Origin of the sequence: Bradyrhizobium huanghuaihaiense (assembly GCF_025200885.1) — a bacterium.
GTDB lineage: Bacteria > Pseudomonadota > Alphaproteobacteria > Rhizobiales > Xanthobacteraceae > Bradyrhizobium > Bradyrhizobium huanghuaihaiense.
The window spans coordinates 3685875-3740705 of sequence record NZ_CP104172.1 but is presented as its reverse complement, the minus strand read 5'-3'; the positions used below and the strand labels follow the sequence as shown (position 1 = coordinate 3740705).

Below are 54831 nucleotides of genomic sequence, written 5' to 3'. Positions count from 1 at the left end.
GGATGAGCTCCATCCGCCGGAGCACCCGCCTGTTGCATTCGCGGTCACCACGGAGATCGTGACCGTGCAGGCTGCTGCGATCGAAACCGACCTGCCACCGGCCGTAGCTCCGCCCGTCCCCCAACCTCAGCCCGTCCAGATCCCGCCGCCCCGCCCCGGTGGCGATTTCCGCACCGAGATGCAGGCCAGGATCGCGAATTTCCGCAAGCATCAGGAGCGGTTCGAGCGCGAACGCGAGGAATATTGCGCAGCGACCCTGACAAAGCTTCGCGCCGCCCTCCGTGACGTCGGCCCTCCTCCGCCGGCCAAAAAGTAGGGCAAGCGGGCGTCCTTCAAGGACTTACAGCCAGGACCACACCAGCCAGAGATTGGCTGCGCAGGCGCCGAACAACGCCAGCGTCAACGGCAGGAGCATGTGCCCGCAGGAGGTTTTGAGGTCGCTCGTCATGGCCGAAACATCCGCTGATTCCGGCCGGAGAGTCCCAGGGATTCTTTTTTTGGGGATTCAGGACTCGTTTACGACTCAAGGCCTGACCGCCCCGATCACGGCCCCGTGATCGCGTTGCCGGCCGGAACCCCTCGCCGGGGAATTCGTTAATGCGCTTTCCGGGAGCGGAAAGAGAAATGCCCTACGCCCTGTTCTGCAACGACGCTCAAATCAGCAAGGCCTACCCCGACGAGTCCGACGTCTGGGGGTTGGCGCAGCGGAGTGGTCTGGTCGTGGATGTCAGCGCAGATGACGAGCGCGCCGGACCGCGCCGGGTGCTCGACAACGACTACGAGATCAAGCCCTGCCGCGCCGCCCAAGGTGAGGACCCCGTCAGGAACAAGGCCGAGGCCGAGCGCGAGTCCAGGATGGAGCTCGAGCTGAATTCCTGAGGTCGGGCGGAAGGCGGGATCAGGGCGTCGCGGTCGCGAGGGAGGCCTGCTCGCCAGCCAGCACCACGCAGGCCTTGCGCCGATGCAGCCCGCGGATGGCGCCGGTCACTTTCAGCACCTTGCCGGATGGACAGGAGGCGTCCTTGACGAAGGCCACCTCATAGGGTGCCAACATCAGAGGCTCGGATTTGAGGATTGTTTGAGCAGAGCACGGCAAGGCGACGAAGCACGCGAGCCCTACTACCGACATCAAGATACGCATGACCGTCGTCCCACCAGCCCGGGAAGTCCCATAATAACGCGTTCCGGAGCGCGAGTTCCGTAAGCGGCAAAAATTATTTTTGCTTTACGCCAGCCCCATGACACGCATGAGAAAGCGCGAGCCGGAATGTTTGCTTGCAAATGACGCGCCAGATGGTTCACGCAAGGCAAACAGCGGACCGGCAAGCCGGAGCCGGCAAACGAAAGGCCGGCGGGAAGCCGGCCTTTGTCAGATCTGGGGATCGCCTTTGGCGGGTCAGTAGCGCGTGGCTGCCGGTCCGCCCCAGCCGAAGCGGTAGTTCACACCGACCTTGACGGTATGCTCGTCTTCCCGACCGCGGACGCCGACGATGTCGGCCGGCCCGGAGGTGAAGGTCGTGCTGCCAAAGTTGTAGTACTGGTACTCGGCCTTGGCCGACCAGCTCGGCGCGAACATGTATTCGAGGCCGGCGCCGACGGTGTAGCCGTCCTTGTTGTTGCCGGTCGCGGTGAAGGTCTGCGGGACACCGGCGACGTTGACGCCAAGTCCGCCGTTGCGCCAGGCGTAACCGCCCTTGGCGTAGAGCAGCGTCGGGCCCCAGGTGTAGCCGATCCGGCCGGTCACCGACCCGAGCTGGTCGGTGTTGGATGTCACCTGCGTGCCCAGCGGGAACGTGACACCGTTGTTGTTGGTCGGCAGCCAGGAGTACTGGGCCTCGACACCCACGACCCAGTTGGGCGCGAACTGGTAGTCGAAGCCGCCCTGCACGCCGCCCAGGAAGCGGGCGTCGCTCGACTGGAAGCTGCTGTCGCCGGCAAACGCACCGCCGACGTGGCCGCCAATGTAGAAACCGGTCCAGTTGTAAATCACCTGCGGCGGCGTGGGGGCCGGAGCCTTGGTATAGGGGCGCGGCTGCATGTCGGCCGCTGCGGCCGGCGCTGCCAGCGCAAGCAAGGCGACTGCGCCCAGCAAAATCGTCTTCATGTCCATCCCCGTTCTTTCAAAATCGACCCTCAGCAAACAACGTGGCGTGAATTTGGTTGCTTCGCGGCGATGCCGGAACGTTGATCGTTCGCACCTGTGACGGGGTGGCAACATCGCGATTTTGTTCCGCCACGCCGCCTTGCACCGACCGATTTTGTCGTTTGCGCGAGGCCTGCCGTTACAATTAGTCGCAAGGCAAATCCGCCCCGTTCAAAGCTCGCCGAAATGTGATCCAGCGGCTCCGGCGGTCCTCGTTCTAGCACCCGGCGATGAAGGCGAGCTTTGCGCTAACGCGCCATCTTTTCCAGTTCCGGAAAGGGTGCGTAAACCGCACCGGCGCAGAGCTCGCCGGCTTTGTCGACGACGCGATCAGCTCGTCCATTGACAAAAATCACCGCGCGCTCGCGTACACCCTTGTAGCTGCCGTCGGTCTCACGCGGGTTGAAGCGCAGGCAACTGACATAGAACTGCCGGCCGCCGACCGGCCGCTGCACCGGCTCGGCCATACTGGCCTCGCGCACGCCGACCGGATTGTTGAGATAGGTGCGCATCAAGGCGAGCGTGTCGCTGCGGAAATTGTCGGGAAAGGGCTGCGGTCCTCCGGCCTGGGTCCCATCCATCAGGCTTGGACGGTCCCCGTCGCGGCCAAAACACGCCGCGAGCACCAGCGGCAATGCCAGAACCAATGTCGCGCTCACTGCACGCCTCGCCAACCGCCCCACAGGTCACGTTCTCCGCTCGCCCAGACTCGGAAGACGTTCTAGCCCCAAGGTCGCGCGAAGGGAATTCGCCTGCAGGCGCACCGGCCCGCTGCCGGTGCCTTGCGCTATCACGCAAGACGCCGAACGGCGGGCCGGGCCTGAATTCCGCACGCGGCAGCAGGGCAATGCCAGGGATGCCGCCGCGCGGGATCAGTCGTTAGCTGCGCTTCTCGGTCGTCACCGGCTTGGTGACGTCCGGCTGCGTCTTCAGCGACTTCTTCGCCGACAGATGCTTGTGGTGATGACGATGCTTCCGCACGGTCTTGTGCTCGTCGGGCGTGACCGCCGCGTTCGCATTCATCGCCTTCGACTTGGTGTCGACCTTGGCATCCGCCTTGACGTCGGCCTTCGCATCGGGAGCCTTCGCGTCGGAAGCCTTCGCGTCGGAAGCCTTGGCACCCGAAGTCTTGCCATCGGAAGTCTTGGCATCGGCCTTGACGCCGGCATCCGGCTTCGCGGCGGTGGTCGACGCCTTGGTCTGGGTCTGATCCGCCTTGATCACCGGCGCGGTCGTGGTGGTCTTGCCGGCTTCAGCGGCGAAGGCCGGGGCTGCGATCACGGAGGCGGCAAGCAAGGCTGCAGAAATGGTCTTCAACATGGTGGTCTCCTCTTGGAAGGATCTTGAGGCGGCGCCCTCTCGCCGACCCTTCGATCGTAGGTGGGAGCCTAGGCCCCGCGCACTGAACCCATTCTGAAGCCGATTGCAGGCTTCCGTTCATCTGGATGACAACTTTGTCATCTGCCCCAAGGCGAATAGATCGTGCGAAGCGGGAATGTTTCCTGCTCCTGGGTGTTCCGGTCTTCGGGCAATCGTGTAGGATCGCCACGTTCCATACGGGAGAACTTAGATGCGCAAACTCTCAATGCTTCTGCTGCCGGGCCTCGTTGCCATGTCGCTCGCAGCCGGGCCGGTGCTGACCAGCGCCTTTGCCGCGGGCAGCGACGAGCCGTCCTCGCCGCCGAAGTCGGACTCCTCGAGCAAGAAGGGCAAGAAGAAGAGCTCCTCCGTCAGCGATCCCAAATTCCTCGCGGCCTATCGCACCGCCTACACGGCGATCTACGACAATCACGACTACACGGGCGCGATCGACCAGCTGAAGTCGCTCAAGCGCGACGATGTTGCCGACGTCGCGAACCTGATCGGCTATTCCTATCGCAAGCTCGGCGACTACCAGTCGTCCAAGGTCTATTACGAGCTGGCGCTGAAGGACGACCCGAACCACGTCCGCACCTGGCAGTATTACGGCCTCTGGCAGCTCGAGCAGGGCAACCGCGAGCAGGCGCAGTATCACCTCAACAAGATCGCATCGCTCGCCGGCACCGACAGCTCCGAGTATCGCTCGCTGGCCTCAGCGCTCGACAAGCCGACCGGCGCGACGCTCGTCTACTGAAGACTGCGCATCTTCGATCGATGCGAACGGGCACAACCCAGGGGTTGTGCCCGTTCTGCTTTCTCGGCTAGCCTTCGCGCACGAATCCTCCCCTCATAATCGGTGCGCAATGGATACGTGGCTGCGATCCGCGATCGACTACATCGGCTCCTGGATCGAATTCCAGCAGACGACAATCCAGCAGCCCGGCGTCATCGTCGCCTTCGCCCATCGCGGCGAAATCGTCGCCGAGCACGCATTCGGCCTCGCCAACCTCGACACCGGCGAGAGGCTCACCCCGCGCCACCGCTTCCGCATCGCCTCGCACTCGAAAAGCTTCACCTCAGCCGGCATCATGAAGCTGCGCGAGCAGCGCAAGATCCGGCTCGATGACGCGGTCGGCCAATATGTCGGCGGTCTCAACCCGCGCATTGCCGAGACGACGATCGCACAGGTGCTCTCGCACAGCGCCGGGCTGACGCGCGACGGCGCCGATTCCGGCCAGTTCATCGATAGCCGCTCCTATCTCAACGCCAAAGAGCTGCTCGCGGAGCTGAAGCTGCCGACCGCGATCGAGGCCGGCACGCGCTTCAAATATTCCAATCACGGGTTTGCCCTGATCGGCCTCGTGATCGAAGCCGTGACGAAGGAGCCCTACTCCGTCTGGATCAAGCGCGAGATCATCGAGCCCGCGGGGCTGCGCGAGACCGAGCCGAATGCACCGCTCCCGAAGGGTGCGCTATTCGCGCGCGGCCATACGCGAAAACTGCCGTTCGGCGAGCGCTGCGTGATCCCCGGCGACAATCCCGCATACGCCATGGCCTCGGCCGCAGGCTTCGTCGCGACCGCCGCCGACACCGCCCGCTTCTTCGCGCAGCTTGCACCCAACGCAAAAAAGAGCGTGCTGTCAGTCGCAAGCCGCCGCGAGATGACGCGGCATCATTGGCGCATCCCGCAAAGCCTCGAGGCCTATTACGGTCTCGGCGTCAATGCCGGCAAGACCGACGGCTGGGACTGGTTCGGCCATAGCGGCGGCTTCCAGGGCTACATCTCGCGGACCTGCGCGATTCCGGCCTGCGAGCTCGCGATCAGCATCCTCAGCAACTCCCTCGATGGCGCCGCGCCGTTCTGGATGGACGGAGCGATGCAGATCCTGCGCAGCTTCAACACCCGCGGTGCGCCCAACCGCCGCGTGCGCGGCTGGACCGGCCGATGGTGGACGATGTGGGGCGCAACCGATCTCGTACCGATGGGCAACCGCGTGCTCGTCGCCAACCCGCAGTTCAACAATCCGTTCATGGACGCCGGCGAGATCGAGGTGACCGGCCGCGACACCGGCAAGCTCGCCTGGGCCGCCGGCTACTCCGGCCACGGCGAGCCGGTGCGCCGCGTGCGCGACAAGCGCGGCAAGGTCAGCGACATCTGGATCGCCGGCGCCAATGTGAAGCCGGAAAAGGTCGTCGCACGCGAGATCGCGCGCCGCTATCCGCCGCGCAAGCGGCGGCCTATTCCCGAATGAGCGCCTCGACCTCACCGCGCAAGGCCTGCCGCGAGCCGTCGCGCGAATAGAACATGTGACCCCCGGGATAGACGGCGAATTTCACGCGCCGGGTCGCGAATCCAGGCAATTGGTCGAGCACCCGCTTCGTTCCGAAATAGGGCGTGGCGAGATCGAACAGGCCGTGTGCGACCAGCACGTTCAGCTTGGCGTCGGTGGCGAGGATTTGCTGGAGCTCAGACACCGATTGCGGCGGGTTGATGCCACGGCCGAAATCCCAGTTGCCCTCGACGCTGCCGTTCAGGACCTCGTAGGAGCCGTCGGGCCGCCAGTTGAGTTTGCGCGTGAGGACATCGACCGCGGCGCTCGTCAGCGGCGCCTGGAGCGCATCGCCGGAAGGGTCGCCGAAGCGGGAATTGCCCGAATCCGGATAGGGATCGTAGCCGCGCACCGAGCCGTCGTAACGTCCCGTCACCTTGCCGTTCTTGCGGTCGAACTCGCGGCGGAACTCGCCGACATCGAAGCGGCCGGCGAGCCTGCGGCTCACTGCCTGGTCGATGCCGGTGAGCTCGGCGACCTTGTCGGCCAAGCGCGTGGTTGCCTCCTTGTCGGCCTCGCCCTTGACGAGATCGGCCAGGAATTCGCCGCGCGCGTAAGCCTCGACGTCGGCGAGGTCGGCGCGCTTGACCGGACCTTTGGCTTCGCGCGCCACCGCCACATAGCTCGGCAGCGTCGCGACATATTGCAGGAGGCTCGTGCCGGTGAACTCGCGGAAGTCGAGCAGCGGCGACACCAGGATCAATCCCCTGACGCCGACGCCGTGCTGGAGCTGCAGCTGGCGCACGACCTTCGGGCCGCGAATGCCGCCATAGCTTTCGCCCGCGACGTATTTCGGCGAGGTCAGCCGGTCGTGCTTCTCGAGCCAGCGGCGGATCACGAGCGCGATCGAATTGACGTCGCCGTCGACGGAGTAGAAAGATTTTCGCGCGTCCTCGCCGCTCGCAACGAACCGGCTGTAGCCCGTGCTGACGGGGTCGATGAAGACGAGATCGGTGAAGTCGAGCCAGGTCTCCGCGTTCGGCTTCACCTCGGGTGAAGCCGATGGCGACAGCGCTTCGCCGTCGAGCGGCAGCCGCCACGGACCCGCGGCGCCGAACTGGAGCCAGGCCGAGGACGCGCCGGGTCCGCCGTTGAACAGGAACGTCACCGGGCGCGTCGCGCGGTCGGCCCCGTCGAGCTCGTAGGAGGTGTAGGCGATGTCGGCCAGCGGCTCGCCCTTGCCGTCGAACACGCGGATCGAGCCCGCCGTCGCGGCGAAGTTGAGGGCACGGCCGGGCAGATCGAGCGTTTGCTTCGTGATCGAATCCGGCGGCAGACGGTGCGGCTCGGCGGACGGCGAATTCTGCGATGCGCCTGGCGCGCCACCACCGCGCCCACCCTTCTGGCCGGCTGGCGCCGTCGTCTCGGAGCGCGGCTGCGGCGGATCATCCGCGCGCGCAAATCCTGCGAGTGCGAAAGCCGACACCGCCAGCACCAAGGCCGTGCAACGCAGCGCCGACAAGCCCGTGACCATGATCGTTCTCCCTGCCCGGCTGTGAGAGCCGGTGAGGCCGAAAGCTTAGCGCGGAATTGAGACGGTTTGGGGGATCATTGACGTGGCGCCCCCTGAGAGGCCGATTGGGCTCGAAACGACCCGGTTTGCCCCGAATCCGGCAGTGCCGTTTGCCTTGGAGGGTGGTCATCCTCGACAATGGAGCCCCACCTCGTATAGACGAGCCCGGCGGAACTTTCTCGAGCCAGCGAGCCTGCCCGAAAAGCCATGACCAAGCCATCGCGATACGACCGGATCGCCTTCGTCGCCAGCCCGAGCAGCGAGGCCCGGGCCGCTTTCGGCCAGCTCACTGCGCAATATGGCAATTGCGATCCTGACGAGGCTGACGTCGTGGTCGCGCTCGGCGGCGACGGGCTGATGCTCCAGACGCTGCACCACCACATGCGCACGGGAAAGCCGATCTACGGCATGCACCGCGGCACGGTCGGCTTCCTGATGAACGAGTACTCGACGCATGATCTGCGCCAACGGCTCGAGACGGCGCATGAATCCGAGATCAATCCGCTCTTGATGCGCGCGACCGACGTCAACGACCGCGTCCACCTGCACCATGCCATCAACGAGGTCTATCTGTTCCGCCAGACCTCCCAGGCGGCGCGCTTGCGGATCCTGATCGACGAGCGCGAGCGCATGCCGGAGCTGATCGCCGACGGCATCATCGTGGCGACGCCGGCCGGCTCGACCGCCTACAACCTCTCCGCCCAGGGCCCGATTCTGCCAATCAACGCCGCCCTGCTGGCATTGACACCGATCAGCGCCTTCCGGCCGCGGCGCTGGCGCGGCGCCCTGCTGCCCAACACGGCCTATGTCGTGATCGAGGTGCTGGAAGACGACAAGCGCCCCGTTGCCGCGGTCGCCGACCACGAGGAGGTGCGCAGGGTCCGGCGCGTCGAGGTGCTCTCGGACAAGAGCATCTCGATGCGGATGCTGTTCGACCCCGGCCACAGCCTGGAAGAGCGCATCTTGCGCGAGCAGTTCGGCTACTGAGCCCCTGCCCGGGACTGCCGCCGGGCGCCCGCCGGCAACCCTTCGTTAACCCCCGCCACGATATGGTTAACGAAGATTGACCGCTTCAGCCCGGGCGCCATGTTCCGCATCGACTTCAACAAGCTGCGCTTCCTCGTCTGCGACGACAATCCGCACATGCGCCGCATCCTGCGGACGCTGCTGCACTCGTTCGGCGCGCGCGAAGTCTATGAAGCCGAGGACGGCGCCACCGCGCTGGAAATGTACAGCCATTACGTGCCCGACATCGTCATCACCGACTGGGCGATGCCGATCTTCGACGGGCTCGAGCTCGCGCAGATGATCCGGCAGCCGGAATCCAAGGGCAACCCCTACGCGCCGATCATCATGCTGACCGGCCATTCCGAGAAGCGCCGCGTCACGGTGGCACGCGATGCCGGCGTCACCGAATTTTTGGCCAAGCCGATCTCGGCCAAGGGGCTCTACCAGCGCATCCTCAACGTCGTCGCCAATCCCCGCCCCTTCATCAAGACCAAGACCTATTTCGGGCCGGACCGGCGCCGCAACACCAACTCCGCCTATATGGGTCCCGAGCGCCGCGTCGGCGAAAAGCACGAGGTGCTGCAGCAGCCCTCGCTGCTCGACAAGGCCCGCTCCTCCATCTAGCGCAACGTCTTCAGACGAGGCAGGCATCATGGCGAAGAACAGCGCAAAGGACATCGAGGTCAAAGCCTTCGCCACGCATCAATTGATCACGCAGCCCAATCCGCTGCGCAAGGTTCTGCGCCGCGTCGAAGAGAAGGACATGGACGATCCGGTCAGCCGCGCCGAGCAGGCGCTCGCAGGCCTCTCCGGCGAGTTCAAGGACTGGATGGCAACTGAGGTCAACCGTCTGTCGGCCGCCTACGTCGCCATCCGCAATGACGGCTTCACCAAGGAGCGGCGCGACGAGCTGTTCCGCGCGGCGCACGACATCAAGGGCGATGCCGCGACGTTCGGCTTCCCGGCGGCAGCGGGAATCGCCGAGAGCCTGTGCCGCGTCATCGAGCACGCGCCGGATCTGGAGAAGGTGCCGGCCGAGCTGTTCACGCACCACATCAATGCCATCCTGGCCATCGTGCACGAGAACACCAGGCTCGACAGCATCAGCGTCTCCGCCGAGCTCAGCCGTCGCCTGCGCAAGGTCGCCGACGACTATCTCACCCAGGTCAACCGCGACCGTCCCGAGCATCTCGAAGCGATCCTGGCACCGAGCATCGTGCCGGCGGAGTAAAGGCCGAGCTCTCTCCTCTCGTCATTGCGAGCGCAGCGAAGCAATCCGGACTGTTCCCGCGGCGGGATTCTGGAATGCTTCGCTGCGCTCGCAATGACGAAGTGCTCTAGCCGTACGATAAGTATCGCAGGGTGGGCAAAGCGGAGCGTGCCCACCATCTGATCGCTGATGGATGGTGGGCATGGCGCTGCGCGTCTTTGCCCACCCTACGGCATCTTGCTAGGCCGCGATCAGATCGTCGTAAACCGGATCGATCGCATCATCCGCAACGATCTCGTCGCAGAACAACCTTGCCTCTTCGCGCGCGGACTCCGTGGCAAAGCGGCGGAGCAGGACCATCAGCGGCTCGGTGGCGCCGCGGTCGGTCTCGCAATGGGTGAGCACGCGCTCGACCATGCGACGGCGCAGCCGGGCCGCGCCGTCGTCGCTGTCGACAAAACCCTGCTCGTGGCAGGCATCGAGCGCGACCTGGAACGCCGCGAACGTCGCTTCGGGAAGGCCGGCGCGGCGCAGCAGTGCGTGCAGGCTGTTGCCGCCGCGGTCGTGCAGCAGCGCGGTGACGCGCGCCAGCGGCATGTCGGCGAGCTCGGCCAGCGCCGCGTCGAACAGGTCGAGATTGCTCGACAGCAGCGCGCGCAGGATGAGACCGGCGGTCAGCTGGCCGGTGACGCGCAGATGATGCACCAGGCCCTGCATGTCGTCGCCGCGCGAGCGTGCCGCGATGTTGATGGTGGAGCGGTCGCGCGCCTCGATCGTCACGCGCTCGGCGCGGTCGGCGCTCAGCCAGTTCCGCGCCACGACGAATTGCGCCAGCGTCTCCGAGAGCTTTGCCACCAGCGCGGCGCGCGTTGCGGCAGGCAGATCGTCCAGCACCAGCATCGCCTCGCGGATCGCGGCGAGATGGCCGTGGCGTTCGACGATGCGATTCCACGAGAACGGCGCGAGCTCGGCATGCGGATTTTCGATCAGCTCGAGCGCCGACGCCGCGCAGCCGACCTCGGCGATGGCGGCGCAAACCGACACCGGCAGCGCGATGCGGCGGGCGACCGCGCACTGCACCTCGTCATTGCCGGTCGCAACGATGTCGACGAGATCGGCATCGATCAGCAACGGAGAATGTTCGAGCACGGGCAGCGCGACGGTCGGCTGGTCCGCTGACAGCGCCCGCACGATCGACGCCGGCGCATCAGGGCTGCGCGCAAACGCCTCGGCCATCGCCTGCCGCACCAGCGGCGAGGGATCGTCGAGCAGCATCAGAAGCGCGCCTTCGGCGGCGATGCGGTCGTCATGGGAGAGATCCGAGATCAGCCAGGCCCGGGCCAACGCCCGTGTCGCCTCGGCCCGCTCGCCGGCGGGGGCCGTCCTGATCCAATTGATAAACTGCCGAACAATCATGCTGCTTCCGGCTTACACAACAAACGAAAATGGTGACGGCTCGTCACCTGCAACACAAAATAAACCACGACGCTTAACAAAGCGTTCACCATAACTGGCTGGTTTTATTGACGTTTTGTTAAGGGAACCGAGACGCCCAGGATGGGTGCCCCGGACGCGGCGCAGCACGCAAGTGATGCGCTGCTGAGCCGGGGCCTGGATGGTTCGAGAACAGTTCTTGTTGCGTGGGTCCCGGCTCTGCGCAGCAGCGCTTGCGCGCCGCAGCGCGTCCGGGACACGCGGCGGTTTTTCGCTCGACGATTTTAGCTGCTGAACGTGCCGCTGCGATCGCTGAAGAGATCGAGCGGCTGCGGCGGACGCACGTCCGGCGTCGCTGAGGCGACTGACGTAAGCGAGGCGTTGTTGCCCCACAATTTCTGCACCGTCGCCGAGACCGGCTGCGTGACATCGCCAGGCTGATAGATCGAGCGAAACACCGGCGTCGACGGCGCATTGTCGGCGACCGTCGTTGACGACGTCGCGCTGACAGGCGTCACGGCGCGCGTATTCGGGAAGGTCTGGAGATAGGCCGCGTTGTCGACCACAGGCATTGTGGGCTGCACGCCATTGGCGCTGGCAACCTCAGTGGTCGACGGCGCGCCGCCATACATCGCCATCGCGCTGCGCGTGACCTTCGAATTCGCCGCGCTGGCATAGCGCGCATCGAGCACCGAATAGACCTCGGAGACACTGCGGGCGCGGCCGTCCTTGGCATAGAAGATCGAGCGATTGGCGGATGCCGCGTTGGGAAACAGCCGCGCGCCGACGGCTTGCGGATTGTCCTCGGCATTGGCGATCAGCTTTGCCGCCCCGCCGACGCCCATGAAGTGCGCCATGTAGAGCTCGCTGTCGCTCGGCCTGCGTCCGAGCAGGCCAGTGAGCTTGAAGCTGTTCGACTGCGTCAGCGCCGCGGCCATGCTGGATGCGGCCTCCGGATCGTCGCGCAGCTTCATGATCGACCGCTTCATGAAGGGATCGTCAACGGTGTAGGTGCCGGACGACGTCCTGACGATGGCGTCGGCATAGTTGCCGTAGCCGAGCTGGCTCCCCGCCTCTTTCACGGTGCCGAGCCAGGTCTGGTCGATGAACTGGTAGAGCCCGTGCGCGGACGAGGTGGTGGCGCCCGCCGTGGGATCGAAATCCGATTCCATCTTGGCGGTGGTCAGCATGTACTGGAAGCTGACGCCGGAGACGTTCGAGGCCTGCTTGATCGCGCCGGCGACACGCGCCCGCGTCGGATCGAGAACCGCCGTCTGCGAGGCACTGGAATTGTCGACCGACATGATGGAGTGCCCGCCCCGCGCGGCGTTGAGCGACGCCGGCAATTCGGCGCCCTGTCGTCTCACCGTGGGACAGGTATGGTTAATGCGGGGTTAATTTCAGCTCTCCCCGCCCATCCCCGAGTCATTCCGGCGCGCGAAGCGCGAACCCGGAATCTCGAGATTCCGGGTTCGGCTCTTCGAGCCGCCCCGGAATGACAGGTTGCTACTTCTTATAGACGTCATCCGGATCGAACAGCCTGTCCGCGTTGGTGAACACCAGCCTGGCTCCCCCGCCCTCGGCCTCGACCTTGCGGTAGAAGCACGACCGGCGGCCGGTGTGGCAGGCTGCGCCGATCTGCTCGACACGGATCCAGACCGCGTCCTGATCGCAATCGGTGCGCATCTCGACCACGCGCTGGGTCTGACCTGAGGTCTCACCTTTTCGCCACAAGGCATTGCGCGAGCGGCTGAAGTACCAGGCTTCGCCGGTCGCGATGGTCTTGCGCAGCGCCTCGTCGTTCATGTGCGCGACCATGAGCACGTCACCCGTAGCGACGTCAGTCGCGACGCAGGTCACGAGGCCCGCGGCGTCGAACTTGGGGAGGAAGGCAAGGCCTTCCTCGATCTCATGGGAGTGAGCGGACACAACAAACCTCGCTGGTCATTCGCGAGGTCAGCGCTGCAGGCCTCGCACCATGGACAGGAAACGGGCCTGCTCCGCCGGATTGTCGCGGAACATGCCGGTGTAGCGGCTGGTGAAGGTGGAGGCGCCATGCTTGGCAACGCCGCGCACCGACATGCAGGTATGCTCGGCCTCGATCAGCACCGCAACGCCGCGGGGTTTCAGGATCTCGTCGATGGCCGCTGCGATCTGCGCCGTCAGATGCTCCTGGGTCTGGAGCCTCCGGGCGAAAATGTCGGTCAGGCGGGCAAGCTTGGACAGGCCGACGACGCGCTCCACCGGGGTGTAGGCGATATGCGCCTTGCCGTAGAACGGCATCATGTGATGCTCGCACTGCGAGGTGAACTCGATGTCGCGCACCAGCACGAAATCGTCATAGCCGGCGGTCTCGCCGAAGGTGCGGTCGAGCACCTCGGCCGGGCACTGGTGGTAGCCCTGATAGAGCTCGTCGAAGGCCTCGACCACGCGGCGCGGCGTGTCGAGCAAGCCCTCGCGATGGGGGTTCTCGCCGATATAGGCGAGCAGCGTCTTCACGGCCTGTTCAGCCTCGGCGCGCGCGGGGCGCGGCTGATCGGCGCGGACGGCGGCCGCGAGGAATTCGGCAGGATCGAGCTCGGCCGGGCGGCTCTCGAGCTGCTTATTGGGGCGGATCGGCTTGATTGTAGCGTCCATGTCTACTCCGTTCGACGGCCTTGTGGCCGGAGTGTCACCGGCAGACGGGGCGGCAAGCCGCCGGACGCCTGAAGAGAACAGTTTTGGCGAAAAGGCCCTTCGGTCACAACGTCGATAGCGCAGATCGGGATCACCGCCGCCGCACCGCTGGACTTTTTTCCACCAGTTCCGACCCTATATAGGACCGTGGACGGCGCCCGCCAAGGCCGATCCGGCCCGGAAGTGGGTGTGGACGTGTTGGACTCCATCACATGCTGAACGACATTTATAACAAGCGAATCATCGAGCTGGCCGGGAATATTCCGCGCCTCGGGCGCCTGTCGGCCCCCGATGCCAGCGCGACCGCCCACTCCAAGCTGTGCGGCTCGACCGTGAAGATCGACCTCAAGATGGATGGCGACACCGTCACCGACTTCGCCCATGACGTGAAGGCCTGTGCGCTGGGACAGGCCTCTTCATCCATCATGGCAAGTCACGTGGTCGGCTCGACTGCGAGCGAACTCCGTGAGTTACGCGAAACCGTTCGCAAGATGCTCAAGGAGAACGGCACGCCTCCTCAAGGCAAATGGGAGGAGATCAAGTTCCTCGAGCCGGTCCGTGACTACAAGGCACGGCACGCCTCGACGCTGCTGACCTTCGATGCGGTGGTCGATGCGATCGGTCAGATCGAAGCCAAGGCCAAGCAGCCCGCCGCGGCACAGGGCTGAGCCCAAACGACGTCATTCCGGCGCGCGCGCCAGCGCGGACTATGGTGCGCAAGTGCGCACCTGAGAATTTCGTGCGACAACATCTGGATTCCGGGTTCGTCGCTTTGCGACGCCCCGGAATGACAGTGTGGGGAGCTTACTTCTGCGCCGCGGTAGCCGGCGCCGCCGCGCTGCCAGTGGGCACCACGGCTTCCGCCGTCTTGGTCGATTTGGCCGGCTGCTCCGGTTCCGCACCGAACCTCGCCTGCGTCTTCGGCCCGAGCTCCGCCATCGCCGGTGCCGTGACGTCCACATGCGGCAGCACGTCGGCGACGAGATCCGTCGTCACCAGATTGGTGAGCTTCAGCTCGCCTGCATCGAGCTCGTGCAGATCTTCCCAGGGGGGAACGCTGAGCGCGAGCGACAGCAGGTCTCCGGCGCCGCCCATGTCGAAGGTGTATTTGGCGAGGCGGCCGATGTCGCGTTCCACGATCATCAGGTCCTGTGCGCTGTAGCTCGCGGCCTTGGCATCGTCGGCGCGGTCGCCCATCCAGATCTGGTGGACCCGAACATGCGCTGCTTCCGGCACGTAGCGCTTCTTGCCGGCCAGCAGCAGGAACACGCACATGGACTCGCAATAGGCCTCGGGCGCGACCGAAGGACGGGCCGACTGCCCGCCGCGGTTCTGAAGGCTGATTCCGACCGTCGTCAAAAGTCCGAGATTGCGGAAGCGCCGGCCGAGCGTGATCGCGTCGTTGACGGAACCGCCGCTGGAATCGAGCACCACAGTGGCGCCGCCGAGTTGGCGTCCGCGAGAAAACTCTTCGAACTCCTTGGGCGTATCAGCGGTGATGATGCCGACCGCGCTGACCCAGCCGCGGCAATTCGGTTCGCAAGCGACCCAGTTGAACTTCATCGGCAACTTGCGCTCTTCGAGAGCGCTACCCGCTCGGGCCGATGACCCGAATGTCGCGACGGCGCCGGCCAGCGCGACTCCACAGACGGCGGTTCCCACCAGCAACCAGCCGCGAACATCAAGGGAGTTCAGAAGTTTCAATCTGGTTCCTTCCCCAAAGCCCCAAGGTCGCCAAACAATCCCCGGTAGCGCCCTCTGAGTCCATCATACAGGCGTATGTTTTCTACACACGGCCGTCATAAAAATGGTATCCGGGCGAATACAGATCGTCCACAGATACTTGCTGCACTGCTCCCAGAAAGCAGGCAAAATATGGCGCGCAAACAACACCTTACAGTTCCCTGCGCCGGAACCGGGCAACACTTCGCTTAACGTCGCAGCAACGCGCCCATGAAGCATTCAACCTGCGAGCATTGTTCCACTCCCGTCGAGGGCGTCCTTCGCCTTCCGCGAAGATTTGGCCGCGCGCTGATCTGGCTCTATCGCCACACGCTCTCGCCGCTGGTCGGATACAATTGCCGGCACCTGCCGACCTGCTCGGTCTATGGCGATGAGGCGATCGAGCGCTTCGGGCTCTGGGCCGGCGGCTGGATGACGCTCGCGCGCCTGCTCCGCTGCAATCCGTACGGCACCTCGGGCATCGACAATGTGCCGCTCGTCGCGCCGCAAAACGCGCGCTGGTACCTGCCTTGGCGATACGCCCGTTGGCGCGGCGTCAACGCGCCCTGAGCTTGCTGCAGCGCTTTGCGCATCGCTGGCCCCGGGGGAACTGGAACCGTCGCCTCGCGTTGTTGTGATGCTCCCACGGGAGGAAACAACAATGCGCTGGAAAATCAGCCCTCATTTTCACCTCAGGCCGGGGCCCAACCCTGGTCCCAGGAAGCCTCACGATCCCAGAACCCTCGATATGCTCGCCATCATCGCACTGCTGGTGCTCGCGGCCGGCTCCGGCTGGTATCTGGCGACGAGCCTTGCAACGCCGCCCAGCACGACGGCCTTCGTGGTGCCGAGCCAGAGCGTGCACTGGTAGCTAGCGGAACCAGAAGAAGCGTCCCGGCGGCGGGATCGGCTCGGGCGGGCGCGGTCGCTTCGGCCGCGGCGGTCGTGGCGGCTCGGCGGACGAAGCGGTCTCAGCCGCCGGCGCGCTCTCGCTTCCCGGCACTTTCACCGCCAGCAGAAGATTGGATTCATGCATGCGCCAGCGATAGCCGACGCCGAAGTCGATCGGCTGGGCGCGCGTGAACAGTTCGGTGTAGCGCTCCTGGTAGCGTCCGGGGAACTCATCGATCGGCCCGAGGTAGCGGCCGAACGGGAAGAAGCGCCACTGCCGTGCATTGTAGTTGGCAAGCGGAATGCCTGAATCGTCCTGGACGATGGTGGCGCTGTTGGCGAGCAGCCAGTCGCGGACGACGGTGAAGTTGCCGGAGTGCATGAGATAGGACGCGCTCTTGAGCAGGCTGTTGCCGGGGCCGAGCGTCTCGCAGAACCTCAGGAAGCCGGTCGCGCGCGCGCCGGAATTCGAGAGGTCGGTCGAGAAATAATACAGCGTGCGCACCTCGCCGTCGCTGCCGGCAAAGGTGATGCGGACACCGCGCGTCGCGTTCGGTCCCGGATTGTCGTTCCCCACATGCATTCCGCCCTTGTTGTCGAGCGCGACCATCTCGACGTTGCGGATGGTCTTGCCGGAGCGGGCGAGGAAGACATAGAGGATCGGCAAGGTGCCGTTGACCTGGTTGGTGTGCAGGTCAACCTTCATCTGCTTGGTGATGAAGAAGGAGAAGCTCAGGATCGAGCCGAGCGAGCGCTCGACATTGTAGAGCGCGGCGCCGACCGAACCGCGCGGCACCTTCGTCAGGTCGGGCACGGCGCCAACCGGCTCCAGCGCGCCGAGCACGTAGGTGCTGGCCTTGGAATAGAAGGCATTGGCGTAGAGGAAGTCGGGGCCGCTGAACATGTAAAACATGGTCGGCCGGGGCGCAGCCAGATTGACGTCGGCCCAGGCGCGGATCTTCGATATTTGCCGCTGCTCGAGCTGGGCGAAGGCGTTGTCGAAGAATTTTGCGTGATGCTGCCAGTTGGGGTCCCTGGTCAGCGGCACCAGCGGCGAGTCCGCCGCAGGCTGCATACCCGCAAGGAAGCGCGCGGTATCGTCAAAGGTGACGTCGGCGGCAGATGCGGACGAGACGGCCGCAGCCAGGAGGGCAAGAGCGACTGCCGCAATTCTCATGGATCGAAACATGTCTATTCGCGGTGTGATGAATTGCCAGCGGCGACCGGCCGCCTGCGGAAGACAGCATAGATCAACAGGCCCGAGACCATGACGAGCATCCCCGAGAGCGACTGCACCGGTCGCTCGGTCAGCAGGTAGTACATCATGAACGCGGTCACGAGCAGGAAAACGAGCGGCGTGAACGGGTATCCCCAGGCGCGATAGGGTCTGGGCAGATCGGGATCGGTGATGCGCAGCTTGATGACACCGGCGACCGTGAAGAACGAGCAGAACAACAGCGCGAACTGGATGAAGTCGAGCACGGCCTCGAAGCTGCGCGTGAACAGCAGCAGGGTCGCGACCGCAAGCTGGAACAGGATGGCATAGGCCGGCGCACCGCTGACCGATCGCTTCGAGAACACGCGCAAGGCGGGAATGTCCTCCCCCATCGTCATCATCACGCGCGGGCCGATCCACATCATCGCGCTGATCGAGGAGATCAGACCGACGCAGATCATGGCGCCGACGATCCGGCCGCCGAGGCTGCCGAAGATGGCGGTGCCGGCGACACTGGCGACGTCGAGCTGGCCGGCGAGCGCGCCGACGGGCGTGGAATAGAGGAACACCGCGTTCAGCGCGACATACAGCACCAGCACGATCAGCGTGCCCGTGAGCAGTGCACGCGGCAGGCTTTGTTGCGGCGTGTTCATCTCGCCGATGATGTAGGTCGCGGCATTCCAGCCCGAGAACGAATACATCACGAAGACGAGTCCGATCGCGAACGGCGCGCTGACGATATGCGCGAGGTCGCCCGGCTGCGGCGTGAAGGCGATCGGCTGCGGCGCGCCGATGATGAAGCCGGCGACCAGGAAGGCGACGATCAGCACGACCTTCAAAATGGTCGAGATCAGCTGGAAGGTCGAGGAGTGCCTGACGCCGGTCAGCTGCACGATCGAGACCAGCCACACCACGCCGAGGGCGAGCGGGATCGGCGGCAGATCGGGAATGACCGACTTGGCGTATTCGCCGAAGGCCATCGCGGCAAGCGCGACGGGCGCTGCAAAGCCCACCGTCGCCGAGACCCAGCCGGCGAGAAAGCCGAAGGCGGGATGATAGGCGCGGCCGAGGAAATTGTACTCGCCGCTCGAGCGCGGAAACATCGCGCCCAGCTCGCTGTAGGAGAACACGCCGCAAAGCGCGACGATGCCGCCAACGGTCCAGAGCAGGAGGATCGAGAAGCCGGACGGGATGTCCTTGACCTGGAAGCCGAGGCTGGTGAAGACGCCGACCCCGATCATGTCGGCAACGACGATGGCGGTTGCGACCAGAGCGGAGACCCCGGATCCACCTCCGGTCAGCCGGCCAGTCCAGGGCGCGGTACCCGCATCTGATGCCGTCATCGGGGTCCTTAACCTCAGGCGTCTCGCCTCACGGGGAGCATCGTGCAGTTTGCTTCAGTCAATTCAAGCAGGGTTAACAAGGGCTAAATGAGGCAAAGGACATCGGTATTTTCGCACCGCTTATGCATGGTCGTGGGCGATAAACCGACCCAGACACCGGAAAAACCCGTTCCCTACCCCCACAATCACGACACGATTGCGTGGTCCTTTTGAGCGTTCCGGATGTGGGGAAGTTTCTCCGGACACTTAACGTCGCCTAAACGCCAGTCGGCTCAATTGTCTAGAGATTGCCGATGGACGTGACTTTGGGGTCATGGGTGGATGGTCGGGGCCGTTCCGAACATGAGAGCTGACATTCGTGCCGACCGGGCATCGTCCGGTCGATACGGTCGTGCGCTCCGTGTCGGCCTCGTCTCAGCCTTGGTGCCGCTGTCGCTGACGCTGGTTCAATGCGGCAAGGCGCCCAATCCGGCAGCACTCGCGGCAAACTCGCAGGCCAATGTCCAGGTGGTCGCCAAGACGAACACCCAACAGATTGCCAGCGCCGACACATTCGAGGATCGCTTCCCCGCCCCGCAGTTTAGGGAGCGTTTCCCCTCTGCGAGCGAGAGCTTCCTGCAACGGCAGATGTCGGACTTCTCGCCCAAGCGCGCCGTGCAGCAGCAGCCGGAGCAGTCGCCCTACAAGGTCGCCTCGCTCGCGCCGCAAGTCCCTTACCAGCGTCCGCCGCGCGACGACCTGACGACCCTCGTCAGCATGAAATCGTCCGCCTTCCCCTATTTCGGCAACAACCCCGCCTCCGACGCGCCGTTCCTCAACATCTCCAAGGGCGACCGCCGCGGCCACCGCAGCTATTCGGGACGCGTCTACTGGCAGGACGAGACCTACAGCGACAGCCGCGTGCTGGTGCACGTGCCCGAGCATTTCGACGTCCGCAAGCCCGGCGTGATCGTGGTGTTCTTCCACGGCAATGGCGCGACGTTGGAGCGCGACGTGCGCGACCGGCAGCTGGTGCCCAGGCAGATCACCGATTCCGGCGCCAATGCGATCCTGCTTGCGCCGCAGATGGCGGTCGATGCCGCCGATTCCAGTGCCGGCAAGTTCTGGCAGGCCGGCGGTCTCAAGCGCTTCATGGAAGAATCGGCTAACCACCTCGCCCGCCTCACCGGCGATCCCGACAGCGCGCGCGCTTTCGCCAACATGCCGATCGTCATCGTCGGCTACAGCGGCGGCTTCCTGCCGACGGCCTGGAGCCTCGAGGTCGGCGGCATCAGCGACCGCGTCCGCGGCGTGGTGCTGCTCGACGCCGTCTATGGCGAAATGGACAAGTTCGCTTCCTGGATCGAGAGCCACCGCTCCGGCTTCTTCGTCAGCTCCTACACCCGTTACACCGCACGGCGTGACCGCGAGCTGATGACCATGCTCAGGCAGAAGGGCATCAGCGTCTCCGAGGACATGGACGGCCCCTTGCGCCCCGGCAGCGTGGTGTTCGTCGAAACCGGCGACGGCATCACCCATCGCGACTACGTGACCCGCGCCTGGACGCGGGATCCGCTCAAGGACGTGCTGGTGAAGATGTCGGCGACGCCGGCGCTGGCCCTGACGCGCGTTGCGTCAAGCCGTTAGGATATTGCGCCAGCCGGTATTTACCCGCGCTTGCCTGCAATCGTCTCAGCCGCTGATCAAAATGTGATGTTGATGGGTTCCCCGGGAGCCAACGGATTGCGCTCGCTGCCAACGACCATAATTTGCCAGCCGAGTTGCGGTCGGAATTCTGCGGGGACATGCGGGTGCGTCAGGGACTATACAAGGCCGACTTCCACACGGTGCACGGGACCGGGTGCGGCCTCGTCTATGTGATGGACGGCAAGATGCGCGGCGGCAATTCCGCTTTCGCCTTCATCGGCACCTACACGGGCGAAGGCGACAGCATCAAGGTCAAGATCTCGACCCAGCGCCACAATGACGATCCGTCCTTCAAGGCGCTGTTCGGCATCGACCGGATCACGCTGACGCTCACTGGTCGCGAGGACGGCGACACGGCGGAGTTCGAAGGCAGCGCGCTGCAAGTGCCGGGCGTTGCCTTCAGGGCCGTGCTGAGCTGGATCAGCGATTAGCCGCCCGGCTCCAAACGTCTCAGGTCTTTGGCAGCTTCGGAATGCTCTCGGCAAAGCCGTTGAAGCAGGCCAGCCGCTCGTCCTCTTCCTTGAAGAAGCGGCAATCGGCGTACCCCTTGGCCTTTGCCGGCTTCGGCTTCGGCGCCGGCGGGATCACCGCGTCGTAGCAGTTGAGACGGTCCTTGGTGCCGTCATCGATCTCGAGACAGGCCTGGAGCCGCGCCGCGATCGATTGCGGCTTGCCCTTCGGCGCCGGAGTAGCCGTCGCGGCCGCCGCCTTGGTCCCCTCCTTCGCCCCCTTGGGCTTGACCTGCACCAGCGGCTTGTCCCCGATCATCGGTGGCTTGTCGGCTTGCGCGAACGCGGAGGTGGAATAGAGCACCGCAGCAACCGCCAGAATCATCCTCATCTCTGTCAACTCTCTTTGGTCCCCATGACCGGCCTTCTAGCGCTGTAGTGCGCCGTTTGCCAAGCACCTTGCGCACACGAACACGCGGGATGTCAGGCCGTCGCAGCCGCAGCCGGCCGGGGCCGGGTCAGGATCACCAGGACCAGCGCCAGCACGACGAAGCCGACCGCCACGAAGCCGATCGTGTGCAGGAGCTCGCGGGCGAACAGCAGTCCGCCGGTGGCGGACCCGACGGCCTGGCCGATATAGAGGACGGAGGTGTTGAGCGCGACGGTCGCCGGCGCCAGCGGCGGCGCGGCCGCGACCAGCCGCACCTGCTGCATCGAATTGGTGGAGGCAAAGCCGAGCCCCCAGATCGCGACCGCGATCGCCATCAACGCGATGGTGCCCGCGCTCAGCGCCCACACGGCGATGCCCGCAAGCACGAGGCAGGTGAACAGCAACGAGGTCCGGTAAGGCCCCCAAGTGTCGACGATGCGTGTCGCGATGGCGACCCCAAGGAAGCCGCAGATGCCATAGATTGCGAACACCATGCCGACCGCATCGGGACTCGCCCCGGTCAGCTTCTTCAGCAGCGGGCCCATGAAGGTGAACACCACGAACTGCCCGGACATTTGCAGCATGGTGATCGCCAGCAACAGCAAAATCGTCCTGCTACGGCCGACCGCACTCCAGGTCTTCAGATCCACCGGCGTGCCCTTCAAGCCCGCCGGCAGGCGCAGCAGCAGCAACAGGAAGCTGATGCAGCCGAGCGCGCCGATCCCGCCATAGGCGGCGTGCCAGCCATAGCGGCTGGCGATGAAGGTGATCAACGGCAGACCGACGGCGGCCGCCAGCGACCAGCCGAGAAAGATATAGGCGATCGTGCTGCCGCGCCGCTCCGCCGGCACGATCAGTGCCGCCGTGCCCGCCGCCTGCGGCGTGTAGAGCGCACCGACCGCGAGCATGACCAGGCGGATGACGAGGAGGCTCGCATAGTCGGGCGCAAACGCCGAGGCGAGATTGCCGAGTGCGAGGACCGCTAGCGTCGTGGTGAGCAGAGTCCGTCGCTCGATGCGGCTGGTCAGCCATGCCGTCAGCGGCGAGCCGATGCACAGCGTCACCGCACCGAAAGTGATCAGGAGCCCGGCCGCGTGGATGCTGATCCCAAGCCCCGCCGACAATTCCGGCAGCATGCCCGCCGGCGCCAGCACCGAGCAGCCGGTGACGAGATTGCCGAGCATCAGGGCAGTTGGCGCGAAACGGCCGGCGGCGGGGGGATTTTCCATGCAAACGCATGTAGCGGCGGCGTGTGACGAGTTAAAGGGCACAACGCCAAATAGTTGGGGCTGCGCCGCGGGTTTTGCGCCTCACTTTCTTGGAAATGCCGGATTGCACAGGCCGAATCGCCTGATATATCGCTCGTTCCCGCTTACCTGCGCTCGTTCGCAGGAGTGAGCCTCAGGAGAAAAGCAATGACCGACCAGCCCAAATCCGAGTCCGGCTTCCAGTATAGCCTGTCCAACCTGAAGCCCGTGACCCCCGCTCCCAAAGTCACCCTCACCTTCCCCGACGGCGCCCGGCGCGAATACGACAAGGGCATCACCGGCCTCGATATCGCCAAGGGCATTTCGCCGTCGCTGGCCAAGCGCACGGTTGCGATGGCGCTCGACGGCGAGCTCGCCGACCTCAACGATCCCATCGAGGCCGATGCCAAGATCGAGCTCGTCAATCGCGACGACCCGCGGGCGCTCGAATTGATCCGCCACGACTGCGCGCACGTGCTGGCGGAAGCCGTGCAGACGCTGTGGCCGGGCACCCAGGTCACCATCGGTCCGGTGATCGAGAACGGCTTCTACTACGACTTCTTCCGCAACGAGCCGTTCACGCCGGAAGACTTTGCCGCGATCGAGAAGAAGATGCGCGAGATCATCGCGCGCGACAAACCCTTCACCAAGGAAGTCTGGGATCGCGAGAAGACCAAGCAGGTGTTCCGCGACAAGGGCGAGGCCTTCAAGGTCGAGCTGGTCGACGCCATTCCCGGCACCGAGCCGATCAAGATCTATTACCAGGGCGACTGGTTCGATCTCTGCCGCGGCCCGCACATGACCTCGACCGGCAAGGTCGGCAATGCCTTCAGGCTGATGAAGGTGGCCGGCGCCTATTGGCGTGGCGATTCCAACAACCCGATGCTGACCCGCATCTACGGTACGGCCTTTGCCAAGCAGGAGGACCTCGACGCTTATCTGAAGCAGATCGAGGAAGCCGAGAAGCGCGACCACCGCAGGCTCGGGCGCGAGCTCGACCTCTTCCACTTCCAGGAAGAAGGTCCGGGCGTCGTGTTCTGGCATCCGAAGGGCTGGACCATCTTCCAGCAGCTGATCGCCTATATGCGCCGCCGCCTGACCGGCGATTACAGCGAGGTCAATGCGCCGCAGATCCTAGACAAGGTGCTGTGGGAGACTTCGGGCCATTGGGGCTGGTACCGCGAGAACATGTTCGCGGCGCAGTCGGCCGGCGACGAGGCCGAAGACAAGCGCTGGTTTGCGCTGAAGCCGATGAACTGCCCCGGCCACGTTCAGATCTTCAAGCACGGCCTGAAGAGCTACCGCGACCTGCCCTTGCGCCTCGCCGAGTTCGGCGTGGTGCATCGCTACGAGCCGTCCGGCGCCATGCACGGCCTGATGCGCGTGCGCGGCTTCACCCAGGATGACGCGCACATCTTCTGCACCGAGGACCAGCTCGCCGAGGAGTGCCTGAAGATCAACGATCTCATCCTGTCGACCTACGCGGATTTCGGCTTCACCGGCGACCTCACGGTGAAGCTGTCGACCCGTCCCGACAAGCGCGTCGGCACCGATGCGATGTGGGATCACGCCGAACGCGTGATGGCCACCGTCCTGCGCGAGATCCAGACGCAGAACAATCACATCAAGACCGAGATCAATCCGGGCGAAGGCGCGTTCTACGGACCGAAGTTCGAATATGTGCTGCGCGACGCCATCGGCCGCGACTGGCAGTGTGGCACCACGCAGGTCGACTTCAACCTGCCGGAACGGTTCGGTGCGTTCTACATCGACCACGACGGCGGCAAGAAGCCGCCGGTGATGGTGCATCGCGCCATCTGCGGCTCGATGGAGCGCTACATCGGCATCCTGATCGAGCACTATGCCGGCAACTTCCCGCTCTGGCTCTCGCCGGTGCAGGCGGTGGTCACGACCATCACCTCGGAAGGCGACGAGTACGCCAAGCAGGTGCTGGAACAGGCGCGGCGCGCGGGGCTTCGGGTCGAGATCGACCTGCGCAACGAGAAGATCAACTACAAGGTCCGCGAGCACTCGCTGGCCAAGATCCCGGCGCTGCTCGTGGTCGGCAAAAAGGAGGCCGAGACGCAGTCGGTCTCCGTCCGCCGGCTCGGCAGCGACGGCCAGAAGGTGATGACGACGACCGAGGCGATTGCCGCCTTGGTCGACGAGGCGACGCCGCCCGATGTGAAGCGGGCTCGCGGCGCGGTCTGATCCCTGAAATCGATCTAAACTCGCTTCCGGTTGCGGGCGTGCATGCTTATCTCGGTATGGCACGCCCGACGACCAGCTGAAGAGGACCTTCCCGTGCCCGACGCCATCGAACTCCTGAAGACCCGCCGCTCGGTCAAGCCGCGCGAGATGACCGGACCCGGCCCGTCGGCGGCCGAACTCGAAACGATCCTCACCATCGGCGCCCGTGTGCCCGATCACGGCAAGCTCGCGCCCTGGCGCTTCATCATCTTCGAGGGCGATGCCCGCCAGCGCGCCGGCGAGGTGATCGCGAAGGTGTTTGCCCGCAAGAATCCCGGCGCGCCGGCCGCCGACGTCGAGACCGAGCGCAAGCGCCTCATGGACGCGCCACTGGTGATCGGCATCGTCAGCTTCACCAAGCCGCATCCGAAGGTGCCGGCCTTCGAGCAGGAATTGTCGGCGGGCGCCAGCGCCATGAACATCGTTACGGCTGCGACCGCGCTCGGCTATGGCGCCTGCTGGCTGACCGGCTGGTTCGCCTTCGATCGCGACGTGCTTGACGGCCTTGGCCTCAAGCCGGACGAGAAGCTCGCAGGCTTCGTCCATATCGGCACGCCGACCAAGCCGAGCGAGGACCGTCCGCGCCCCGCGCTGTCCGATATCGTGACCAGGTTCTAAGCCCGGAAAGCTCGTGCCGCCGAGGCTGAGGAACTCATCTCGGCTCGAAGAACAACGATGCCAGCTGCTTCGTGAGCTCAGCCACACGCGCGTTGCCGAGACTCGCTCTCACGCACATGATCCGGCGTATGGTCGGCAATTCAGGAAGATAATAGTCCCTGGCGACGATCACCGTGTCGGGCACCTTGCTGGCAGGCACGGCGGTGAATCCCATGCCGGCCTCCACGGCTCGCAGCTTGACCTCGAAATCGGGGCTGTTGAAGACGATCTTGTATGAGATCTCGTGACGTTCGAGCGTTCGTACCATCCAATCGTCGCCAGGCCATGTCAGGATCGGAATGGGAGATCCCGGACTTACCACAAACTGCTTCGCCCTGACCCAGACGAGCGGCTCTTCAATTCCCGCCACGATCATTTGGCGGATATCGCCATCCATGCGCGGCTGATCAAACATGCAGGCAATGTCGAGATATCCCTCGATCAAGGCTTTCGCGAGGGTGCCGGACTGATCGACCTGGACGAAAATGCCGGAAAGACTGCCGGCAGACTGCTGCGCCTTGAAGAAGTTGGTCGCGAAGAGCGAATTGAGCCCCAGTCTGACCGGCTGCGAACGATCGGTATTGCCGGACAGTCTCAGTAACTGGTCATTCGCCTCGATCATGCGTCTGGCTTGTTGCAGGGCAAGCCTGCCGAGATCGCTGAGGGCCGTACCGGCCGAGGTCCGCTCAAACAACGGCCCGCCCACCAGGTTCTGAAGCCTCTTCATCTGGGAACTGATCGCCGGCTGGCTCAGACCCAACAATTCACCGGCCTTCGACAGGCTTCCGGTCTCGGAGATCGCAATCGCAGTACGCACGATTTCCGTAGGAATATTTACGTACCCCCTGCGTTGATTCATTTAATTAATCTCCCTTAAAGGGATTAACTCCTGGTTGTCCTCGTTAAATATACCCTACAACTCTGAGATGTTGATCTAAAGCAAGCTTTCTATAGCCCCATAAATTTTTTGGGGGCCAAAGTCCGCAATAGCACCCGCAAATATACGGAACGATCCATAAAATAAGCCGTAACGAGCGTGCCCGCATCCTCGACCACAACAAAGGGTTGAGGTCCGACATGCTTCGATTCGTGCTCTGCCTGCGCGGCGCTTCCGCCGTCGAATTCGCGCTGATTACGCCTCTCTTTCTATTGATGCTGTTTGGGATCGTCATCTTCGGCGGCTATCTCACGATGATTCACGGGGTCCAGCAGCTTGCCGCGGAAGCTGCCCGCTCGTCAGTCGCCGGCATCTCCGACAGCGAGCGCAACACGATTGCAACCGGCTACGTCTCTGCAAACGCCGCGACCTACCCGCTGCTCGATCCGGGCAAAATTGTCGTCAGCGCCGCTCCATCGAGCAGCTCCACGAACGTGTACGTGGTGACCGTGACATACGACGCGTCTAGCAGCATCATCTTCGCGCTTCCACTCGCACCGGCTCCCTCCTCCACGATCGCTCGTTCCGCCGCCATTCCCTATGGAGGGTTCTAGGATGAAATCGGCACAGCACCTCGTGCGCCGGTTTGCCTCCGACGATCGGGGCAACGTTGCGATCCTGGGAGCGATTGTGATGACCCTGGTCATCGGCTTCGCCGCGCTTGGGGTGGATCTCGGCGCGATCTTCGCCGACAGGCGCAAGGCCCAGAGCGCAGCGGACCTCGCAGCGATCGTCGCTGCCGGCAACCTGAACAACGCCACCAATGCCGCCTCTGCGACCGTCGTGCGCAACAACTATCCGGCGAACGCGCTGGTCGGCGTCGAGCTTGGAAACTACACGGCCAATGCTGCCGTAACGCCGGACAAGCGCTTCGTCACGCCGGCAACAGGAACGCCGACGGCCGCGCGGGTCACCCTCGAAACAAAGACACCGCTCTATTTCGCCCGTTACATCACCGGTTCGAGCCAATACACGATCAAGACAACAGCAACGGCATCGAGCACGGCCCTTGCTTCGTTTGCGATCGGCTCACGCCTTCTTGCGGTCAACGGCGGGCTGATCAACGCCATGCTTGGGTCAATGCTGGGCACAAACCTTTCACTGACGGCCATGGACTATCAGGCGCTCGCGAATGCGCGCGTCGACGCGCTCGATTTCCTCTCTGCGGTCGCGACGCGGGCCAATGTGACTGGCCCGACTTACGACAATGTCCTGAGCAGCAACGTCAAGATGGCCGACCTTCTTGCGGCCATGCTGACGACGCAACAGACCGCCAATGGCAACAACGCGGCCACGATCACCTTGTCGAGCATCGCCCAGGCCACATCCGCACAGTCAACCCGGATTGCTCCGGGATCGCTCCTGGATCTTGGGCCTTACGGCAGCCTCGCAATTGGCCAGAAGCCGAAGGTCGGAGCCAGCCTCTCGCTCTTGAGCTTGCTGGCCGGCACCGCCGCTGTTGCGAACGGAACCAATCAGATCGCAACCAGCGTGAACCTCAACCTGCCTGGGATCACGCAGGTTTCCGTGGTCGCCACGGTCGGCGAACGTCCCGTAGGCTCGGGCTGGTTCGCCGTCGGTGCCCAGGGCGCAAGCGTCCACACGGCCCAGACGCGCGTCCTGATCACGATCCAGCTCGCAGGCAGCGGCGGCATTCCTTCAGTCAATCTGCCGATTTATGTCGAGGTGGCACCGGGTACGGCCACGCTGTCCGGCATCTCCTGCGGACGGCCCGACATCAGCAGTTCGACTGTCACGCTCGGCGTTACCCCTGGCGTCATCGACGCCTGGGTCGGCAACGTTTCGATGGCCGACATGACCAATTTCAGAACCAAGCCGAACCCTCCGCCCGCCACATTGGTCAACCTATCTGGCGTAACCATCGCCGGCCGCGCTCATGCTGAAATCAGCAATACCGCGGCAAGGCAGGTCGACTTCAGCTACGCCGACATTCAGGCTCAGACAATCAAGACAGTCACCACGACAAATTTCACCTCGTCGTTGATGTCGAGCCTGCTCAGGGACATGAGCTTGACAGTCACGACCGGTCCCCTCGCGCTGCCGCTGCCCGGCGCGGGCTCGACGATCGCCAATATCCTTTCCGGCGCCACGAGCTCGATCGATCAGATACTCGCATCCACGCTTGCCGCACTCGGCGTCGGAATCGGGCAAGCGGACGTATGGGTTTCCGGCGTGCGATGCGACGGTGCGGTGCTCGTCAACTGATCGAGTTGCCGCAATCGGCCCCGGGGGATCAAGATCCAGGTCGATAAATTCCTCGCCAGCGTTCGTGCCATGTAGGCGGCTGCTCCCAACTGCGCGGCCGACCAAGCTCGGCGAGGACCGTCCGCGACCGTTCCTTTCGGAAATCGTGACGCGATTTTAGCCGATGGCTTGTTGACGCCTTCGGCAACTTGCGGCTTTGATCCCGCAGAGGGAGGAAGCTCGGATGAAGCGTCGTGAATTTCTGGTCGGAGCCGCACTGCTCGCCGGCACGATGGCACGGGGCCGTGCCGCCAACATCCCTGCTCCGTCGCCTAACGGGCTCGAGCGCATCACCGCCTATTTCAACAACGAGGTCACGAGCGGCCGGCTGCCGGGCGCCGTGATCCTGGTGCAGCAGCACGGCAAGCCGGTCTATCTCAACTCCTTCGGCGTGCGCGACACCAGGACCGGCCTCGCGATGACGCCGGACACGATCTTCGCCATCCACTCGATGACCAAGCCGATCACGTGCCTCGGCGCGATGATGCTGATCGACGAGGGCAAGCTCGCGCTCACCGATTCCGCGTCGAAATACGTCCCGCTCTTTGCCGACACCAAGGTCGGAATAGAGCCGGAGGGCACATCGACGGTCGAACTCGAGCCGCCGATCCGTCCCGTCAACATCGAGGATCTGCTGCGGCACACCTCGGGCATCAGCTACGACTATATCGGCGCCCCCTGGGTGATGCAGGTTTACCAGGCCGCCAATATTTTCGAGGGCCCCTTCAACAACAGACAGTTCGCCGACCGTATCGCCAAGCTGCCGCTGACGCGCCAGCCCGGGACGCTGTGGCGCTACGGCCATTCCACCGACGTGCTCGGCGCCATCATCGAGATCATCTCCGGCCAGACACTGTACCAGTTCCTCAAGCAGCGCATTCTCGATCCGCTCGGCATGACCAGCACCAAATTCGTGCTGACGACACCGGAGGAGCGCGCGCGGATGGCGCGGCCGTTGCCGAACGACCCGATCCTGCTCGCCGGCGAGCGCGACCGCCTCGCCCATCCCGAATGGGAATCCGGCGGCGGCGGGCTGTTGTCGACCATCACCGACTATCAACGCTTCTCGCAGATGCTGCTCAATGGCGGCGAGTTCGAGGGCAGGCGTTACCTCAGCCCCGCCGCGTTCAAGGCGATGACGACCGATCATATCGGGCCCGGCTCGGGTGTGGGGCGCGACTATTTCTATTTCCCGGGTGACGGCTTCGGCTATGGCTACGGCATCGGCGTACGCACCGATCCCGGCAACGCGAAGCCGCCGCCGGCGGGATCGATCGGCGAGTTGAAATGGGACAGTGGCAGCGGCACCTATTTCGGCGTCGATCCCAAGCTCGACATGGTCTACCTCATGATGCAGCAGACCCAGAACGAGCGCAGCCGCATCACGCCCGCCTTCAAGGCGCTGGTCTACGACTGCTTCCCCGAGGCGCTACGCCGCCCGTGAGGCGCGCTGGCCGAACTTGGCCAGCAATGTCGCGATCTCCGCGGCGGGCCGCGCCGCACTGAACAGAAAGCCCTGCACCTCGTTGCAGCCTTCGGCGCGCAGCCAGTCGAGCTGATCCTCGGTCTCGACGCCCTCAGCGGTCGTGGTGATGTTGAGGCTGCGGCCGAGCCCGGAGATCGCGCGCACGATCGCGCCGCAATCGGGACGCCGCGCAAGATCCTTCACGAAGGAGCGGTCGATCTTGATCTTGTCGAACGGGAAGCTTCTGAGATAGCTGAGGCTGGAATAGCCGGTACCGAAATCATCCATGGAGATGCCGACGCCGAGCTCGCGCAACTGGTGCAGGATCGCGAGATTGGCGTCGGTCTCGGCCAGGAAGATCGACTCGGTGATCTCCAGCTCCAGCCGCTTCGGCGACAGGCCGGACTGCGCAAGCGCCGAGATCACGACCTGGACCAGGTTGCGGCTGCGGAATTGCGCCGGCGACAGGTTGACGGCGACCTTGACGTCGACGGGCCATTTCACCGCTTCGGCGCAGGCCTCGCGCAGCACCCATTCGCCGAGCTGCGTGATCAGGCCGATGTCTTCGGCGACCGGAATGAATTCCGCCGGCGAAATCATACCCTTGTCGGGATGACGCCAGCGCAGCAGCGACTCGAAGCCGGAGATGCGGTCGGAGGCGATCGACACCAGCGGCTGATAGTGCAGCTCGAACTCGCCATTGGCGAACGCCCGGCGCAGATCGAGCTCCATGTCGCGGCGCTTCTGCGCCTGCAGGTCCATCTCGCGCTCGAAGAAATGATGCACGCCGCCGCCGTCGGACTTCGCCCGGTACAGCGCCATATCGGCGTTGCGCATCAACTGCTCCGACGTCACGCCGTCACCAGGCGACAGCGCGATGCCGATGCTGGCGCCGATCACCATCTCCTGTCCTTCGATCTCATAGGGCGCCTTCAGCATGTCGATCAGCAGGCTCGCGCAGGCACTGGCCTCGTTCGGCGAGACGTCGGCGGCCAGGATCACGGCGAACTCGTCGCCGCCGAGCCGGGCCGCGAGATTGGCACCGCGGACGGCAATGGTCAGGCGCTCGGCGACCTCCTTGAGCAGACGGTCGCCCGAGGGATGTCCGAAGGAATCGTTGATGTTCTTGAACAGGTCGAGATCGATATAGAGCACGCCGACGCGCTTGCCGCCGGCCTGGTCGAGCGCCTGCTTCAGTCGCTCCTGGAAATATTCGCGGTTCGGCAGGTCGGTGAGCCCGTCATGGTGCGCCATGTGGGCGATGCGCGCCTCCGCCTTGCGCCGCTCGGTGATGTCGACCACCGCGACCAGATAGCCGTCGCGATCGTTGAATGCGACGCGGCGGCCGAAGGTGAGCACCTCGATCTCGCTGCCGTCGGCGCGCAAATGCCGCCAGTTGCGCGGGGAGTGATAGGTGTCGCCGACGCGTTCGAGGGCCTCGCCGTGACTGTCCCACTCGTCCTGCGGCCAGATCTCGTGCAGCTTCATGCGCAGGAAAGTGGCGCGGCTGTAGCCGTAATGCTGGACCGCGGCATCGTTGACGCTGAGAAACTCCTTGCTCTCGGCGTCGAACACCCACATCGGCATCGGGTTGTTGTCGAACAGCAGGCGGAACGAGGCGTCGCGCCGCTTCAAGGCGGTGACGTCGGAGATCGTCAGCGAGACCACGTCGGCGAAGGCCGTGGCGCTGAGGCGGAGATGGCGATCCTCGTGCTCGATCTCGAGCTGTTCGCCGCGGCCGCCGGAGATGGACCTGAGCAGGAATTCCATGACATCGGGCGATGCCAGCAGCGTGCCGCCCTCGCCGATCCGGCGCCACAACAGGCTCGCGCCTGCGGCCTCCAGCAGCACGCCTGCGCTCTTGTTGTGGTGCACGATCTGGAGATCGAACGGCTTGCCCCCGGCGTCGCGCAGCGTCGCCAGCGAGATCACCGCATCGTCGGTCGCGGAGAAGATCGCATCCAGCAGATTGTATTGCGCGCCGCGCTCGTTGACATAGGCGCCGACCAGCGTGGCGCCCCAGCGCGAGGCGGTCGGCAGCGCCAGCACGTCATAGGTCCTGACCATGCCGTCGCGCACGCAATGCGCGCTCGCCTGGTGCGGCCGGCCGTTCGCCAGCGCGCTCGCCGCCGCTTCCGACAGCGCCGTGGCGCAATCCGGCGAGAGCTCCTCGACCGGGATGTCCCAGCGCTCCTCGCCGAGCCATTTCTGCACGTAGCGGCCGCTGCGCGACAGTTCGAGCGCACCGTCGTTCTTCAAGAGCGCGATGTGGTCGGCGAGCCGGCCGAGGCTGCCGAGCATCACGTCCTCATAGCGGGGCAGCCGCTCACCCGGCTTCAACGCGGCACGCCATTTGCGCTGAAGCACCGGGATGTCGTCGAACATTTCGGCGGCCGGTTTTCCCGGCATCTTCTTCGCGGCAGTCATCGCAGTCCCCAACGCACTTTCCCGGCGCATCCAATGCAGGTGCACTTAATGACGTGTAAAGAGCGCGCGGGCGCAGGTTCCATTCAGTGATTATGACAGTTTTAAGTCAGGTGTTGGTTAGTGCGCGTTAGAGACTATGACGGTTGTGCTTTGCGTATGCGTGATGAGATGGCGACAGCGTCGCGTCACTCTCGGTGTCGTCCTGGCGAAAGCCAGGACCCATAGCCACTGAACTTCGTGGTGGCGAACGCTGGTGGCCACGCTGAACTTTGACAACGCCGACCGGGGTAATGGGTACTGGCTTTCGCCAGGACGACGTTGGAGAGGTTTGGCGCGCCTGCATCAACATCGTCATTGCGAGCGCAGCGAAGCAATCCAGAGTTCTTTCCGCGGATACATTTCTGGATTGCTTCGCTGCGCTCGCAATGACGGAATGTGCAGGAGCGCCGTACATAACTCTCGTGTCCCGGACGCGCCGCAGCGTTCTTACGCTGCTGCGCAGAGCCGGGACCCAGAAGGCCACACCGCTTGCTGCTACATGGGCCCCGGCTCTGCAGCGCATCACTTCGTGCTGCGCAGCGTCCGGGGCACGAGACCGTCGTTCGATGACCAACATAGGTTCGCGTCCTCGCGGCATGTTTCGCCCGAGCTTTGCCTCGATGCCTCACCCCCCAGTGAAAGAGGGCGCAGGGAAGACCGGGTGCCGGCCGGGCACCCACGGTCCACTGTGCGAAAGGTGGCAACAAAGAATTTGCACAGCGGCATACAGGTGAAGCCAAACATCCGGCCTTCCCTGCGCAGTGGTTTTACGGCTTATGTCGTGATCTCCCCGGGGAGCGATGCACTATTGCCCCCGTCGCCGTGCGGATGACTGATGCGCGGGCCCGGTCGGGCCGCAACATCACCGCAAGACTTGACGCACAGACCCCGGGCGCCAGGACCACACGATTTTGCCGTACGCGAACCGCACCTGTCGCTGGCGCGAGGTCTTCGCTCACAGTTGCCTGCCCTGCGAAGCTTTTCGCGCCGGTGCAACTCACGTCCACCGCCGCCCGGCCCGCATTCGTGACGATCGCGATACGCCGCTCTTCCTTGGGCCGGAGTGCGCGCACTATCCGCCAATTCCGAATTTCGGTAAAGTGGAATATTTTTGGCGGCGTGAATTGACCGACAATTGGGGTGTTTTGCCCGACGGGCAGCGCAAGGTCTCGTAGCCCGGATGAGCGAAGCGATATCCGGGGCCTCACGGCACCAGCGGTCCCGGGTGTCGCTTCGCTCACCCGGGCTACGAGGCAGTGCGCCCGGCTAGTCCTCGCTCGACGCCGCGGAGCGTTTGCGCAAGTGAGCTTGCGACAGCAGGAAAAACAACGCGCGCTCGCCGTGATATTTGGCGGCCGGCCGGGTGCGTTCGAACCCGTCGGCAAAGATCTTGCCGGACTGGTCGCACACCTGCCACCGCCAACCGAACCGTTTGCGCCTGGTAAGGATCACTTCGAACATGCCGACGGGCTTGGTCCCTGCTCCTCCGGTCTCGCAGGCCACCAGCCTGCCCCGGCGTCCCCCATTGGACGGATGCCCGACATATAACGCAGCAGGATGGAAAGAGAATAAAATTGATTATCGGATTTACGTATCTTCCACCGGCCGTGACGACGTCGCGACGTCCGCGGAATAAGCCGACGCTATCGGTGTTAACCGGCCTTGCGGTGACGCTTGATAGCGCTCGCACGCGTATTCAAACCGGAACACAAGACGTAAAGCACGGTAAGCAAACGCTCACCGAGGCCCACATCAACATCTGTTAGCGGCCAACTCGCGCCTGGAGATGGGCGGGATAGCGGTCACCTTGCACGGCCACCTTGGCCAGCACCGCTGCAATCGCAGCGAGATCGGCCTCGGACAACGTTACCACTGTCGCGCCAGCAGCCTGCCAGCGCGATCTGCGCCGGCGTCGCCTGCTTCGCCGCAGCGATCTCGCTGAGCAGTTCGACCAGCGTCTGGTTGGCCTTTCGTGCGCTGGATGAGAAGCGCGGTACGATGTTGCGGAAGTCGCTTGCGTCAAACGTCGTTCGCTCGGTGATCGCGCCGGTCAGAAAGCCCTTGCCGAGGGGACTGAACGGAACGAAGCCGATGCCCGGCCTGGATCAACTTCTATTACCCGAGCCGGCGGCAGCCTCCTCGTCATTGCGAGCGCAGCGAAGCAATCCAGAGTGCCTCCGCGGAACGATTCTGGATTGCTTCGCTGCGCTCGCAATGACGGTGTGGGGAGATCCGACGCTACATCCATCAGAGCAACTCGTGGAGAGTCCCCCTCACCCGGATTCCGCGCTTCGCGCGCATTCCGGCATCTCCCCGCAGGCGGGGAGAGGCGAAGGACTACCGCGCCACGACTTCCACTTCGCCGTCGACGCCGTTCACGACGTTGAAGCCGCGCTCGTAGACCTTGCCCTCGTTCTTGGCGATGGCGCGGTATTCGCCTTCGGAGAGCACGACGCGCGGGAAAGCGCCGATCGATTCCTTGATGACGTCGCCGCCGGGTGTCAGCACCGACCAGGCGGTGTTGGCGAGCGCCTCGCCGCCCCTGTCGCTGACGAGCTTGAGCGTGATGACGGCGGCGCGGTGGGTGATGGTGACGTCGGTGAGCTTGCCGGCCTGGACGCGGATGTCCGAGCGCACCACCGAATTGGCATCGCCATAGTTGGAAACGATGTAATAGGTGCCCTCCGGGATCAGCACGACGTCGCCGGCGGCAACGTTGGGCACCAGCGAGGCACGCTCGCCGGACTCGAACTGGCTGCCCTTGTAGATCGCAAACGAGATCTGGTTCTGCGGAATGCGGCTGGTGCCGACGCGGCCTTCGATGCGTAAGCCCCCCGCCGGCAGCACGAAGGATTCGCGATCGGTCTCGGCCTTGAGGCTGACGGTGCGCACCGCGCTGACGAGGCCGAAGGCGACGTGGACGACGTAGTTGCCGGGCGGCAGCACGATGTTCGGCGTGGCGCTGCGGTCCTCTTTGATCAGCTTGAAGGTGCCGTTCTCGTCGGGACGGTCGGCAAACACCCGCCAGACCAGGCCGCTGCTGATCGGAGCGGAATCCTTGCCGTATCGCGCCGTCAGCGACAGCACTCCCTGGCCGGGCACGGCTGCATTGAGCGGCGCGGCGGGTGGCACGGTCGTGACCGCGGGCGGCGGCATGCTGGGCGTCACCGGCTGGGTCAGGGTGGGCGGCAGACTCGGCGGGCCGGCACCCGGGCCAGTAGGGGGCGCCAGGCTGACGGCGCCGCCGGGATCTGGCACCGAAGCCGGGGGCACCGGCGGCGGGCGATCGGAGAAAAGCTGCGCCTGCGCAGCGTTTTGGCCGGCTGTCACGAGGCAGGCGGCAAGGATCAGCGCCGGCAGCAGCCTGCCGCTGCGCCGCCATCCGATGATGCCGTCACCCCCGCGTGTCATGTTCCCTGCTTTTCACCGAAAACGCGGCAAATTCAAGCCTCGGATATCCCAGGAAATACGGCCCCGATCCAATCTTTGGAACCCGGCTGACGCCGCATGATTAGACTTAAGGCAACAGCCCTCGCCATACTCCTGCCCAGCGCCTTTTCCAAAGCGGCATAAACCATGCTTCGCCCCTGATATGGCGGAGCGCAAGTGGGATGCCTAGTCTGGCGGCGGGCTGTCCCAGCGTAGGAGAGTTTTAGTGCTGGAGATCTTGAAGGGCCGCGGCTCGAACGGCTCCAACGGCGAGCAAGCTGGCGAAAAAGTCGGCGAGAAAGTCGGTGAGAAGGTCGGCTTGGGGAGCATCCGCCGGCCGGTCATTGGCCTCGCGCTCGGCGGCGGCGCGGCGCGCGGCTTTGCCCATATCGGGATCCTGAGGACCCTGATTGCCAACGGCATCGTGCCCGACGTCGTGGTCGGCACCTCGATCGGCGCCGTGGTCGGCGGCCTCCATGCGGCCGGTCGGCTCGATACGTTCGAAGAGTGGGGGCGCAGCCTGCAGGGCATGCGCAACATCCTCGGCTATCTCGACATCCGCCTCAACGGCTCCGGCCTGATCGGCGGCGAGAAGCTCGCAACCCGGCTCGAGAAGGCGATCGGCCAGACCCTGATCGAGGACCTGCCCGTCAAGTTCGCCGCTGTTGCGACCGAGGTCCGCACCGGCCACGAGATCTGGCTGACGCGTGGCCGCATGGTCGACGCGATGCGGGCGTCCTACGCCCTGCCCGGCATCTTCTCACCGGTCCTGATCGGCGACCGCTGGCTGGTCGACGGCACGCTGGTCAATCCGGTGCCGGTCTCGGCCGCCCGCGCGCTCGGCGCCGAAATCGTCATCGCCGCAAATCTTTCCAGCGACGTCTTCACCCATTCCACGACGATCCATGCGCATGGCGCGGCGCCCGCCCCGGTCGTCTCCGAGGCCGAGGCGACGCCGACCAAGCGGCGCTTTCCGCGCCTGTTCTCGCCCGAGAAGACCATGAAGCGCGAGTTCTTCGGCGGCGGCGGACGGCCGGGCATCTCCTCGGTGATGGTCGATGCGTTCAACATCATGCAGGACCGCATCACCCGCGCGCGCCTCGCCGGCGATCCGCCCGATATGTTGATCACGCCGAGGGTCGGCCACTTCGGCTGGTTCGACTTCCACCGCGGCGAGGACCTGATCGCGCACGGCACGCGCGCCGCCGAGCGCGCGCTGGAGTCGATCCAGGAGGCGATCGATGTGCTCGCGCCGGCGCCCGCGGGCCACGCGCCCAAAGCGGGCGAGTAAGGCGGACGCGTGGGGCTCGTCAGGCCGTCTTGATGTAGTCGCGCAGGGCTTCCTGCTCGGTCTCGTATTCGCGAACCCGCCATTTGACGATGTCGCCGATCGAGATCAGGCCGACCACCTTGCCGTTGTCGAGCACGGGCAGATGGCGGAACTTGCCTGTCGTCATCGTCTCCATCAGCTCGGCGACGGTGTCGGTCTCCTTGCAGGTGACGACCTTTCGGGTCATGACCTCCGAGACCGGCTCCTCCAGCACGCCGGCGCCGCGGTCGCCGAGCACGCGCACGATGTCGCGCTCGGACAGGATGCCTTCCAGCCGGCTCTGGTTCATCACCAGCACCGCGCCGATCTTCTTCTCACCGAGCAGCTTGATCGCGGCCGACAGCTTGACGTCGGGCTCGACGCTCATGATCTGGTGGCCCTTGGTGTTGAGAATGGAACGTACCGTCATTGCCGCCTCCCTGAATCGGAGCCGTCCGCTTTTGGCGGTCCGGACTTGTTCGCGAGTCTTCAACTAACAGTTTTGGCGCGGGTTTCACGCTCGCGCACTTGTCGAAGCGCTGCCTCTATCGGCTTGTCGCTTCGGAACATTCTTCACGCGAATGATGGATGAATTCGGGCCGGGCCGCAAGCACAGCTTCAAATGCGGTCTGAAACGTCCTGTGATGACGCATCCGCAGCATCGTTTCGCACGCGCGGCACGGGATCGAACAGCGCGAACAGCAACAGGCCGGCGAAGAAGCCGCCGATATGTGCCTGCCAGGCGACGCTCGTGGTTTCGGCATCGATGCCGATCGCGCCGACGCCGAAGATGATATTGACGCCGAACCAGACTGCGAGGAAACCGACCACCCGCCCGTCGCGCAGCGCACGCGACAGCGGCAGCGCGGGAACTTTTGCTGCGGTATCGGCGTCCGAACGGCTGAAGGAGAGGAAGCTGCCGCGGGCGAAGGCGAAGCGGATCGCGGCTGCCATCGCGCCCGACACCGAGGCCGAGGCGCCGATCATCGGCGCCACCGCATGCTCATGGGTGACGAGATGGGCAAGCGCGCCGGCCGCCGCCGTCACCGCCATGAAGACGAAGAACCTGACAGCGCCGAAGCGCCGCGCCAACGCGCTGCCGAACGGCAGCAGCCACAGCACGTTGAAGCCGAGATGGGTCAGGTTGGCATGCAGCAGCGAATAGGTGACGAAGCTCCAGACCTTGGCGCCGGCGCCGCCGGGGATCTGCAGGTTGAGCAGCGAGGAATCGTAGCGCTTCGGGATGAAGCCGAAGACGTCGATGGTCCAGTTCTCGAGCTCCGGCGGCAGCAGCACCCGCAGATGGATCAGCGCCAGCAGGGCGATATAGGCGGTCAGCGCCACCGGCAGCGTCAGGATCGGCTCGCGCGGAGCCTCCTCATGGACAGCCGGCACGTCCGGCGACGAATCTTGCGGGGAATCCAAGGCAGCTTCGCTTTCAGGCGCGATCGGAGCGACAGGCTTGGAGATAGTCGCCTTTGCAGGCCTTGCGCAAGTGCACAAAAGGAAAAGGCGGGGCCCTGGGAAAGCCCCGCCTGTCCGTGTCGGCCTTCCGATGCCCTGGGGAATGAAGGTGTATCCCCACCCCTCCCCGGCCCGTGGCCAAACTGTTTGACGCCCTGTGTACAGACCCCGCCGAGAACCTGGAGAAAAGCGGCGAGGCTTGCGACCGCGGTCACCATAGCAGGGCCGCGCGAGGCGCAAAGCGCATAGTTAATTTAACGTTAACGACGCAAAGACCGCCTTAACAGGCGCGAAAACGCCCCCGCGGCATGGACGCTGCAAATCCCCTCCTGCACAACAACAGAAGGGATCGCGGGTGCACTGAAGCGGGACAGATCTGTCCCGCGAGGTTGCGCCCCGGGGTTAGCGTCAGTCATGAAACATCCGTCGAGTCGCGCATTTTTCGCGTATTGGGACAAGAAGCGCGGTACTGCACGGGCCCCTGACCGGGCCGACATCGATCCGGCCGCGGTGCGCGGCCTGCTCGGCGACATCTTCGTGCTGTCCTGCGAGCCCAATCTCGGCTTCCCCTTCCGCGTTGCCGGCACCCGTGTCTGCGCGCTTGCCGGGACCGACCTCAAGGACCAGAGCTTTGCGGCGCTGTTCACGCCAGCCAGCCGCAGCGAGATCGAGGACATCGCGACCATCGTCGCCGACGAGACGCTTGGTGCGATCGCCGGCGTCACCGCCACACGCGAGGACGGCAGCAAGGCGCATCTCGAACTCCTGCTGCTGCCCTTCAACGCCCGCCCGCATACGCCGGTGAGCGTCACCGGCGTGCTCGCGCCGTTCGACGACGAATGCGGCGCGCTTTCAGCCTTCACCCTCACCTCCTGGCGCTACCTGCACCAGCCGGAGAAGCTGCTGCCGCGCGCGATCCGCAAACTGCAGATCGCTCGCGGGCTGATGGTGTATGAGGGGCTGCGCTAGGAGCGGCGCTCGCGTCAGACGCGCAGCTTTGCACACGGCCGGCCCGATCTTCGAAGGCTTGATCGAGATCAAACGCATTCGCGCACCGGCTTGCCAATACGTCAGCGGAACCTTAGCTTTTAAGACGAGTTTATTCGTTTGCCGTGGCAAGCGGCAGCGCAGCTCGATTGGTGAAGATGCGTCTGCCGGGCGTCCGTCCAGGGAAAATTCCCGTGATGGAGCACGCGAGAAGAGTTGGTAATCGGTTGTTAGCTGCGTTACCGCCGGCCGATTTCGCGTTGCTTGCACCTCATTTGCGAAAAGTAGAGCTTCAGCACGACGCAGTCCTGGTTCGATCGGGCGACAAGATCGAGCACCTGTCCTTTCCCTGCAGCGGCGCGGTCGCCCTCATCATGGAGTTGCCGAACGGACAGACGGCGGCAACTGCCGTGATCGGCAACGACGGCGCCGTCGGACTCCTGACGGCGCTCGGCCCGACCCGATCACCCATGACTGCGGTCGTCCGCGTGGCCGGGACGGCGCTGCAGATCTCGCCCGCACGATTTCACAATGCGCTCGAACGCAGTCCCGCCATTGCAAGCTCGGTTCAGCTTCTCACCAGGACGCTGCTGACGCAATTCCAGCACGTCGCAGCCTGCAATGCTCTGCATTCGGTCGAGGCCCGCCTCGCCCGCTGGCTGCTGCACATCCACGACCGGACGGATGGTGGTGACATCCTGCCCTTGACGCAGGAGACGCTGTCGGAATTGCTCGGCGTCCGCCGCACCACGGTCACGCACGTGGTGAGCGCGTTGCGCTCATCACGGGCAATCAAATCCAACCGGCGCGGCCAGCTGGAGATCGACAGGCACCGGCTCGAGATCATCGCCTGTGAGTGCTACAAGGTGATGAGCCGCAGGATCGATCGGATCGTTTCGCAGGATGCGCCAAGGGTCCTTCACGCCGCACCGGCGCGGATTGGCTGCCTCCCCCCGGACCCGCCCTTCGCCAAGACCGACTCATAGACCCACGCCTCTCTGGCGAACCATTCGTGCGTCGCGGCGCACATCCTGCAATAGGTGCGCGAAAAGAACACCGCACTGCACCGAAACCTCTCGCCATCCATCTCGATGCCCGTCGGAATGGCATCTCCCGTTTCCGGGCACTTGATCATCACCATACCCATCGTGATTTCCTCCAGCTTGGAATCACCTCAGCAGTGAGGGAGGCCGCAATCGGCTGGACGGCTTCTCTTCTTGCGGAGACGCTCGTCCAGCCGATCCGCGCGGCCAACCGCTTCGATTCAAGCAGCGCTACGCAATACCCGGTTGAAGCTCTGCTTGATCGGCTCGGCCGTTTCCGTCGCGACCTTCTGGACGAGGTCCCAGAGTTCGCGGTTCTGAGCCGAAGTTGCTTCGAAGGTCTTGCGACTGTGGGCGGTGGAGAGGTTGACGAGATCGGCAAACGACCTCGCATCGGCGAGCTGGGAAATGAAGTCCAGCGTGGAGGTGGTATTGATGTGGGATATTTCGACGAGCTTGATGCCGTAGTCGGCGGCACGCTTGGCATTGGTCGAATAGGCATCGCAGAGAGCGGTGGTGACTTCCTCCGAAGTCGCCCTCACCTTCGCAAAATTTGCCTGGGCCCGCGTGGCGCCCTGCTCGGCGAAACTGCCGAACATCGTCTGCATGTTGAAGAACGGTACGTCGAACTGGAACTTTGCGCTTCCGTTGGCCCCCACGTCTTGCGGAGCGGCATTGGTCTCGACTTTCACATTGGCATCACTCACGGGCTTTCATCCTTTCAAGCGAAACTAGATCACGGATTGAAGGCTCCCCGCAGCGTCGAGGTGCGTGCCGCACCAGGACACCAATACTGCTACTTTCAATGCGGTGGGATTGTTGCTGCGGATAACCGCCCCCGTCCCCTTGCAGGACTGACTATGACCGAAGAGACTGCCCGGTTCGGTTCGCTTTCAGACTCTCAGCGCGAATTTGTTCAATTGATGCGGCGAAGCGGCGCGGACCGCGCTTTGCATCTTTGAAGTTGTTGCGATCGCGTGCGCCAACTTGAGATCAGCGCAGCAGCGCCCTGCTGCGAGGCAAATGATCGCGCTATCAACGTGATCTTTTTTGCCGGATTTACACCGTTTCCCTCCCCGCGGCGGCCCGCCTTCGCTCCGGTGCGCCTGCCTCCATAAGACGGCGCACCGGATCTGTGCCGCGAACCCGTCAGGGCATCGCCAGATGCCAGGCACCGTTCAAGAAGCCGTCGCCGGTGATGTCGCCGGGCTTCTGGTCCTTGGCGAAGGTGTAGAGCGGCTTGCCCTTGTAGGCCCATTGCCTGGAGCCGTCGTCGCGCGCGATGATGGTGTAGCCGTCGCCGGGGGCGTCGCTCGCCTCGGCCTTCAGCACCGGCCAGTTGGTCGCACACGGCCCGTTGCAGGCCGACTTGCCGTCCGCATCCTTGTCGAAGGTGTAGAGCGTCATGCCCTTGGCGTCGGTGAGCACGTTGCCCTTGTCGGTCTTGCCGGTCTTGGTCGGCGGCGCGGCGAACGTGGCGGGAACGACCGCGAGTGAGACGGCGAGCGTGAGCGCGAGGCGGATCGAGGTCGTCATGGTGTCTCCTGTCATACCATTGGCTTGCATGGATAGGACGCCGCGCCAGGGGCCGTATTCCTGTGCGCGCGGCAAAGATATTTTTCGCTGCGCGCACCGGCGCGGCGGAATAAACTGGAATGAGTGAGACGGAACGACGACCGACATGAGCAAGCCGCATTGGCGTCCCGCGCGCGCCTCCGACCTGCCCGCGATCAGCGCGATCGCGGCGCGCATCCATCCGGACCTTCCGGAACGACCCGAGGTGCTCGCGGAAAAGATGCGGCTCTATCGCGACGGCTGCCGCGCGCTCATCGCGGACGACGAGACCGTCGGTTACGGCCTCGCGCATCCCTGGAAGCGGCACCGGATTCCACCGCTTGATGCTTTCCTCGAACTCATCCCCGTCGATGCCGATTGCATCTACGTGCACGACGTCGCGGTGCTGCCCGATTTCCGCGGCGGCGCGTCGCGCGTTTATGTTGCCGATATCGAGAAGCTGGCTCGTGCGTCAGGCATAGCGGCGCTCGCGCTGGTCTCGGTCTACGCCACGCGGCCGCTGTGGGAGCGGTTCGGCTTTCGGCCGGTATCGGCGGATGCGGAATTGCGCGCAAAGCTCGCATCCTACGGCGACGGCGCGACCTACATGCTCCGCGACCTCGCCGCGACGTAACGTCCCAGGACCATCCGGGCTCACGCGGGCGTGAAGCCGCGCCTCGAACCGCTTCCGGCGAGCTCCCGTCGAAGGACTGTGCGGGCCGTTCCGGTCTCGCCGAACCGAGACTGGAGAAAGTCCATGAAACTCACATTGTCGAAAGTTGCCTTGATTGCATTCGCTGCGACGGCTGCGTTCAGCGCGACCAGCGCCAACGCGGCGCAGTATCGCACCTATGGCTGCGAGTTCGCCTTCTTCGAGGGCTGTGCCGGCCTGATCGATCTGCCGAACCAGGGCGGCGGACGTCGCGTCGCTCGCCCCACCCATGATATCTCACCGATCTACATGAAGCAGACCGATCCTCGCTACAATACGTCGCTGCGTGATGCCGGCGGCGGTGGTGGTGGCGGCGGAGGTGGTGGCGGCGGTGGCGGCGGCGGCCGCTGAGCTCACACCTGATCTATAAAGTGATGCCGCCGGAGCGATCCGGCGGCATTGCTCATACCAGTGCTGTCAGACTGACGTTCAGCCCCGACGCTTCTTCTTTGGCTTCTTTCCCGGCGCGCCCTTCACCGGCCAAGGCGTGACCGAAGGCTCGGCGTGGCCCGGCTTGTTCTTGTGTTTCTTTCTCTTTCCGAACGACGGAGCCTCGTCGAATTTCGGCTTGCGCTCGCCGTGCCCCTTGTCCCGCGGCTTGAATCCGCCGGCCTCACGCACGCGGTCGTCGCGACGCTCACGATGGTCGCTGTCGCCACGCTCACGCCGAGGCGCGTGTGATCGCTCCTCCGAACGCTCTTCTCGCTGCGGCGCCTCCGCCATCGGCTCGATGCGGATGCTGTCCTCCTTGTCCGGACGCTTGACCTTCGCGGCAAAGGACTCCGCGACCCGCTCGGAAATCTCGAACTCGGTGGTGGTGTCCATGATCTTGATGGCGCCGATGTCGCGCTTGTCGATGCCGCCGCGGCGGCAGATCATCGGCAGCAGCCAGCGCGCCTCCGCATTCTTGCGCCGCCCGATCGCGGCGCGGAACCAGACGCTGCCCTCCGCCATGGCGTGCTTCGCCGAGGCCTTTCCGGACTTCGCCCGAGGCTTGGCGGGACGATCGTCACCGCCTTCAAACCTGTCGCGACCGCGGTCGTCGCGCGGCCGGCCGGTCCGCTCGCCGGGATCGATGATGTCTTCGGGCGACGGCAGGCGCGCGCGATACAGCCGCGCCAGCGCCGCGGCGATGTCCTCGGCCGATCGCTCGGCCAATAGCGCCTGCGCCAAGGCCAGATCGTCGGGAGCCGTCTCCTCGGTGAACAGCACGTCCTTCATGCGCTCGTGATCGAGCTTGCGGATTTCATCGGCCTGGGGCGCCGTGCCCCACTCGGCGTCGATGCCCGAGAGGTTCAGCAGCAGCTCCGCACGCCGCCGCCGCGCGGGCGGCACCAGCAGGACGCTCGTCCCCTTCCGGCCCGCGCGCCCAGTGCGGCCCGAGCGATGCTGCATCACCTCGGCGTCGTTGGGCAAATCGGCATGGATGACGAGGTCGAGGCTCGGCAGATCGATGCCGCGGGCGGCAACGTCGGTCGCGACACAGACGCGGGCGCGACCGTCGCGCAGCGACTGCAGCGCCAGGGTGCGCTCGTTCTGCGTCAGCTCGCCCGACAGGGCGACCACGGCAAAACCGCGCTCCAAGAGCGCCGCCTGCAAATGCCTGACGTGATCGCGCGTGCTGCAAAACACCAGCGCGCTCGGCGCCTCATAGAAGCGCAGCACGTTGACGACCGCGTGCTCGGCATCGGCGGGCGCGATGCGGATCGCCCGATACTCGATATCGGCATGACCGCCTTCGTCGCCGGCGACCTCGATCCGGAAAGCGTCGCGCTGATACTGCTTCGCGAGCGCGACGATGCCGCGCGGAAATGTCGCCGAGAACAGCAGGGTGCGGCGCGTCTCCGGCGTGGTCTCGAGGATGAACTCCATGTCCTCGCGAAAGCCGAGATTGAGCATCTCGTCGGCCTCGTCGAGCACGACGGCGGCGAGTTCGGAAATGTCGAGCCGGCCGCGCCGCAAATGATCGCACAGACGCCCGGGCGTGCCGACCACGATGTGCGCGCCGGCGGCGAGCTCGCGCTGCTCGCGCCGCGGATCCATACCGCCGACACAGGAGACGACGCGCCCGCCTGCATGGCCATACAGCCAGGCCAGCTCGCGCTGAACCTGAAGGGCGAGCTCGCGGGTCGGCGCGACGATCAGGGCGAGCGGCGCACCGGCCTGCTCGAACTGCTCGGCATCATCGAGAAGATTTTTGGCAATCGCCAATCCATAGGCGACAGTCTTGCCGGAGCCGGTCTGGGCCGAGACCAGAAGGTCGCGGCTGGTGGCTTCGTGGGCGAGCACGGCGAGCTGGACAGGGGTCAGTGAATCATAGTTCCGCTCGGCCAAAGCGTGGGCGAGCGGCGGGGTCAGGGCCGGAAGAGACACGGGATGGGAAACCTTGGTTAATTCAGGCGCGGAACGATGACACCGGCGGTCCTGAGCTGGCGTGCGCGGCAATGGGCCTGGCCGCACGCTGGCGATTTGATTGGGGGCTCTTTACGCCAAGTGCTGCCGAATCACCATGCCTTTGATGCATGGCTTTCCGGAGAGAGCCGCGCCTGAAGGTTGCAGCGGATTTTTGCGGCCACCTCCATTAACCTTGGGTGCAGCCGCATCTGGCCCCTTGCCGCGCCCGGGACACGAGAGAGATGGATTCCGATGCCATAAACTCCGTCATTGCGAGCGCAGCGAAGCAATCCAGACTGCCACCGCGGAAAGATTCTGGATTGCTTCGCTGCGCTCGCAATGACGATGTTGAAGCACTGTCGGGAATGACCGCGTGACGTCCTCCATCAAACGCACCTGCGGCGACTGCACGCTCTGCTGCAAGGTGATGGCCATCGAAGTGCTAGCCAAGCCCGCGATTGACCGGCTGCGAGCCCTTGCCGCGTCGGATCTTCGATCCCAAATCGTGCCTCACTGAAAACAAACTGGAGGACACATGGCCGACGGAATATCGCTTGCCGACAAGCTCGCGACCTTTGGGGATTATTGGTCGCCGCGCACGATCACGACCTTCAACGATTGCGACGTGATGGTGGTGAAGGTGAAGGGCGAGTTCACCTGGCACAAGCACGATGACACCGACGATTTCTTCCTGGTCCTGAAGGGCAGTCTCGACATCGAACTGCGCGATCGCACGGTGACGCTCGGTCCGGGCGAGCTCTACGTCGTGCCCAAGGGTGTCGAGCATCGTCCGGTGGCCCGCGAGGAGGTTCATCTCATGCTGATTGAGCCGACCGGCACACCGAACACCGGCGACAAGGCGACCGCGGCAGCGCGCAAGCTCGCATAGCGAGCAACGGGCCTGGCGCGGCCTAATCCCTGGAGGCGGCCAGCTTGCTGAAGCTGCCGACCAGCCTGGCTTTTGCGCGTACAACAGTGTCCTTGGCCGCGCGGGCCAGGGCCCGGATGGCGCGCCAGGCTTCGGTCGCCTGCAGCCACGCCTTCGCCGCGGCGTATTTTCCGTAACCCCAGGCAAAAGCGGGAATTCGCATCAGCTTGTCGCGCGTGAGATGAAACAGGCGCTCGACCAGCACCAGTTTGAGCAATTCGCCGACGATGAATGTCGCCGCACCGCTCACGAACTGACCGGTCGCAGCGAGGTAGGCTGCCAAGGGCTTGATCGGCTCCAGAATGATGACGGGTACGGAAAACAGGGCGAGCGAGGGATACGGCGGCAGCGATCTGATCCAGCCGCGCAATCGCCTGAATTCGAAATGCCGCCCGATCCAGCGCGCAATGGGCCTTGCCACGGCCATGAAGACCGCATCCACCAGGAAGTAGATCGCAGCCAGGACGTAAGTAACCGGTTTCAGGACTCGTTTCACGGCACCTCTCCCGCGAAATGAAAGCCGGAACTTGGGCCTAAGTTTCACCTCGGCGTGAATAGTTCGGGGATATCGGATGGAACTTTTTGGGCGTCGGCTCCCGCTCAGATCTCCGCATAGACCTCCAGAAGATTGCCGTCAGGGTCGCGAAAGAACAGCGTGCGATGTCCGAAGGACTGGTTTGTCGGCGGCGAGAGCAGCGCCACACCCTGCCGCACGAGCTCGTCGGCGCATTGATCGACCTCGGCTGCAGAGACCTTGAAGGCCAGTTGCAGCGAGGCGCTCCCTGCCGGGATCGGCGGATCGGACGCGGTCCGGCTCGGTTTTGCCAGAGCCAGGGTATTTCTGCCCAGGGCGTACTCGATCCAGTTCGACGAGAGCTCGCGCGAGAGTGGAAAGGCGAGGATGTCTTCGTAGAAGCGGCGCATCGCGGCCATGTCGCGCACGAAGATGACGGTGTAGTCGATCGCACGGATGGCGTTGAAGGGTGAGTGCCGGGCCGGATCGGTAGTCTGTGCGTTTGACATTTCGTGCCTTATTCCGAACTCCGCCTCGTAGCCCGCATGAGCGAAGCGATATGCGGGAAAGTCTTTGAAAGGTCCCGGATGTCGCTTCGCTCATCCGGGCTACACGCCCTCACTCCACCAGCTCCGGCCACGGCACGATGGTCGACTTCACCGTCTTCATCGCCATCGCGTCCTTCACTGCCTGCGCGACACCCTCTTCGGTGAACGGGTAGATCGTCTGCATCTTCAGCCACGGATATTTGTCACGCGTGCGGTAGAGCATGTCGACGCCGAGCGGCAGATCGTTGCCGGTAAAGCCCCAGGATCCCAGCACGTTGAGGTCCTTGGTGCAGATGCGGTGCCATGAGGTGTCGATCGAGCCGGCGTCGGTGAACTGGCCCATCTCGACATAGGTGCCGCCGTCGCGCAGCATCTCGATGCCTTCGGGGCCGGCCGTGGGATGGCCCGAGCAATCCATCACGAGATCGGCGCCGAAGCCGCCGACGATTTTCCGCACGCGATCGATGCGGTCCTGCGGCGACTTGAGCTCCTCGATGTTCACGGTCGCCTCCGCGCCGAACTCGCGCGCGAGCTTGAGCCGCGGCTCCTCCGGCGCGCCGACGCAGATCACGCGCCCTGCCCCCATCTCCTTGGCGGCGGCGACCGCGAGAATACCGATCGGGCCCGAGCCCTGGATCACCACGGTGTCACCCCAGCTGAATCCGCCGGCGCGCGTGGCACGGTTGAAGGCCCGGATGCAGGAGGTCAGCGGCTCGGACAGCGCGCCGAGGCGCAGCGACATGTCGTCGGGCAGCTTGTAGATCTTGGTGCCCGGCAGCATCTCGAGATCGACATAAACATATTCGGCCCAGCCGCCCCACATGTGCGGCGCCTTGTCGAAGCCGAGATAGCGGCCGTAATAGACCGGCGTCAGGCATTTGTTCGCGGTCTGGGGATAATGGATGCAGTAGTAGCAGCGCCCGCACGGCATCAGCGGCGGGATCATCACCTTCGAGCCGACGGTCAGCGGCTTGCTCATGAAGTCCTCGGTGAACTCGTCGCCGCATTCGACGATGACACCGCCGAGCTCGTGGCCGAGCGTGAACGGCCATGGCAGCGGCTTCGGCCAGTGTCCCTTGAGGATATGCAGGTCGGTGCCGCAGACCCCGCAGGCGCCGACCTTGATCAGCGCGGCCTTGCGGCCGACCTTCGGCCACGGCACGGTGCGGATGACGGGCTCGCTGCCGGGGCCTGCGTGGGTGCAGACGCGGATCTGTTGCATGGCTGTTTCCTCGGTGCCCGTCTGTTATGATTGATGGTGCGGGCTGAGACGAAGCGTATGTGAGATGCGCGGTCGTGCCAAGCGTAGCCCGCATGAGCGTAGCGATATGCGGGAACAGCGGCCCCGGATATCGCTCCGCTCATCCGGGCTACAAGGACAACGCCAATGCTGCGCGATTATCAGCCGGCGGATGCCGAAGCCATCACACGCGTCGCGCTGGCCGCATTCGCCGAATTCGAGCCGCACTTCTCCGACTGGCCACTGTTCACGGCCAACGTCGCGAAGATGCCGCTGCTTGCCAAGACAGGCGAGATCATCGTTGCCGAAGACGGCGGCCGGATCGTCGGCGCGGTCGCCTATATCGGCGCGCAAGCGCCGAAGCCGGAATTCTTCGATCCGGCCTGGCCCGTCATCCGCATGCTGGTGGTCGACCCAGCTGCGCGCGGCAAGGGCATCGGCCGGCAATTGACGGAGGAATGCCTGCGCCGCGCCGAGCGCGACCAGTCGCAGGCGATCGCCCTGCACACGACGCCGATCATGACGGTCGCGCTGCCGATGTATCTGCGCATGGGATTTGCGAGGATTGGCGAGGCGCCGGATATTCTGGGTGTGCCGTATGCGGTTTACGTGAAGTCGCTGGGGTAAGACCGGTTCGTAGCCCGCATGAGCGAAGCGACATGCGGGAAACAGCGGCCCCGGATGTCGCTTCGCTCATCCGGGCTACGGGACACACACCCAAGTGTCTTGAGCACCGGCCGGCGAACGTGTAAGGCCCGAACAGTCCCACCCAGGTGCCCGCTTGAACCCCCTCCCCCAAAATCCCGTGGTCGCGTCCGGCTCGTTCGCGGCGATGAGGTCGGTGCCGTATCGTCTCCAATTCACGGCCTATGTGCTGGCGATGATGGCCGACAATATCGAGCATGTGATCAGCTATTGGGTGGTGTTCCAGAAATTCCATTCGCCGACGCTGGGCGGCTTTGCCGTGCTGTCGCACTGGCTGCCGTTCTTGCTGTTCTCGGTCGCCGTCGGGGGGCTGGCCGACCGGTTCGATCCGCGCCGCATCATCCAGTGCGGGATGCTGCTGTTCATCGTCGCTTCCGCCGGATGGGGCTTCTTCTTCCTGACCGACACGATCCAGATGTGGCACGCGATGCTGCTGCTGGTGATCCATGGCTGCGCCGGCGTGCTGTGGCAGACGCCGAACCAGCTGCTGCTCTACGACCTCGTCGGCCCCGCCGACTTGCCGAGCGCGGTGCGGCTGAACGCGATGGCGCGCTATCTCGGCATCCTGGTCGGGCCTGCGGTGGGCGGAATCATCATGCTGACGCTCGGCCCCTCGCACGGCATCATCTTCAACACGCTGTTCTATCTGCCGATGCTGCTCTGGCTGTTCTGGGCCCCGGTGCGGGACAAGAGCCTGGCTGCGCGACGCTTCGCCGTGCGCGGCCTTGCCGACGTCGTGCTCACCATCCGCGCCATTGGCACGCAGCCGGTGCTGACGGCGATGACGTGGCTTGCCGGCCTCACCTCGTTCATGATCGGCAATGCCTATCACGCCCAGATGCCGGGCTTCGCCGGCGATCTCGGCCATGGCGATCCTGGCGTTTCCTACAGCGTGCTGCTCGCGGCGGATGCGGCCGGCGCGCTGCTCGCCGGCATCGCGCTGGAATCCTGGGGACGCCTCAAGGGCACGCCGCGCACCGCGATCACGCTGGCAATGCTCTGGAGCGTGGCGCTGCTCGGCTTCGCCGCGGTGCGGATCTACCCAGTCGCGATCGTGCTGCTGTTCTTCGCCGGCTTCTTCGAGCTGTCGTTCAACACCATGGCGCAAGCGCTGGTGCAGCTGAACGCGCCGCACGATATCCGCGGCCGCGTCGTCGGCCTTTATAATATGGCCGGGCTGGGCATGCGGGCCTTCAGCGGCATCACCGTCGGTGTGTTCGGCGCCGCGATCGGCATCCACTGGTCGCTCGGGCTGTCGGCCGCCGTGCTGCTGACGCTGCTGTTCCTGCTGTATCGGCGGGAGGCACGGACGGCTTGACCGGTTCCCCTCGGGATGTGGCTTTTCGATTGTGTCTGTCCGTAACCGGCGCGCCCGATCCTAACGCGGCATTAACCCTATGCACCTTAGGGTCGTGCCGGACTCCGCCCGGGCGGGGGGTCGGGTGTTGAAAATGGCGTTGGCGAACAAAAAATTTCTTCCGGCCGCCGAGGAGCGTCGGCGTTTCCAGCGGGTGAAGGTGCACCTGCTCGGCCGCTATATGCTGCCGGACCGCCGTGAATTCCCCTGCCAGGTGATCAACATGTCGCCGGGCGGCCTTGCCTTGCTCGCCCCCGGCATCGGCAATGTCGGCGACCGCGTGGTCGCCTATCTCGACCATATCGGCCGCGTCGAGGGCAAGATCACCCGTATCATCGACAATGGCTTTGCCATGACGATCGGGGCGACGCCCAGGAAACGCGACAAGCTCGCCGCACAGCTCACTTGGCTCGCCAACCGCGACATCCTCAACCTGCCGGAGGACCGCCGCCATGACCGTATCGTGCCGCGCAACCCGATCGCGGTGTTGACGCTCGAGGACGGCACCAAGATGACCTGCCGCATCATCGACCTCTCGCTGTCGGGCGCGGCCATTGCCGCGGAGAACCGCCCGCCGCTGAAATCGACGGTTTTGCTCGGCCGGGTCCAGGGCCGCGTGGTCCGAAACCTCGAAGACGGCTTCGCGCTCGAGTTCATGCACGAGCAGCCGGCGGAGACACTCGAAGAGAGCGTTACCGCGCGGTAAAGCGCAATCGCGGCAAAACCACTGATTTTCCAGCCCTGAAGGCGGCCTCCCTGACACGGACGCCGCCTTTTTCATGCGTTGTGACGGGCCTAGCGCGGGTTAACACCGGGCCGGTTGCGCGCCGAAACGGCGGTTCCGCCAGCGTTTCCGCGTTAATCGATAAAGTTTGAATCAATTGCAGTAATCTCCAATTTTACGCGAATTCTATTCAAGTATAGATCGAATTCGCCGCGCGTTTTACTTGTATTCGTCTCGACTTGACTTGGTCGACTTAGCGGCAACTCAAAAGCTCCGTGCGAAATGTGGTCCCAACAAGAAACGGGGGCCGCAATGTTTGATTTCAGGGGACAGGGGAAGGGACTGGCGATCGCCGCCATGCTCTTCGGGATCAGCGCGACGGTGCAGGCCGGCGAAGGCCGTCTGCTCTACGCGAGCCTCGGCGACACCACGCGTGCGCCGATCGGCTGGGTCGAGTTCTGTGCGGACAATGCCGCGCAGTGCCAGGGCGGGCCGACGCAGCCGCGCGACATCGTGATGTCGCAGACGGCATGGCGCGACCTCGTCAAGGTCAATCGCTGGGTCAACGAGACCGTCAAGCCTTTGACCGACCAGGAGCACTGGGGCGTGATCGAGAGGTGGTCGCTGCCTTCGGACGGCTACGGCGACTGTGAAGACTACGTGCTGTTGAAGCGCAAGATGCTGATGGATGCCGGCTGGCCGCGCGAGGCCCTGCTCATCACCGTCGTGCGTGACAAGAAGGGCGAAGGCCACGCGGTGCTGACGGTGAAGACCGACAAGGGCGAGTTCGTTCTCGACAATCAGAACGAGAACGTCGTGGCCTGGACGGAGACCGGCTACCGCTTCGTCAAGCGCCAGTCGCAGAGCGATCCCAACGTCTGGGTCTCGCTGGGCGATACCAGGCCGGCGGTCTCCACCGCCAGCGCAAAGGATCAGTAGGAACGAGACAACAGGTTACGCGACCCGGTCACATCCCCACCCCTCCCCGTCCCAGACCGGTTCGCGCGCGGCCAGCCATCCCCCAATGGCTGGCCGCAACTTTTTTGGGAACACGCGATCAGCCCTGCGACGACCAGGGCACGCGCGCGGCAGTGAAGTCCCGCCAGCTGTCCTGCAAGGACCGGTGCGCGCCGATCGATGCACGCGCCTGCCAGCCGGTGATCGCGGCCGCTGCAACGGCGCTGTCGCGATCTTCAGAACCGAGCCCGTCGAGCAATGAGGCCGTCACCGCCATGTCGTTGAACGCGCCGAGCTCCTCCTGCAGGCCGGCGAGCCTGCGGGCGAATTTTCGCGCGGACTTGCGATCGGCAAACAGCGGCAGCAGGAACTCGCTGAGATAGCGCAGGCGTTTGGCCGCGAGCCGCACCCGGTGCACCTCGTCGACTGTGAGCGATCGGAAGCGGCGGCCGCGCTTGAGCACCTTGGCGTGCTGCTCCGACAAGACACGCCGGGCGAAATTGACGGCGGGCTCGGCAAGCCGGCCGAGATCTTCGGGCGCGACGTCGTTGCGCCAGCCGCGCGTCTCGATCCAGCCGCCGAGGCTGATCAGGAAGACGGCGCAGCGGCGATCATCGAGCGCAAGGTGCGCCTTGCGATAGGCCTCCGACTGACGCTGCGCTGCGACCCGCTCCAGCGCATCGAAGCCGGCGACCGAAGGACAGGCTCTTGCAATCGTCGGCAAGGTGTCGAGCTGGAACACGTCCCAGTCGCGCGCAGCGGACAGGTCTTGCGCCAGCCATCTGGCTTCCGACCGCAGCGAATCGAGATTAGAGAGCGCGCCGGCCGATCGCATCAGGTCGAGCGCCGAGCGTAGCCGGCGCAGCGAGACACGCAGCTGATGCACGCCTTCCGGATTGCGGCCGTCCTCGGCCGCCGGCAGCGATTGCAGCAGATGGAGGAAGCACGAGCGCAGGATCGTCGCGAAGGCCTCGTCGAGCGTGACGGACGGATCGAGGCGAACCTTGCCCGGCCGGCGCGCCGACGGCGCCTTGTCCGCAGTCAACTCGAAGCCACGCGCGGACTTGCTGCGGATCGACGGCTTCACCGCGCCATGCTCCGCAAGCCGCAGCGCGATCTCGTAGATCGTGCTCGCGCTGCCGCTCTTGAGCTCCAGCTCGATCTCGCTCACCGGCTGCGACCGGTCGCCGGCCGTCAGCTCGCCCTGGTCGAAGGCGATCTCGACCGTGCCGGACGGCAGGTCGACAATGCGCGTGCGCCGATGAATGTCGGCCGTGAAGATCGCTTCCAGCGGCTGCGCGCCGAGATGGCTGCGCAGCTTCTCCGGGATGAATGGCAATGCCAAAGCGAGATCGGGCGCCAGCGATGGCACGCTCGCCTCCCACTCGCCGCGGCGCAGCGGATCGTCGGCGGCGTCGGTCTTCACGGTCTGGACGAAGCGCGTGCCGCTCTGGCGAACGCGCAAGCTCAGCCCGGCGCGACGAAGTGTCCGCTCGGGCGTGTCGTAATAGACGGACTTGAGACGTTTTTTCGTGCCCTTGTTGCGTGCGTTCGCCGCGATGACCGGCGCAGCGCTGAAATGGGCCATACGATCTGCATCGATGAGAAGCTTGAGCTCGATTTCGCCGGCCGGACGCGCCGCAGCGTTCGACGGGGTCGGCCCCGGTGCAGGCGTTGCGTCTTGCGACGGCGTCTGATCAATCACAGCGCCCTCGACAATCGCAGGTTCCGCGCCAGACTCGGCTGCGTCACGCTGCCTGAGGAAGCCGGCAATGACTTGCGTTCGCTTACCATCCTTCGGGACAGGATTCCCGTCCGGCACGCTCATGGTTTTGCGAGCCGACGTCGCGTCTGATTTTAACATTTCCGGTGACATGACAGTTCTATGACAGAGCGCCAGCATATAACCGGTGCGGCTCGCGAGGAATAGTCACGTTACGTCGCGGCGTGTCATGGTCCACATGCACGTGCCGCACGGCAGTTATCGACGAGGATTGTCATAATTCGCTGAGCGCGACGAATTAAATTGCCGCGACGCGTAGTAAGTGATCGAATTCGATAGCGAATCTCGCCGTTCTCGAAAGCGAGATGAACGCGTCAGCGAGATTGACTCATGCTTGCCGAGAAATTCTTTCTGGTTCTGGAGACGCTTAGAAGTCACGCCGCCGATGACGGCCCCGGAATTGTGACAAGCCCTGTTGCGACGAGCCCCGCGCGGCCTGCCGCGGTCCCGGACGTCGCAAAGGGTTCGCTGCGCGAAAGGCCGGTT

At 64.6% G+C, this 54831-nt stretch carries 55 protein-coding genes and 1 pseudogene (1 of these 56 cut by a window edge); 27 read left to right on the top strand and 29 right to left on the bottom strand.

What is annotated here, in order from left to right; genetic code table 11:
- On the top strand, positions 1-316 hold the 3' portion of the coding sequence (locus N2603_RS17750) for a hypothetical protein (RefSeq protein WP_260389785.1). Its footprint begins 74 nt before the window's first position; the window shows 316 of its 390 coding nt (coding positions 75-390); the start codon falls outside the window, past its left edge; its stop codon occupies positions 314-316.
- Between the two features lie 308 nt (positions 317-624).
- Positions 625-879, top strand: a complete 255-nt coding sequence (locus N2603_RS17745; protein ID WP_026312651.1) for a hypothetical protein — start codon at positions 625-627, stop codon at positions 877-879.
- A 19-nt stretch (positions 880-898) separates the two neighbouring features.
- Here N2603_RS17745 and N2603_RS44745 read toward each other — a convergent pair whose 3' ends face one another.
- The 4 genes from N2603_RS44745 to N2603_RS17725 all read right to left on the bottom strand — a co-directional run bounded on the left by N2603_RS44745 (position 899) and on the right by N2603_RS17725 (position 3463).
- Positions 899-1141 carry a DUF6719 family protein gene (locus N2603_RS44745; RefSeq protein WP_018647149.1) on the bottom strand — a complete coding sequence of 81 codons (243 nt, stop codon included), beginning with the start codon at positions 1139-1141 and terminating at the stop codon, positions 899-901.
- 255 nt (positions 1142-1396) lie between these two features.
- The gene (locus N2603_RS17735) at positions 1397-2104 is read right to left on the bottom strand and encodes an outer membrane protein (RefSeq protein ID WP_026312650.1); all 708 of its coding nucleotides are present in this window, start codon (positions 2102-2104) and stop codon (positions 1397-1399) included.
- A gap of 287 nt (positions 2105-2391) precedes the next feature.
- Positions 2392-2826, bottom strand: coding sequence for a hypothetical protein (locus N2603_RS17730; RefSeq protein ID WP_260389784.1), 435 nt, complete (start codon positions 2824-2826; stop codon positions 2392-2394).
- Positions 2827-3022: 196 nt separating this feature from the next.
- Complete coding sequence (locus N2603_RS17725; protein WP_260389783.1) at positions 3023-3463, bottom strand: His-rich protein BRANT; 441 nt, start codon at positions 3461-3463, stop codon at positions 3023-3025.
- Between the two features lie 250 nt (positions 3464-3713).
- Between N2603_RS17725 and N2603_RS17720 the strand changes: the two genes are divergently transcribed.
- Both N2603_RS17720 and N2603_RS17715 read left to right on the top strand, forming a co-directional pair.
- Complete coding sequence (locus N2603_RS17720) at positions 3714-4256, top strand: tetratricopeptide repeat protein (protein ID WP_260389782.1); 543 nt, start codon at positions 3714-3716, stop codon at positions 4254-4256.
- A 109-nt stretch (positions 4257-4365) separates the two neighbouring features.
- Complete coding sequence (locus N2603_RS17715) at positions 4366-5754, top strand: serine hydrolase domain-containing protein (protein ID WP_260389781.1); 1389 nt, start codon at positions 4366-4368, stop codon at positions 5752-5754.
- On the opposite strand, the gene N2603_RS17710 is transcribed toward N2603_RS17715, so the two are convergent.
- Positions 5741-7306 (bottom strand): S10 family peptidase, encoded by a 1566-nt coding sequence (locus tag N2603_RS17710; protein WP_260389780.1) that lies wholly within the window; start codon positions 7304-7306, stop codon positions 5741-5743. The two genes, N2603_RS17715 and N2603_RS17710, sit on opposite strands and share 14 nt — an antisense overlap.
- 246 nt (positions 7307-7552) lie before the next feature.
- Here N2603_RS17710 and N2603_RS17705 point away from each other — a divergent pair, with 246 nt between their 5' ends.
- The 3 genes from N2603_RS17705 (at position 7553) to N2603_RS17695 (ending at position 9584) form a co-directional block, all read left to right on the top strand.
- Positions 7553-8332: an NAD kinase gene (locus N2603_RS17705; RefSeq protein WP_018647142.1), complete on the top strand. Its 780-nt coding sequence runs from the start codon at positions 7553-7555 to the stop codon at positions 8330-8332.
- Between the two features lie 99 nt (positions 8333-8431).
- Positions 8432-8977, top strand: a complete 546-nt coding sequence (locus tag N2603_RS17700; protein WP_008549760.1) for a response regulator — start codon at positions 8432-8434, stop codon at positions 8975-8977.
- Between the two features lie 28 nt (positions 8978-9005).
- Entirely contained in the window at positions 9006-9584 is a 579-nt protein-coding gene (locus N2603_RS17695; RefSeq protein ID WP_018647141.1) for an Hpt domain-containing protein, read from the top strand.
- 219 nt (positions 9585-9803) lie between these two features.
- On the opposite strand, the gene N2603_RS17690 is transcribed toward N2603_RS17695, so the two are convergent.
- From N2603_RS17690 to folE, 4 genes are all read right to left on the bottom strand, one after another.
- Positions 9804-10979, bottom strand: coding sequence for a DUF2336 domain-containing protein (locus tag N2603_RS17690; protein WP_260389779.1), 1176 nt, complete (start codon positions 10977-10979; stop codon positions 9804-9806).
- A gap of 302 nt (positions 10980-11281) precedes the next feature.
- Entirely contained in the window at positions 11282-12343 is a 1062-nt protein-coding gene (locus N2603_RS17685) for a lytic transglycosylase domain-containing protein (RefSeq protein WP_260424213.1), read from the bottom strand.
- A 160-nt stretch (positions 12344-12503) separates the two neighbouring features.
- Positions 12504-12926, bottom strand: coding sequence for a phosphoribosyl-AMP cyclohydrolase (gene hisI / locus N2603_RS17680; RefSeq protein ID WP_260389778.1), 423 nt, complete (start codon positions 12924-12926; stop codon positions 12504-12506).
- A 27-nt stretch (positions 12927-12953) separates the two neighbouring features.
- Positions 12954-13634: a GTP cyclohydrolase I FolE gene (folE, locus tag N2603_RS17675; protein ID WP_018647137.1), complete on the bottom strand. Its 681-nt coding sequence runs from the start codon at positions 13632-13634 to the stop codon at positions 12954-12956.
- Positions 13635-13885: 251 nt separating this feature from the next.
- Here folE and N2603_RS17670 point away from each other — a divergent pair, with 251 nt between their 5' ends.
- Positions 13886-14341: an iron-sulfur cluster assembly scaffold protein gene (locus N2603_RS17670; RefSeq protein ID WP_018647136.1), complete on the top strand. Its 456-nt coding sequence runs from the start codon at positions 13886-13888 to the stop codon at positions 14339-14341.
- 136 nt (positions 14342-14477) lie between these two features.
- Here N2603_RS17670 and N2603_RS17665 read toward each other — a convergent pair whose 3' ends face one another.
- Entirely contained in the window at positions 14478-15377 is a 900-nt protein-coding gene (locus N2603_RS17665; RefSeq protein WP_260389777.1) for a COG3904 family protein, read from the bottom strand.
- Positions 15378-15626: 249 nt separating this feature from the next.
- Between N2603_RS17665 and yidD the strand changes: the two genes are divergently transcribed.
- Together yidD and N2603_RS17655 are read left to right on the top strand one after the other, a co-directional pair.
- Positions 15627-15965, top strand: a complete 339-nt coding sequence (yidD, locus tag N2603_RS17660) for a membrane protein insertion efficiency factor YidD (RefSeq protein WP_260389776.1) — start codon at positions 15627-15629, stop codon at positions 15963-15965.
- A 91-nt stretch (positions 15966-16056) separates the two neighbouring features.
- A complete protein-coding gene (locus tag N2603_RS17655; RefSeq protein ID WP_260389775.1) occupies positions 16057-16266 on the top strand; it encodes a hypothetical protein in 210 nt (69 codons plus the stop codon).
- Here N2603_RS17655 and N2603_RS17650 read toward each other — a convergent pair whose 3' ends face one another.
- Both N2603_RS17650 and N2603_RS17645 read right to left on the bottom strand, forming a co-directional pair.
- Positions 16267-17463 carry a hypothetical protein gene (locus N2603_RS17650; protein WP_260389774.1) on the bottom strand — a complete coding sequence of 399 codons (1197 nt, stop codon included), beginning with the start codon at positions 17461-17463 and terminating at the stop codon, positions 16267-16269.
- 14 nt (positions 17464-17477) lie between these two features.
- On the bottom strand, positions 17478-18845 hold the full coding sequence (locus N2603_RS17645) for an APC family permease (protein WP_260389773.1): 1368 nt from the start codon (positions 18843-18845) through the stop codon (positions 17478-17480).
- Between the two features lie 321 nt (positions 18846-19166).
- On the opposite strand from N2603_RS17645, the gene N2603_RS17640 reads away from it, so the two are divergent.
- Positions 19167-20471, top strand: a complete 1305-nt coding sequence (locus tag N2603_RS17640) for an alpha/beta hydrolase (protein ID WP_260389772.1) — start codon at positions 19167-19169, stop codon at positions 20469-20471.
- 164 nt (positions 20472-20635) lie between these two features.
- A complete protein-coding gene (locus tag N2603_RS17635; protein WP_311741469.1) occupies positions 20636-20962 on the top strand; it encodes a GrlR family regulatory protein in 327 nt (108 codons plus the stop codon).
- Positions 20963-20981: 19 nt separating this feature from the next.
- On the opposite strand, the gene N2603_RS17630 is transcribed toward N2603_RS17635, so the two are convergent.
- Together N2603_RS17630 and N2603_RS17625 are read right to left on the bottom strand one after the other, a co-directional pair.
- The gene (locus tag N2603_RS17630) at positions 20982-21371 is read right to left on the bottom strand and encodes a hypothetical protein (RefSeq protein ID WP_018647128.1); all 390 of its coding nucleotides are present in this window, start codon (positions 21369-21371) and stop codon (positions 20982-20984) included.
- Positions 21372-21463: 92 nt separating this feature from the next.
- The gene (locus N2603_RS17625; RefSeq protein ID WP_260389770.1) at positions 21464-22639 is read right to left on the bottom strand and encodes an MFS transporter; all 1176 of its coding nucleotides are present in this window, start codon (positions 22637-22639) and stop codon (positions 21464-21466) included.
- Positions 22640-22825: 186 nt separating this feature from the next.
- On the opposite strand from N2603_RS17625, the gene thrS reads away from it, so the two are divergent.
- Positions 22826-24868 (top strand): threonine--tRNA ligase, encoded by a 2043-nt coding sequence (gene thrS / locus N2603_RS17620; protein WP_260389769.1) that lies wholly within the window; start codon positions 22826-22828, stop codon positions 24866-24868.
- Between the two features lie 93 nt (positions 24869-24961).
- Positions 24962-25525, top strand: coding sequence for a nitroreductase family protein (locus N2603_RS17615; protein ID WP_018647125.1), 564 nt, complete (start codon positions 24962-24964; stop codon positions 25523-25525).
- Positions 25526-25559: 34 nt separating this feature from the next.
- Here N2603_RS17615 and N2603_RS17610 read toward each other — a convergent pair whose 3' ends face one another.
- Complete coding sequence (locus tag N2603_RS17610) at positions 25560-26423, bottom strand: LysR family transcriptional regulator (RefSeq protein WP_260389768.1); 864 nt, start codon at positions 26421-26423, stop codon at positions 25560-25562.
- Positions 26424-26641: 218 nt separating this feature from the next.
- On the opposite strand from N2603_RS17610, the gene N2603_RS17605 reads away from it, so the two are divergent.
- The 3 genes from N2603_RS17605 (at position 26642) to N2603_RS17595 (ending at position 30210) form a co-directional block, all read left to right on the top strand.
- On the top strand, positions 26642-27055 hold the full coding sequence (locus tag N2603_RS17605; RefSeq protein ID WP_260389767.1) for a TadE/TadG family type IV pilus assembly protein: 414 nt from the start codon (positions 26642-26644) through the stop codon (positions 27053-27055).
- Position 27056: 1 nt separating this feature from the next.
- Positions 27057-28727, top strand: a complete 1671-nt coding sequence (locus N2603_RS17600) for a pilus assembly protein TadG-related protein (protein WP_260389766.1) — start codon at positions 27057-27059, stop codon at positions 28725-28727.
- Positions 28728-28950: 223 nt separating this feature from the next.
- Positions 28951-30210, top strand: a complete 1260-nt coding sequence (locus tag N2603_RS17595; protein ID WP_260389765.1) for a serine hydrolase domain-containing protein — start codon at positions 28951-28953, stop codon at positions 30208-30210.
- Here the strand turns inward: N2603_RS17595 and N2603_RS17590 are convergent.
- The 4 genes and pseudogenes from N2603_RS17590 to N2603_RS17575 form a co-directional block, all read right to left on the bottom strand.
- Positions 30196-32658, bottom strand: coding sequence for a putative bifunctional diguanylate cyclase/phosphodiesterase (locus N2603_RS17590; protein ID WP_260389764.1), 2463 nt, complete (start codon positions 32656-32658; stop codon positions 30196-30198). The two genes, N2603_RS17595 and N2603_RS17590, sit on opposite strands and share 15 nt — an antisense overlap.
- Positions 32659-33963: 1305 nt before the next feature.
- On the bottom strand, positions 33964-34158 hold the full coding sequence (locus N2603_RS17585) for a hypothetical protein (protein WP_035667931.1): 195 nt from the start codon (positions 34156-34158) through the stop codon (positions 33964-33966).
- A gap of 301 nt (positions 34159-34459) precedes the next feature.
- A pseudogene (locus tag N2603_RS17580) lies at positions 34460-34793 on the bottom strand (aldo/keto reductase); the annotation flags it as partial.
- A 241-nt stretch (positions 34794-35034) separates the two neighbouring features.
- Positions 35035-36108, bottom strand: a complete 1074-nt coding sequence (locus N2603_RS17575) for a hypothetical protein (RefSeq protein ID WP_260389763.1) — start codon at positions 36106-36108, stop codon at positions 35035-35037.
- 244 nt (positions 36109-36352) lie between these two features.
- Between N2603_RS17575 and N2603_RS17570 the strand changes: the two genes are divergently transcribed.
- A complete protein-coding gene (locus N2603_RS17570; RefSeq protein ID WP_018647116.1) occupies positions 36353-37417 on the top strand; it encodes a patatin-like phospholipase family protein in 1065 nt (354 codons plus the stop codon).
- Between the two features lie 19 nt (positions 37418-37436).
- Here the strand turns inward: N2603_RS17570 and N2603_RS17565 are convergent, their stop codons facing one another.
- Positions 37437-37865, bottom strand: coding sequence for a CBS domain-containing protein (locus N2603_RS17565; protein ID WP_018647115.1), 429 nt, complete (start codon positions 37863-37865; stop codon positions 37437-37439).
- A 188-nt stretch (positions 37866-38053) separates the two neighbouring features.
- A complete protein-coding gene (locus tag N2603_RS17560; protein ID WP_260389762.1) occupies positions 38054-38860 on the bottom strand; it encodes a rhomboid family intramembrane serine protease in 807 nt (268 codons plus the stop codon).
- Between the two features lie 453 nt (positions 38861-39313).
- Between N2603_RS17560 and N2603_RS17555 the strand changes: the two genes are divergently transcribed.
- Positions 39314-39868, top strand: coding sequence for a PAS domain-containing protein (locus N2603_RS17555; protein ID WP_260389761.1), 555 nt, complete (start codon positions 39314-39316; stop codon positions 39866-39868).
- A 212-nt stretch (positions 39869-40080) separates the two neighbouring features.
- A complete protein-coding gene (locus N2603_RS17550; protein WP_260389760.1) occupies positions 40081-40872 on the top strand; it encodes a Crp/Fnr family transcriptional regulator in 792 nt (263 codons plus the stop codon).
- Between the two features lie 278 nt (positions 40873-41150).
- Here the strand turns inward: N2603_RS17550 and N2603_RS17540 are convergent, their stop codons facing one another.
- Positions 41151-41636 (bottom strand): phasin, encoded by a 486-nt coding sequence (locus N2603_RS17540; protein WP_260389759.1) that lies wholly within the window; start codon positions 41634-41636, stop codon positions 41151-41153.
- Positions 41637-42078: 442 nt separating this feature from the next.
- Positions 42079-42465 (bottom strand): COG4315 family predicted lipoprotein, encoded by a 387-nt coding sequence (locus tag N2603_RS17535; protein ID WP_260389758.1) that lies wholly within the window; start codon positions 42463-42465, stop codon positions 42079-42081.
- 145 nt (positions 42466-42610) lie between these two features.
- Here N2603_RS17535 and N2603_RS17530 point away from each other — a divergent pair, with 145 nt between their 5' ends.
- On the top strand, positions 42611-43117 hold the full coding sequence (locus tag N2603_RS17530) for a GNAT family N-acetyltransferase (RefSeq protein WP_260389757.1): 507 nt from the start codon (positions 42611-42613) through the stop codon (positions 43115-43117).
- A 123-nt stretch (positions 43118-43240) separates the two neighbouring features.
- On the top strand, positions 43241-43546 hold the full coding sequence (locus tag N2603_RS17525) for a hypothetical protein (RefSeq protein ID WP_018647084.1): 306 nt from the start codon (positions 43241-43243) through the stop codon (positions 43544-43546).
- Between the two features lie 78 nt (positions 43547-43624).
- Here N2603_RS17525 and N2603_RS17520 read toward each other — a convergent pair whose 3' ends face one another.
- On the bottom strand, positions 43625-45568 hold the full coding sequence (locus tag N2603_RS17520; protein ID WP_260389756.1) for a DEAD/DEAH box helicase: 1944 nt from the start codon (positions 45566-45568) through the stop codon (positions 43625-43627).
- A 288-nt stretch (positions 45569-45856) separates the two neighbouring features.
- The gene (locus N2603_RS17515; protein ID WP_018647083.1) at positions 45857-46024 is read right to left on the bottom strand and encodes a hypothetical protein; all 168 of its coding nucleotides are present in this window, start codon (positions 46022-46024) and stop codon (positions 45857-45859) included.
- Positions 46025-46124: 100 nt separating this feature from the next.
- On the opposite strand from N2603_RS17515, the gene N2603_RS17510 reads away from it, so the two are divergent.
- Positions 46125-46478 (top strand): cupin domain-containing protein, encoded by a 354-nt coding sequence (locus N2603_RS17510; protein ID WP_260389755.1) that lies wholly within the window; start codon positions 46125-46127, stop codon positions 46476-46478.
- 22 nt (positions 46479-46500) lie between these two features.
- On the opposite strand, the gene N2603_RS17505 is transcribed toward N2603_RS17510, so the two are convergent.
- The 3 genes from N2603_RS17505 to N2603_RS17495 form a co-directional block, all read right to left on the bottom strand.
- On the bottom strand, positions 46501-47013 hold the full coding sequence (locus tag N2603_RS17505) for a hypothetical protein (protein WP_026312637.1): 513 nt from the start codon (positions 47011-47013) through the stop codon (positions 46501-46503).
- Positions 47014-47117: 104 nt separating this feature from the next.
- Positions 47118-47540: a VOC family protein gene (locus N2603_RS17500; protein WP_260389754.1), complete on the bottom strand. Its 423-nt coding sequence runs from the start codon at positions 47538-47540 to the stop codon at positions 47118-47120.
- Between the two features lie 109 nt (positions 47541-47649).
- On the bottom strand, positions 47650-48801 hold the full coding sequence (locus tag N2603_RS17495) for a zinc-binding dehydrogenase (protein ID WP_260389753.1): 1152 nt from the start codon (positions 48799-48801) through the stop codon (positions 47650-47652).
- Positions 48802-48966: 165 nt separating this feature from the next.
- Here N2603_RS17495 and N2603_RS17490 point away from each other — a divergent pair, with 165 nt between their 5' ends.
- From N2603_RS17490 to N2603_RS17475, 4 genes are all read left to right on the top strand, one after another.
- Complete coding sequence (locus N2603_RS17490) at positions 48967-49446, top strand: GNAT family N-acetyltransferase (protein ID WP_145831413.1); 480 nt, start codon at positions 48967-48969, stop codon at positions 49444-49446.
- A gap of 205 nt (positions 49447-49651) precedes the next feature.
- Positions 49652-50842, top strand: coding sequence for an MFS transporter (locus tag N2603_RS17485; RefSeq protein WP_260424212.1), 1191 nt, complete (start codon positions 49652-49654; stop codon positions 50840-50842).
- Positions 50843-50975: 133 nt separating this feature from the next.
- Positions 50976-51587, top strand: coding sequence for a PilZ domain-containing protein (locus tag N2603_RS17480; RefSeq protein ID WP_026312634.1), 612 nt, complete (start codon positions 50976-50978; stop codon positions 51585-51587).
- A gap of 330 nt (positions 51588-51917) precedes the next feature.
- The gene (locus tag N2603_RS17475) at positions 51918-52544 is read left to right on the top strand and encodes a transglutaminase-like cysteine peptidase (RefSeq protein ID WP_260389752.1); all 627 of its coding nucleotides are present in this window, start codon (positions 51918-51920) and stop codon (positions 52542-52544) included.
- A gap of 118 nt (positions 52545-52662) precedes the next feature.
- Here N2603_RS17475 and N2603_RS17470 read toward each other — a convergent pair whose 3' ends face one another.
- Positions 52663-54426, bottom strand: a complete 1764-nt coding sequence (locus tag N2603_RS17470) for a CYTH and CHAD domain-containing protein (RefSeq protein WP_260389751.1) — start codon at positions 54424-54426, stop codon at positions 52663-52665.
- Between the last annotated feature and the right edge of the window lie 405 nt (positions 54427-54831).

Excerpts from the sequence above, each read along its gene's own strand:
- N2603_RS17745 (WP_026312651.1), top strand. The coding sequence starts at position 625 with ATGCCCTACGCCCTGTTCTGCAACGACGCTCAAATCAGCAAGGCCTAC.
- N2603_RS44745 (WP_018647149.1), bottom strand. The coding sequence starts at position 1,141 with ATGCGTATCTTGATGTCGGTAGTAGGGCTCGCGTGCTTCGTCGCCTTG.
- N2603_RS17735 (WP_026312650.1), bottom strand. The coding sequence starts at position 2,104 with ATGAAGACGATTTTGCTGGGCGCAGTCGCCTTGCTTGCGCTGGCAGCG.
- N2603_RS17725 (WP_260389783.1), bottom strand. The coding sequence starts at position 3,463 with ATGTTGAAGACCATTTCTGCAGCCTTGCTTGCCGCCTCCGTGATCGCA.
- N2603_RS17720 (WP_260389782.1), top strand. The coding sequence starts at position 3,714 with ATGCGCAAACTCTCAATGCTTCTGCTGCCGGGCCTCGTTGCCATGTCG.
- N2603_RS17715 (WP_260389781.1), top strand. The coding sequence starts at position 4,366 with ATGGATACGTGGCTGCGATCCGCGATCGACTACATCGGCTCCTGGATC.
- N2603_RS17710 (WP_260389780.1), bottom strand. The coding sequence starts at position 7,306 with ATGGTCACGGGCTTGTCGGCGCTGCGTTGCACGGCCTTGGTGCTGGCG.
- N2603_RS17705 (WP_018647142.1), top strand. The coding sequence starts at position 7,553 with ATGACCAAGCCATCGCGATACGACCGGATCGCCTTCGTCGCCAGCCCG.
- N2603_RS17700 (WP_008549760.1), top strand. The coding sequence starts at position 8,432 with ATGTTCCGCATCGACTTCAACAAGCTGCGCTTCCTCGTCTGCGACGAC.
- N2603_RS17695 (WP_018647141.1), top strand. The coding sequence starts at position 9,006 with ATGGCGAAGAACAGCGCAAAGGACATCGAGGTCAAAGCCTTCGCCACG.
- N2603_RS17690 (WP_260389779.1), bottom strand. The coding sequence starts at position 10,979 with ATGATTGTTCGGCAGTTTATCAATTGGATCAGGACGGCCCCCGCCGGC.
- folE (WP_018647137.1), bottom strand. The coding sequence starts at position 13,634 with ATGGACGCTACAATCAAGCCGATCCGCCCCAATAAGCAGCTCGAGAGC.
- N2603_RS17670 (WP_018647136.1), top strand. The coding sequence starts at position 13,886 with ATGCTGAACGACATTTATAACAAGCGAATCATCGAGCTGGCCGGGAAT.
- yidD (WP_260389776.1), top strand. The coding sequence starts at position 15,627 with ATGAAGCATTCAACCTGCGAGCATTGTTCCACTCCCGTCGAGGGCGTC.
- N2603_RS17655 (WP_260389775.1), top strand. The coding sequence starts at position 16,057 with ATGCGCTGGAAAATCAGCCCTCATTTTCACCTCAGGCCGGGGCCCAAC.
- N2603_RS17650 (WP_260389774.1), bottom strand. The coding sequence starts at position 17,463 with ATGAGAATTGCGGCAGTCGCTCTTGCCCTCCTGGCTGCGGCCGTCTCG.
- N2603_RS17645 (WP_260389773.1), bottom strand. The coding sequence starts at position 18,845 with ATGACGGCATCAGATGCGGGTACCGCGCCCTGGACTGGCCGGCTGACC.
- N2603_RS17640 (WP_260389772.1), top strand. The coding sequence starts at position 19,167 with ATGGTCGGGGCCGTTCCGAACATGAGAGCTGACATTCGTGCCGACCGG.
- N2603_RS17630 (WP_018647128.1), bottom strand. The coding sequence starts at position 21,371 with ATGAGGATGATTCTGGCGGTTGCTGCGGTGCTCTATTCCACCTCCGCG.
- N2603_RS17625 (WP_260389770.1), bottom strand. The coding sequence starts at position 22,639 with ATGGAAAATCCCCCCGCCGCCGGCCGTTTCGCGCCAACTGCCCTGATG.
- thrS (WP_260389769.1), top strand. The coding sequence starts at position 22,826 with ATGACCGACCAGCCCAAATCCGAGTCCGGCTTCCAGTATAGCCTGTCC.
- N2603_RS17610 (WP_260389768.1), bottom strand. The coding sequence starts at position 26,423 with ATGAATCAACGCAGGGGGTACGTAAATATTCCTACGGAAATCGTGCGT.
- N2603_RS17605 (WP_260389767.1), top strand. The coding sequence starts at position 26,642 with ATGCTTCGATTCGTGCTCTGCCTGCGCGGCGCTTCCGCCGTCGAATTC.
- N2603_RS17600 (WP_260389766.1), top strand. The coding sequence starts at position 27,057 with ATGAAATCGGCACAGCACCTCGTGCGCCGGTTTGCCTCCGACGATCGG.
- N2603_RS17595 (WP_260389765.1), top strand. The coding sequence starts at position 28,951 with ATGAAGCGTCGTGAATTTCTGGTCGGAGCCGCACTGCTCGCCGGCACG.
- N2603_RS17590 (WP_260389764.1), bottom strand. The coding sequence starts at position 32,658 with ATGACTGCCGCGAAGAAGATGCCGGGAAAACCGGCCGCCGAAATGTTC.
- N2603_RS17585 (WP_035667931.1), bottom strand. The coding sequence starts at position 34,158 with ATGTTCGAAGTGATCCTTACCAGGCGCAAACGGTTCGGTTGGCGGTGG.
- N2603_RS17575 (WP_260389763.1), bottom strand. The coding sequence starts at position 36,108 with ATGACACGCGGGGGTGACGGCATCATCGGATGGCGGCGCAGCGGCAGG.
- N2603_RS17565 (WP_018647115.1), bottom strand. The coding sequence starts at position 37,865 with ATGACGGTACGTTCCATTCTCAACACCAAGGGCCACCAGATCATGAGC.
- N2603_RS17555 (WP_260389761.1), top strand. The coding sequence starts at position 39,314 with ATGAAACATCCGTCGAGTCGCGCATTTTTCGCGTATTGGGACAAGAAG.
- N2603_RS17535 (WP_260389758.1), bottom strand. The coding sequence starts at position 42,465 with ATGACGACCTCGATCCGCCTCGCGCTCACGCTCGCCGTCTCACTCGCG.
- N2603_RS17530 (WP_260389757.1), top strand. The coding sequence starts at position 42,611 with ATGAGCAAGCCGCATTGGCGTCCCGCGCGCGCCTCCGACCTGCCCGCG.
- N2603_RS17525 (WP_018647084.1), top strand. The coding sequence starts at position 43,241 with ATGAAACTCACATTGTCGAAAGTTGCCTTGATTGCATTCGCTGCGACG.
- N2603_RS17515 (WP_018647083.1), bottom strand. The coding sequence starts at position 46,024 with ATGGCCATCACCTTGCAGCAGAGCGTGCAGTCGCCGCAGGTGCGTTTG.
- N2603_RS17510 (WP_260389755.1), top strand. The coding sequence starts at position 46,125 with ATGGCCGACGGAATATCGCTTGCCGACAAGCTCGCGACCTTTGGGGAT.
- N2603_RS17500 (WP_260389754.1), bottom strand. The coding sequence starts at position 47,540 with ATGTCAAACGCACAGACTACCGATCCGGCCCGGCACTCACCCTTCAAC.
- N2603_RS17495 (WP_260389753.1), bottom strand. The coding sequence starts at position 48,801 with ATGCAACAGATCCGCGTCTGCACCCACGCAGGCCCCGGCAGCGAGCCC.
- N2603_RS17490 (WP_145831413.1), top strand. The coding sequence starts at position 48,967 with ATGCTGCGCGATTATCAGCCGGCGGATGCCGAAGCCATCACACGCGTC.
- N2603_RS17485 (WP_260424212.1), top strand. The coding sequence starts at position 49,652 with ATGAGGTCGGTGCCGTATCGTCTCCAATTCACGGCCTATGTGCTGGCG.
- N2603_RS17480 (WP_026312634.1), top strand. The coding sequence starts at position 50,976 with ATGGCGTTGGCGAACAAAAAATTTCTTCCGGCCGCCGAGGAGCGTCGG.
- N2603_RS17475 (WP_260389752.1), top strand. The coding sequence starts at position 51,918 with ATGTTTGATTTCAGGGGACAGGGGAAGGGACTGGCGATCGCCGCCATG.
- N2603_RS17470 (WP_260389751.1), bottom strand. The coding sequence starts at position 54,426 with ATGTTAAAATCAGACGCGACGTCGGCTCGCAAAACCATGAGCGTGCCG.